The following is a 53,736-nucleotide window of genomic DNA, read 5'->3' as shown; positions in this document are numbered from 1 at the left end:
CCCAACAGTCGTCTGTGAGAGGGGCTGTCGCGTGCTGCCCTTGCCCGGGGCGGATGAGTTTCAGCGCCCCTGGGGCCACGCCCCGGAAGCCACCCGCCAGGTCAGGTACATCACGCTCACCGGCCACAGGGCAATCAGCACAGTGAGCGTGAGTGCACTGGAGGCGGGATGCCGTTCGACGTCGGCTTTCCACGCCTTCGAGCGAAGCAGCATCGCGGGAAGGTTCCTGGCCAGGCCAATGACACCACCGAGGTAGACGGCCAGAACAGCCAGCAGCAGGACAAGATCCCTGCTGAAGAGCGCCGCCCAGGCACCGTCGCTCATACGTGACCGGCTGTGCCTTGATCGTCCGCGGTCCCCACGGACTCCCGCGACGCGGGGGCGGGAACTGCGGCCCCGGCCTGCTGCTGAGGGGCCGCGGGTGTGCGGCGGCGGGTGACGTACGCGGCGATCGGCTCGGTGTAGCGGGCCGTGAGGGGGCCGATCACGACCATGATCAGGACGTATGCGGTGGCGAACGGGCCCATCGCCGGTTGGATGCCGGCGCTGACGGCGAGGCCGGCGATGACGATGGAGAATTCGCCCCGTGCCACCAGGGTGCCGCCGGCGCGCCATCGTCCCTTGATGCCGACCCCGGCCCGGTTGGCGGCCCAGTAGCCGGTCGCGATCTTGGTAAGTGCGGTGACCACTGCCAGGGCCAGGGCGGGCAGCAGAACCGGCGGGATGCTGGCCGGGTCGGTGTGCAGACCGAAGAATACGAAGAAGACCGCCGCGAACAGATCTCGTAGCGGGCTGAGCAGTGTGTGGGTGCCTTCGGCGACCTCCCCTGACAGGGCGATGCCGACGAGGAAGGCGCCAACTGCTGCGGAGACTTGGAGTTGCTGGGCGATGCCGGCGACCAGCAGTGTCAGGCCGAGGACGACGAGCAGCAGTTTCTCGGGGTCGTCGCTGGAGACGAAGCGGGAGATCACCCGGCCGTAGCGGACCGCGACGAAGAGCACGGCTCCTGCCACGGCGAGAGCGATCGCCAGCGTCACACTGCCCGCGGCGAGGCTCATTCCGGCCACCAGGGCGGTGATGATCGGCAGATAGACGGCCATCGCCAGGTCCTCGAGGACCAGGATGCTGAGGATCACAGGCGTCTCGCGGTTTCCGAGCCGGCCGAGGTCTCCGAGGACCTTGGCGATGACACCGGAGGATGAGATCCAGGTGACCCCGGCCAGGACCACGGCGGCCACCGGGCCCCAGCCAAGCAGCAGCGCCGCCGCCGCTCCTGGCAGTGCATTGAGGGTGAAGTCGACCAGTCCGGCCGGGTACTGGGTCTTGAGGTTGGAGACAAGGTCGCTGGCGGTGTACTCCAGGCCCAGCATCAGAAGCAGGAGGATGACGCCGATCTCGGCACCGATCGCGACGAACTCCTCGCTTGCTCCCAGGGGCAGCAGACCGCCTTCGCCGAAGGCGAGGCCCGCCAGCAGATACAGCGGTATCGGTGAGAAGTGGAGCCGGCCCGCGAGCCTGCCGAGCAGGCCGAGGCCAAGGATGATCGCACCGAACTCGATCAGGAAGACAGCGGAGTGCACCCGGTCACTCCCGTCCGAGTATCGCCGCGGCCGCGTCGACACCTTCGCGGGTGCCGATGACGATCAGAATGTCCCCGCCGGCGAGGCGGAAGTCTGGCGCAGGAGAGGGAATTGCCTGGGCCCGGCGCAGTACGGCGACGATCGACGCCCCGGTCTCGGTCCGCATCCGCGTCTCTCCAAGGACCCGCCCGTTCCAGTACGAGTGCCCGGACAGCTCGATCCGTTCGGCGACCAGCCCCAGATCGGTGGTGTGCAGCACGTTCGGGCTGTGGTGGGCGGGCATCAGCGCGTCGATCAGTGACGCCGTCTCCGCTCCCGTCAGATGCAGGGACTGCGCGCACGCGTCCGGGTCGTCGGCCCGGTAGACGTTGACCGTCCGTGACCCATCGCGGTGCGCGATCACCGACAGATGGCGGTGCTCACGCGTTGTGAGGTCGTATTGGACACCGATGCCGGGCAGTGGTGTCGTTCTCATCCGCGGAGTGGGCACGACCCGTCCCTCCTTCTCGTCGTACACGTTTCACGTCCCACTGGGCGGTGCAGATGGGTGCGATCACCGGCCCCAGAGCCGCCATGCTGCCATCTGGATATACGGCAGGGATATGGGTGTCACCACGGATGGACAGCACCCTCAGGCTCCGGTCAGGCTTGGACGGGGACATAGGTCCCGCCGCAGGTCACAGGGTGGATGCGGCCAGCACGATGCCAGGGCGGCGATAGTGGGAGTGAAGCCCACCGAGGAAGGCAGGACCATGTCGCTGTACTGGCGGATCCTCCTGCTCAACGCCGCCGTGCTAGTCGTCGCCGTCCTGTTGCTACTCGGTCCCGTCACGGTCTCCACGCCCGTGCTGCCGGGCGAGGCCCTGGTGCTGGGCGCCGGTCTGATTGCGATGCTGGTCGCCAACGCCGTCCTGCTGCGGATCGGGCTCGCGCCGCTGCAGCGGCTGAGCCGGGCGATGATCACCGCTGACCTCCTTCGCCCCGGCAGTCGACTCGCAGTGAGCGGACCGGGCGAGATGGCCGAACTGACCAAAACGTTCAACAAGATGCTCGACCGCCTCGAAGCCGAGCGCGCCGCCAGCAGCGCCCGGGTGCTCTCAGCACAGGAAGCCGAACGGCACCGCATCGCGCAGGAGCTCCACGACGAGATCGGGCAGACCCTTACGGCTGTCCTGCTCCAGCTGAAGCACTCCGCTGACCAGGCGCCGGCCGCCTTGCGGGACGAACTCGGCCAGGTGCAGGAAGCCACTCGCGCAAGCTTGGACGAGATCCGCCGCATCGCCCGCAGGCTTCGCCCCGGCGTTCTGGAAGAGCTTGGGCTGCACAGCGCGCTGAGGTCTTTGGCTGCCGAATTCACCACACGCGGCCTGTCCGCCCGTGCCTACATCAGTCCTGGCCTCCCGCCACAGAGCGAAGAGGCTGAACTGGTCCTGTACCGGGTGGCGCAGGAAGGGCTGACCAACGTCGCCCGCCACGCCGGCGCTCGTGCGGTGGAGGTTCACCTGAGCTGCGGGCCCGCAGGCGGTATCGGGCTGCTGATCCGTGACAACGGTCAGGGCATTGGTCAGGCTCCGGAGGGTGCTGGAATCCGCGGAATGCGTGAACGGGCCCTGCTCATCGGAGCCGAACTGACCATCCGTCCCGGGCCGTCCGGTGGCACTGATGTGCTTCTGGACGTGCCCGAGGCGAAGGGGGCCCACTCATGACCACGCCCGCGAAGACCCGCATCCTGCTCGCCGACGACCACGCACTCGTACGCCGTGGTGTCCGGCTCATCCTCGACAACGAACCCGACCTCACCGTCGTCGCCGAGGCCGACAACGGCGCCGAGGCCATCGTCCAGGCCCGCACCGAGCAGATAGACCTGGCCATTCTCGACATCGCTATGCCCCGCCAGACCGGACTGCAGGCCGCCCGCGAACTGTCCCGCCTCCAGCCGGACCTGCGGATCCTGATCCTGACGATGTACGACAACGAGCAGTATTTCTTCGAAGCTCTCAAGGTCGGGGCCAGCGGCTACGTACTGAAATCCGTTGCCGACCGCGACCTCGTCGAAGCATGCAGGGCAGCCATACGCGACGAGCCGTTCATCTACCCCGGCGCAGAAACCACCCTCATCCGCAAATACCTCGACCTGGCCCAGCAGGGCGATCCCCTCCCCGCCAGGGCTATCACCAACCGCGAGGAAGAGATCCTCAAGCTGGTTGCCGAAGGTCACACCTCGAAGGAAATCGGCGACCTCCTCGTCATCAGCACCAAGACCGTCGAACGCCACCGCGCCAACCTGCTCCAGAAGTTGGGTATGCGTGACCGCCTGGAACTCACCCGCTACGCGATCCGCTCAGGCCTGATCGAGCCGTAACCCACGCCACACACACGACCGGCACAAGGCCCCGCCGAAGCGTCCCCAACCATCACCGCCGAGAGTGCCCAGCATGCCGATCATCGCCCTGCTCTTGCTCCTGCTCCTGGTCCTGTTTCTCACCGCCTTCAGGTACACGCTCAAGGTCACCCGCATACGTGACATCCCCCCATGGCGCAGATACTTGCCCCTCGCTCTCCTCCTGATCGCGACCGCCGCGAGCCTCCAGCGCGCCGTCGACAATCCGGAAGTGGCGAACATGATCGCCTTCCCCTTGAACATCGCAGCCGTCGGCCTGTCCCTGCGCGAGATCCGCAACTACCAAGCCCGCACGACGACATCCCAACCCGCCTGATCAATAACAGACACGCGCTCCAAGGGCGCGCGGGCTCGGGGCCACGGCAGCGGGAGGCTTCTTTGTCCGAGCAGGGCAGCCAACCGGGCCAGCCTGGCGGACCCTCACCGACGCCCTCACCAACACCCGCGACGACTACCTCGCCCGCGACGAACAGCACCGCCAGGAACGCGAAGCCGCCCGCGTCATCGAGGATCTGGCGGTCCGGGACGAGTTGGAGCGCTGGCAGGAGTCGTGGGAGTGCCGGTCCTGCGGTACGGACGTCACGCCTGACACGGTGGGCGAGGACGGCTACCAGCCAGCGGAAGGCGGGCGGTGCCCGACGTGCGAGCGAGTCCACCGCGATCTCCGGGCGGAGCGAGCAGCCGCGGACGACGCTGCCCACAGCAATGGAATCAATCCTCGCCCGTCTCCGCGCCCGAAGGCCAATAGAGACTGCCCTGAGCCGAACGCCACGCCGGCACCACCGGTCACGGCCGTCCTTCACGCTTCTTGGGATCGGGCTACCGGTGCTTCGAGCGCCCCCGATTCGCGCTCTGCCCCGTCATGTCGGGTCCGCGACACGGTGGATGCAACCTGGGGCGGAATCCCTCATTCAGCCGCCATGAAGGTGGCCGATCCGGTCCCCGGTGTGAGGCGGTCAAGGCAAATGGCAACACTTCAGCCTGTGTTCGTCGACTGGACGTCCCGCAACGATGAACGGACCGAGGCGACTGGAACCCTGGGCGGTGCTTCGGTGACGCTCGCCGGGCCCCTGGGTGCCGCTTACCTGCAGGAGGACTGGACGGAATTCGGGTTGGCGTACTTCACCCCGCCGCTGCCCGCCTCGGACATGATCGAAATGGTCGGTCTCTTTGAAGGCAGTGCGCTCGAAGTCAGTTTCCGTCCACCGGTGAAGAATCCCGTCTTCCACCTGGGATCGCTCGCCTCCGAGCTGGAGTTCCTGGAGCTTCCGTCGGGTACACGCCTCGACCGGCTCAGCGGCGACGATCACTTTGAGGTCGACGGCAACAAGGTCAAGGGCCAGTTTGCGGATCCTGTCCCCAATCCCGACGGGAGCCTTGGGCCCAGTGACTCCAACGGCAGCGTTCGCCTTCGCGGGCGGGAGCCCGTCTCTTCGATCAGGTTCACCCTGAAGCCGACCTACAGCGGCGGCTCGCCCGACGGCGTACACCTCCAGATCGGCGGGACGGTAGAGCAGCCTGTGTTCGTCGACTGGACGTCCCGCAACGACGAGCGCACCACGGCCGAGGGAACCCTGGACCGCCGCACTTCGGTGACGCTCGCCGGGCCCCTGGGTGCCGCTTACCTGCAGGAGGACTGGACGGAATTCGGGTTGGCGTACTTCACCCCGCCGCTGCCCGCCTCGGACATGATCGAAATGGTCGGTCTCTTTGAAGGCAGTGCGCTCGAAGTCAGTTTCCGTCCACCGGTGAAGAATCCCGTCTTCCACCTGGGATCGCTCGCCTCCGAGCTGGAGTTCCTGGAGCTTCCGTCGGGTACGCGCGTCGAACGGCTCAGCGGCGACGATCACTTTGAGGTCGACGGCAACAAGGTCAAGGGCCAGTTTGCGGATCCTGTCCCCAATCCCGACGGGAGCCTTGGGCCCAGTGACTCCAACGGCAGCGTTCGCCTTCGCGGGCGGGAGCCCGTCTCTTCGATCAGGTTCACCCTGAAGCCGACCTACACCGCCGGCTCGCCCGACGGCGTACACCTCCAGATCGGCGGGACGCCGTTGCCGAACACATCTCCAACCGAGACGGCTACCGCCTGAGCCGATCTCGACAACGAACCGCGACAACAATGCAGGCCAGTTGAGCAGTTGTCGGCTCGCCAACGGCGTCCAGCTCGAAAAGAGTCTGGGACGCCACGGGTAGCTGCCGGACCGGGGGTGCACCTGGGGAGCCTGGGCACGACCGCGTCCTGGGCCGGCCGCCTCACGCCAACGGGTGCCCAAGCGCCCTGGAGCTGCTGGCTCCAGGGCGCACGTCGGGGTGTTATGCGAATTGGGCGTTCATGCGGTCGATGAACTCACCGAAGCTCTCCCGGAGTTCAGCCGTCGGCCCTCATCGTCATCGATCTCGCGAACCCACACACGCTCCGCCGTCACGCGCTGGCGAAACGTTGTCATGCAGGCGTCAGGCGCCATTCAGAAGCCGTTTCTGCGAAAGTAACGGGCGTCGTGGCCGATGGCGGGATCCCAGGCAGGTGATGAACGGGATCCTGCACCAAGTGAGAGGGGATCGAGGACATCAGAGGCGTGTCTTCTGGCGCCGCCTATATCCCTATTTCACTCCTTTGGTGGGGTGTTTCTCCCCTGTCTCGTTTGTCCTGCCGTCGATGATCAACCTGCGGCATCCGGCGCCAGCACGCATCACGCTGCCCTCGTGAGTCTTCGCCGCCCAGGTCAAGCGATGAGTAGGAAGGGGGACTGTATGCACCTGACTCCGCATGAGCAGGAACGTCTGCTGGTCCATGTCGCGGCGGACGTTGCCCAGCGGCGCCGTGAGCGGGGGTTGCTGCTGAACTATCCCGAGGTCATGGCGCTGTTGACGGCGCACGTGTATGAGGAGGCCCGGGACGGTGCGACGGTGGACTCGGTCATGGAGTCCGGCCGCTGTGTGCTGAAGCGCAGCGAAGTTATGGAAGGCGTCGCGGAGATGATCGCCAACGTGCAGGTCGAGGCGACGTTCCCGGACGGGACGAAGCTGGTGACCATTCACGATCCGTTCGACGAGGCGGCCGAGGACGTGGATGTCCATCCGGGCAAGCTGGAGCTTCGTCCGGACGACGAGGATTCCGCGGTGGAGTTCAACGAGGGCCAACAGCCCGTGGAACTGCTCGTGAGCAACCCGTCGGACCGCCCGATCCAGATCGGCTCGCACTATCACTTCGCCGAGGTCAACGAAGGTCTCCTCAAGGTCAACGAAGGTCTCTGCTTCGACCGGAAGGCGGCACACGGCATGCGGCTGCACATTCCGTCCGGGACCTCGGAGCGATTCGAGCCGGGTGACGAGCGCACGGTGCAGCTGGTGCCTATCGCGGGGGACCGCATCGTCAGGGGACTTCAGGCCGGGAAGAGCGAAAAGGATGTGCACCTCGATGCGCGGCGCGACTGAATATGCGAGCCCTCTGAAGCGGTCCACGTACGCCGAGCTTTACGGCCCGACAACCGGCGACCGGGTCCGGCTCGCCGACACCAACCTCGTCATCAGGATCGACGAGGACTGGAGTGGCGGGCCCGGTCGCAGCGGCGATGAGATGGTCTTCGGCGGCGGCAAGGTGATCCGCGAGTCGATGGGCCAGTCGCACGTTCCGCGCGACGATACCCGGACGCCGGTGGACACGGTGATCACTGGTGCGCTGATCCTGGACCACTGGGGCGTGGTGAAGGCCGACGTCGGTCTGCGCGACGGCCGGATCCAGGCGATCGGCAAGGCGTACAACCCGGAGACGATGTCACCAAGGCCCAACAACCACGAACGTGCATCGGACTTCGTCGTCGGGCCCGAGACGGAGGTGATCTCCGGCAACGGGCGGATCCTGACCGCGGGCGGCGTCGACACCCACGTGCACTTCTTGTGCCCCGAGCAGATTCACGAAGCACTCGCGTCGGGTGTGACCACGCTGATCGGCGGCGGCACCGGGCCCGCCGAGGGCAGTACCGCCACCACCGTGACACCCGGCAAGTGGCACATCCAGCGGATGTTCGAGGCGCTGGACTCCTGCCCGGTCAACATCGGTCTGCTCGCCAAGGGCAGCACGGTCTCGGAGAAGGCGCTGCGCGACCAGGTCGGCGCCGGCGCCCTCGGTTTCAAGATCCACGAGGACTGGGGTGCCACGCCTGCGGTGATCGACGCGGCTCTGAGGGTGTGCGACGAGACGGGCGTTCAGGTCGCCCTGCACGCCGACTCGCTGAACGAGTCCGGGTTCGTGCAGCACACCCTCGCCGCGACCAAGGACGGCAAGGGGAAGTACCGCAGCCTGCACGTCTTCCACGTCGAGGGTGCCGGCGGCGGTCACGCACCCGACATGATCAGCCTGGTGGGCGAGCCGAGTGTGCTGCCCGCGTCGACGAATCCGACTCGGCCTTTGACGGTCAACACCGTCAAGGAGCACGTCGACATGATGATCGTGTGCCACCACCTCAATCCCGAGATCGAGGCGGACATGGCGTTCGCCGATTCCCGGATCCGGCCGTCCACCATGGCTGCCGAGGACCTGCTGCACGACATGGGCGCCATCTCGATGATGTCCTCCGACGCGCAGGCTATGGGCCGCATCGGCGAGATGATCATGCGGACCTGGCAGACCGCGCACGTTATGAAGTCCCGCTACGGACACCTCAGCGAGGACACCTCCGAGGCGGACAACTTCCGGGCCCGGCGCTACATCGCCAAGTACACGATCAACCCGGCCATCACCCACGGAATCGACGACGAGGTCGGCTCCGTGGAGACGCGCAAGCTCGCGGACCTGGTGCTGTGGGAACCCAAGTTCTTCGGTGTGAAGCCGCACATGGTCATCAAGGGCGGCCAGATCGCGTACGCGCAGGTCGGTGACGCCAACGCGTCCATTCCGACGCCGCAGCCGTTCCTGCCGCGCCCGGTGTGGGGGTTCAGTGGCCAATCTCCAAAGAACAACTCCTTCAACTTCGTGCCGGAGTTGGCCGTCGAGGGCGAGCTGTCCCGGATCGGCCTGCTCAAGCCGCTGCGCGCGATCAAGTCCACGCGCCAGGTGACCAAGGCCGACATGGTGCACAACGACGGCCGGCCGGAGATCGTCATCGACCCGGACACCTTCGACGTCACCATCGGCGGCGCCACCACGTCCGACGTACGCACCACGGTGAACGGGCAACAGATCGGACGGCACTACGCCACCGAACTGCCCATGGCCCAGCGGTACTTCCTGTTCTGATCCCGCTTTCCCCGTTATCGGCTTGGCCGCTCCTTCTGGCCGGGCCGCCTGTCTCCGTGAAAGGCGGGCCACTGCCCCCATGAGCCGTGCTGCCCTGCTCGTTCTGGCCGATGGCCGCTTTCCCGCCGGCGGGCATGCCCACTCCGGCGGTGTGGAGGCCGCCATCGCCTCTCACGGCGTGTACGACACGGCAAGTCTGGAGGCGTTCTGCCGGGGGCGCCTGCATACCGCCGGGCTGACCGCGGCAGGGCTCGCCGCCGCGGCCGCCACCGGATACGACCTTCTGATGCTGGACGAAGCCGCCGACGCCCGCACGCCCGCGCCGGCGCTGCGACAGGTCGCCCGCAGGCTCGGCCGGCAGATGCTGCGGGCGGCGCGCGCCACCTGGCCCTCGCCCGACCTCGACCGGATCGCCCGCGTCCTGCCGCAAGGAGCGCACCAGCCGATCGTCCTCGGCATTGCGGCCCGCGCCGCAGGCCTGACGCCGTTCGATGCCGCGCAGTGCGCCGCCTATGAGAGCGTCAGCGGGCCGGCGACCGCAGCAGTACGACTGCTGAGCCTCGACCCGTTCGACGCGACCGCCCTCCTGGCGCGGCTCGCCGGTGAACTCGACGAGATCGCCCGAACCGCAGCCGCCGCGGCCGATCACCTCGCCACCGAAGGCGTCGGCGCGCTGCCCGCCGCGTCCTCACCGCTGCTGGACATCACCGGCGAGCAACACGCCGCCTGGAGCGTCCGCCTCTTCGCCTCCTGACCTGCCCCTGCCGACCTGGAGTCGCCGTGCACCTCGACCATCCCGCCACCATGCCCCACCGCCACACCCACAGCGCCGATGCGCTGCACCCCGACGGCAGCCGCCGCGCGCTGCGGGTCGGGCTCGGCGGGCCCGTGGGCTCGGGCAAGACCGCGACCGTCGCCGCGCTGTGCCGTGCACTGCGGAACCGGCTGTCCATCGCCGTGGTCACCAACGACATCTACACGCGCGAGGACGCCGAGTTCCTGCGCCGCGAGGCCGTGCTGCCGCCAGAACGGATCACCGCCGTGGAGACCGGCGCCTGCCCGCACACCGCGATCCGCGACGACATCTCCGCCAACCTCGAAGCGGTCGAGCAGCTGGAGCAGACACTTGGGCCGCTGGACCTGATTCTCATCGAGTCCGGAGGGGACAACCTCACCGCCACCTTCTCGCGCGGACTCGTCGACACCCAGGTGTTCGTGATCGACGTGGCCAGCGGCGACGACATCCCGCGCAAGGGCGGGCCCGGCATCACCACCGCCGACCTCCTCGTGGTCAACAAAACCGACCTCGCGCCGTATGTCGGTGCCGACCTGGACACCATGGCAGCCGACGCGAAGAAGCAGCGCGGCATTCTGCCGGTCGCCTTCACCAGCCTCGCCTCGGCCGACGGGATCCGTCCCGTCGCCGACTGGGTCACTGGGCGTCTGGCCGCGTGGCGCGCCGGGACTGCCGCGTGACTGGCACCACGCAACTACCGGCCACGACACGGGCACCAGCCGGCCACCGGCCGGGCACTGCTACGAAGGGCGAGGCGGACAACAGGCCGGCTGACCAGACGGCCTCCGCGGTTCAGGCGCACGCGCCCGGCACCCACCTCGGTGCCCAGAACCGCCCACCCGAGGACCACACCTCCGTCCCCCACCCCACCGGCGTCCGCGCCACCGCCCGTATCCGAGCCGCCCACAACGGCCGCACCACAACGCTCCCGCTCCTGCACAGCGACGGGCCCTTCCACCTGCGCCGCCTGCGAGCCCGTGACGGGCGGGCGCGGGTCAGCGTGATCGGGGCCATGAGCGCACCGCTCGGCGGGGACCGCCTCGAACTCGACATCACGGCCGAAGCGCGATCCGAGCTGGAGGTGACCACGGCCGCCGCCACCATCGCACTGCGCGGCTCGACCACCGCCCCGGCCACCTACGACGTACGGCTCACCGTCGGCGAGAACGCATCCCTGAACTGGCTGCCACAGCCGTTGATCAGCACCCGAGGCAGCACCCTTCACCAGTCCTACACCGTGGAACTCGCCTCCACCTCCCGCCTGCTGCTGCGGGAAGAACAACTACTCGGCCGCACAGCCGAGCCCCCCGGTCATCTCTCCACCCGTCTGACCGTGCGAAGCGACGGCCAACTGCTCCTCGACCAGCACACCACATACGGTGACCCGGCACCGGCCTGGGACGGCCCTGCAGTCCTGGGCGGTTACCGCGCCACCGGGCAACTCCTCGTCGTTCACCCCGAGCTAACCGCAGATCAAAAGGCATACGTCTTCGGTGACGACCCGGTGGAGGGATGCGCCGTCCTCACCTCTCTTGCCAACGGGCCGGGACTGCTCGCCACCGCCGTCGCAGCCACACCGGCTCACCTGCGCCGCCTCCTCGACACGGCTATCGCACACGCACTGATCGCGCAAGCATGAGCGGCCGACGCGATCGAGCGCCCCCGGTTCTGAGTAGCTCTTCGTTTTCACAATCAACCTGGGCTGCCTGTCTCGTCCGGAGCCACCGCATGTCCTCGACGAGGTGCATGGGGCAGACCGCCTTCGAAGAGTTCGGTCTCCCTGCCTCGGCGTGAGCACACGGAGGTTGAGGCCAACCCTCACGAGGAAGGACCCGCCGCCGGCGGGTCCTTCTGTCGCTACTCGGGCCTACGCGGCCACGTCCAGGGCAGCGTCGACCCCCGGTGGGTCAGGTGGCGTCGGCGAGGGCCTGGCGGCCCGCGGTGGTGACGCGGAAGAAGTACCCGTGCGTGCGGTGTTCACCGCTAGTTCCCGCCTTTGCGCTTCCTCTGAGTTGAAACCGTCCACGCCCATGGCCTGCGCCATTGCCGCTACCGCGGCCTGGCAAAGACGCACGTCCAACACGTGCTGACAGCCGCCGGAACCAACATCATCCGCCTCAGCGAATGCTTCTCGCGCGGCACCACACCGGCTTCTCCGCCACGACCACTCAGTCACTTCCAGCGGCTCTGTCAAAGGCTGACGGCCTAAAGATCACCAACAACATCCAGAAGCTGCGCCAGAACCGGTTGAAGTGAACGAAGCCAGCCTGTGCTCGACGTCAGTTCCCATGTCCAGTCGCCCATGGGATCGAGGTGATCACAGCATGTCCTTGGGGTCGAGCTTGCTGCCGGGCGGAATACGAGGTTTCCGTCCTCAAGGCGTATGACGAACGTGATGCCCTCGCCCTTTGGCCCGCGCCCGCCGCGGTGGACAGGCGGTGTTCCGAGGCGCTCGGCAGGTTCCCTAGTGGCTCTCAGGGGCGGTACACCTCACCGGGGTTGGCCTTGCCGGGCGCGAGCAGCTCGGGCACGGTGACGAATGTGTAGCCGCGCTTCGTCAGCTCGTCGATGATTCCGGGGACGGCGGGCACGGTTCCGTCGTAGATGTCGTGCAGCAGGATGATGCCGTCGCTCCCGGCCTGGTCGAGGATCCGCTTTCTGATGAGCTCGGAGTCGGTGGTGGAGTAATCCTTGGCGGTGGCGCTCCACAGGATCTGGGCGAGGCCGAGCTCCCGGCTGACGCTGGTGACGTCGTCGCTGGTTCGGCCCTGCGGTGGGCGCATCAGGGTGGGGCGGCTGCCGGTGATCTTGGCGATGGCTTCTTGCGTACGGGAGAGCTCGTTGCGTATTTCATCGGTGCCGAGTTCGTCGAGCCGATGGTGCGACCAGGTGTGATTGGCCACCTCATGGCCCTCGGCGGCGATACGCCGTACGACGTCGGGGTGTTTGACCACGTGGTTCTTGCCGAGCAGGAAGAAGGTCGCGTGAACCTGCTTCTCCTTCAGGGTGTCGAGCAGCTTCGGGGTGTCCTTGCCGGGCCCGGCGTCGAAGGTCAGGGCTATGCACTTGGCCTTCGCGCAGTCGGTGCCGCCTGCGGCCGACAAGGACAGGGGCTTCGCATCCGATCCGCTGTCGCGGGCGGCCGAAGGCGAGGTGGTGTCCATCGAGCAGCCGCCGAGCGTCAGCGCCAGTGCTGTGACGGCGGCTGCGACGGCGGTGACCTTGAACTTCTTCCTGTATTCGGGCATGCCGAATACCCCCCTTGATGGTCGTGAGTGGTGGTCATCGGCCTGCATACGCCGATGCATGCATGTGATGGGTGCCGGTCCTTGCGGAGCGGCGCATTACCTTCCCGATCGCTGACGGGTCGTTGGATTGGTGCCGTCGTGGAGCGTGGAGACCCTCCCGGAGGTCATCTCGGCGGACGGCCGGGTGTGTTCGAGGGGTTGGCGGTCGCGCTCCGGGAGGCCCTGGCGGACCTCCCGGTGCAGATGCCGACCTACCGGGGATCCGTCGGCGTCACTCCGTCCGCAAGCCCTCCGGCCGCATCAGCCGCAGCAGTGGCGGAAGGCTGAGCAGTGTCACCAGCAGGACGATCCCGGCTCCGACCCCGGCCATCGCGGCGACCGGCACCCAGTCGACGGTCACCCGGAGGCTCGCCATCTTTAGCAGCACCGTGCCGAGGGCCACGCCCACGGCCGACGAGAGCAGCAGTGCGAGGGCGACCGGTACCGCGGTCTGCCAGAGGACCGACATACTCAAGGTCGAGCGGCGGGTGCCGAAGGCGACGAGCGCGGACAGGAGTTTCCTGCGTTCGCGTAGCTGCTCAAGCTGGGAGACGAGCAGGCTGGCCCCGATCAGCAGCAGTACACAGGTCGCTCCGATGAACAGTCCGGTGCGGATCGACGTGAAGCGGTGGGACTGCTCGGTGGCCTGGAGCTGGAACAGGGACAGCGTCGGATCGGCCTTGCGGACTGCCGTCCGGGCCCGCTCGGCGGCCTGCGGCACGGACGGGTCCAGCTGGATGTAGATGGACGCCCACTGTCCTCGGCCGAGGCCCTTCGGCACTGCCTCCGTGGTGGCGAGGATGCCGCTGCGTTGCAGACCGTGAGGGTCACGGCGGCTCGTGGCTTCCTTCGCGGATGCCGGCAGGGTCCAAGCGACGGGTTCGAGGCCGCTGTCGTCGCCGATGTGTCCGGCGTAGATCTTCCGGCCGGGTTTCACCACCGCCGCGGTGGAGTCGTCGTTCCAGCCGCCGCGCAGCACGAACGTATCGCCGTCCTTGCAGGAGGGCAGGTACGCCACCTCGCGCAGCGCGTCGCAGCTGCCCATGGTGAGTTTGGCGGTCGTCCTCCACTCCGTCGGGGACGTGGCGAGGTGGGTCTCGCTCAGTGCGATCGCCTCGGCGACGCCCTTGGTGCCGCCGATCTCGCGGGCGATGGCGTCGGCGCGGCCGGCGGCGGCGTCGCCGGCTCCTGCGCTGGCGGAGATCGCGGCGCGCGAGGGGTCGTTGCCCGTGCTCCTGGTATACATGCCCTCGACGCCCGTGAACATCATCTGCAGCGCGATCGCGCCGGCGACCGCGACGGCGATGCCGTTGACCAGCCGTGCTGCGGCGGCGCTGCTCAGCTGGAGCCGCCGCACGGCCAGTTGCCAGGAGACCGGACCGCCGCCGAGCCGTGCCACCGCGGTCTCGACCAGCCAGGGCAGCAGCGCTGTGATCCCGACCAGCAGCATCACCACTCCGGTGCTCACCTGCCAGCGACTGAACCCCCCGTTCTCGTTGCCCATGCCGGCCATCGGGTAGAGCAGTGCGAGCCCTCCCGCAGGGAGCGTCAACCGCCACCAAACCCGTCGCCGAGACGGTTTCGCGGTACGGACCACGCCCAGTGGCTCGATCACGACACTGCGCATGGCCAGCAGCGTCACGGCGACCGCGGCGGCGGGTACGGCCAGCGCGACAAGGGCGGCGAGTGCGGGGACCGGATCGAGATCGCCGGGGAACACGCTCCTCCCGTACAGCTCGATCCCGGACGCCGACTGTCGTGCCGCGGCGAAGAACCCAGCCCCGAGGACCAGCCCGGCCAGTGCTCCGGCGAGGGCCTCGCCCGCCGCGATACGCCGGGTCATCAGGCCGTCGGCGCCCACCAGGCGCAGCGCGGCGAGGCGGCGGTCGCGGCGCTCGCCGCCGAAGCGCACCGCGGCGGCGATGAAGACGGCCACCGGCGTCAGCAGGGCGACGAAGACCAGCACGATCAGCAGGGCCAGGACGGGGTCCATCTTCGCGGTTTCGGCGGAGTCGCCGAAGCCGGTGACCATCTGTCCGCCGAGCTGTTTGAGCGTGTTGCTGCCCTCGTAGTAGGCGAGTTCATCCGGGCCGAGCAGCCCCTCGTCGCCGATGACCGCGGTGACCTTCGCATCCAGCCGCTCGCGAAGCAGCGTCCCCTCGTCCGACGTCAGCAGCTTGTCCAGGGCCGGGGAGACGGCCATCTCACCGGGGGCGGGGAACTTCTCCAGGCCGGGCGGCAGCGGCGCCTCTGAACCCTCCGGCATCAGCAGCCTGCCGTAGATGTCCTCGCCGCCGAAACGGGTGTCTGCCTCGCTCATGAGCAGCGTGTCGTGTCCCTGCCTTTCGCCCGCCGACGCCGTCTGCTCGCTGCGGGCGTCACCGCGCAGATCGCGCGCGGCGAGGGCGCTGGGGATGGCGCTGGTGACCAACAGCAGCGCCACGCCAAGCCCGACGCCGAGACTGGTGAGCAGGGTGCGGGTCCAGCCCTCACGGCCGCCGCCCACCGCGAACCTGGCGCCCATGAGCAGATCGCGCGCCCAGACGCGGGCGGTCATACGGCGCGCTCCATGTCCCGGGACCTGCCGTCGCGTACGACGATCTCGCGGTCCGAGTACGCGGCCACCCGAGCCTCGTGCGTGACGAGGACGACGGCTGCGTTCGTGGACCGGGCGGCCTCCGTGAGCAGCTCCATCACCCGCTCGCCGTTGAGGGAGTCGAGCGCGCCGGTCGGCTCGTCGGCGAACAGCACCCGCGGGCCGGTGACCAGGGAACGGGCCACGGCGACGCGCTGGCCCTGGCCGCCGGAGACCTCACCGGGGCGCTTGGCGGCGAGGTCGTCGACCTCCAGGCGCTCCATCCACTGCAGGGCGGTGCGCTCGGCCTCCTTGCGCTTGGTGCCGTTCAGCCGCAGCGGCAGCGCCACGTTCTCGACGCAGGTCAGCTCGGGCACGAGCTGACCGAACTGGAAAACGAAGCCGAACTCGCTGCGGCGCAGCGCGCTGCGCTCCGCGTCGTTCATGGCCGACAGCTCACGGCCGTCGTAGGTGAGGGTGCCCGAGTCGGGGGTGACGATCCCGGCCAGGCAGTGCAGCAGGGTCGACTTGCCGGAGCCGGAGGGGCCCATGACGGCGACGACCTCGCCGGGGTGGATGGAGAACTCGGCGCCGTCCAGCGCGTTGGTGGGCCCGTAGGCCTTGCGGAGGTTGTCCGCGACGAGCAGGGAGCCGGCGGGGGTCATGCGATCACCGCCTTCGCGAGCTGGTCGAGGCGGGCGGCGGTCAGCTCCAGCCAGCGCAGGTCGGCTTCCAGGTGGAACAGCGCATGGTCGCAGATGAGCTGGTCGGCGAGGTCGCCGCGGCGCTTGCGGTCGGTGAGGATGCGCATCAGCCGCAGATGCTCCGAACGCTGGGTGTCGAGCAGCCCGGCGGCGCTGCGGCCGGTGAGCAGCGCGAGGACGATCTTGGTGTAGAGGGTCGACTGGAGGTACGGCTCCGGCTTCTCGGGCGTGGCGAGCCACTGGGCGACATCGGTGATGCCGGCCTCGGTGATCGCGTACCGCTTGCGCTCGGGGCCGCCGCCTGCCTCTATTCCGTCGACCTCGACAAGGCCGTTCTTCAGCAGGCGGGACATTGTCGAATAGACCTGGCCGTAGTGCAGGGGCCGGTCGTGACCGAACTTCTCGTCGAAGGCGCGCTTCAGGTCGTAACCGTGGCGCGGGCCGGACTCCAGGAGCCCGAGGAGCGTGTGACCGATTGACATGACGCGAACTATACACACCACGTATACGCGATGTGTATACGCGCTATGTAGAGTTGATCTCCGGGGAGCCGTCCGTGCAGGTCAGAGTCAATTTGTCACGATTCAAAGCGGGGGCTGAGGTGCCTGCGCCAGCCCCCTGGGGATCCCCGAGCAGACCGACCCGCGCCGCGCCCACATACTCATCGACGTACCGGTACACCTGCGCTTCAACGAGGACCCGGTCGCCGACCTCATCGTGAGGAAACTCGCCTTGGAGAACGTCTCCTTCACCTGGCGCCGCGCCGGACGCGACACCCTTGTGGTCGTCAAGAAGAAGCTCTGGCCGCCCAAGGCGCTGCGCATCTCCGACCCGGGCATACGCGAAATGCTGCAGAAGATGCCGGAGTCGGCGCCGCTGATCGGCCTCGGGTCTGGCAAGAAGAAGGTCTCCGTCGACCTGGACCACGACTCCCCACACGTGCTGATCTCCGCCGGGACCGGCGGTAAGTCGATGATCCTGCGCTGTCTCACCTGCCATTCATCCACAACGGCGCGCTCGCCTGGGTCCTGGACTACAAGCGGATCTCTCATGTGTGGGCCCGCGGCGTGCCCGGCGTGACGTACTGCCGCGACATCGCCGACATCCACGAAGCACTGATCTACCTCGGCAATGACGGCCGGCGGCGCATCCGTCTTGCGGAGCAGCTGGACGACGACGTCCTCGACACCGAGCCGTGGCGGGTCGGACATCGCCCCTGCGTGCCGGGTTCCGCATAGGGCTGCCCTGGCCGAGATCGGCGACGACCGCACCCGGTTCGCCACCGCCGGGCAGGGAAGGGCTGATGCTTCGTCGAGGGGTGTGAGTTTCGTCAGCTCCAGAACTCGTCGAGCTCGGTCTGGTCTGTCCAGGTCTCCCAGCCCTCCACGATCTTTCCGTCCTGGATATGGAGGATCAGGACGTAGTTCATGTCGAGTGTCTTGCCTTCGCGCGCTGCCGTCACGTGGAGCAGAGCGACCGTGTGGTTGTCGTTCGCGAGCACGTCGTGGATCACCGGCCGGTAGGTGCCGCCGGAGCGCTCGAACTCCTGCGCGAACGATGCGAATGCGGCATCCCGGCCCACATGGTCTCCCGACTGGGGGTGGCGGCCCGGTGTGTGCCATACGACATCGGCGGAGAACACCCGTGCCAGCGCGTCCATGTCGCCTGTGGTGAAGGCCGCGTACGCGTTCGTGAACACAGCGATGTGGGGGTGCTCGGTCATGGTTCGCTCTCCTGGAACTCGGCCCCGGCGGGCCGTCCCTTTTTATCCCACCACGGCTCTGCGCTCCTCACCCGCTGTGGTGGTCCTTGTTGCTGTGCTCGTACGGCGGTGGCGAGGGCGCCCCAGCCGCGGGATCAGGGCTGAGATCCCACAACCCGCCGACCAGATCGCCAACCGCAAGCGCAAAGGCCGCCGCGGCGGCCGCCCTCCTGGCTTCGACCGCGAGGCATACAAGCAGCGCAACACCTCGAACGATGCATCAACCGCCTGAAGAACTGGCGCGGCCTGGCCACCCGCTAACTTCGAGCCGTCGACGGCGAGCACCGCCACCTCGACCAGGCCGGCCTCGGCGCAGAGGCCGAGCACCTGGCCGAAGAGGTCAGCGAGGGCCTCCTGGTGGCGGACCCGGAAGCGGGCGATCGTCGCGTGGTCGGGGCCTGGCTTGCGCAGATCGCCCTGAAGGCGACGTTCTCGCGGCAGCGGCGCTCGATCCCGCGCGAGCTTCGCTCGCCGACGCTGTAGGAGTAGCGAGCAGGGTGAGCATCGTCTTCGGCTCGTGGGCAGCCCGGCCGTGCCCGGCGGAGCGATAGGCGCCGTAGAAGGGCTAGAGGTGGAGCTGCTCGATCGCCTCGATCACGAACCAGGCGAGGTGGTCCTCGGGCAGCCAGTCGCGCAGGTCAGGGGGCTGAGGGGTGCAGCAGCGGTTGGTCTCGATCGCATGTGAGGATGTTCTGTGGCATGCCCCGATGGTCCAAAACGGCCTGGACAGCAAAGGTTTGTGCGACAGCCTCCTTGAGAATCAGGTGCCAGAGTTGTCGACGAACCCCACGATATCGAGGTATTCGATTTTGGGCGGGACGCCATAAATCCCCGTCACCTTGTCGACAAGCTCCTCCGTGAAGAAGGCGCGGCCATTTCTCCTCGTCATCCCACACGTAGAAGTTCCTTGCCTGAACGCCGTCTTCGTCGAGCATGAAGCTCTTGAAGCGAAGGCCAGCCATGCCTTCGAACGGTCCTCGGAGTTCGCCGGCAATCTTTGCGAGAGTTGCACGATCGAACTTGTCGGTCTGCGTGAAAGTCGCGAGCACGCCGATCATCGGGCCTCCTATCGATCGAGTGATGCTAGCGGCGGATCCTAGGGCCTGTTGCGAAAGTCGATCAAGGTTGTGGATGATCAATCTCCATGGGGCGCGGAGATCTAGCTCTCCTCATTACCGCCGGCCACCGGCACGACAGTCCGCAGTTCCAGCCGGTCCTGGAGGCGATACGCGTGTCTCGCACCGGTCCGGGCCGGCCGCGAACCCGACCGAACAGAGTCCGGGCCGACAAGGTTTATGGCTCCCGCGCGAACCGCTTCTACCTCCGCAGACGCGGCATCGGCTGCACCATCCCGGAGAAGATCGACCAGGTCCACAACCGTAAGAAGCGCGGCTACCGCGGCGGCCGACCGCCGAAGTTCGACAAGATCGACTATCGCGAGCGCCACGCAGTGGAGCGTGGAATCAAGCGCCTGAAGAGGCATCGAGCCGTAGCAACGCGATACGACAAGCGTTGCCGTTCGCTACGCAGCAACCGTGCTGGTCGCGGCCATCAACGAGTGGATATGACTGGCCCCGCCACGTACCCAGTCACTAGCCTCGGCTCCATGAACCAGCGGCAGCAAAAGAAGCTCTCCCGACGTCTCTTCGAAGCAATACCGGGGGGTGACGCCGCCGTCGTGAAGGCGGTACTGCGGGCTGGGGGCGACCCGGAGCGAGCCGACAGCGAGGGCACCACCCCTCTCTATTGGGCATCCGTGAACGGAGAAGCCGATATCGCCCGCCTGCTCTTGGCAGCCGGCGCCTCCCCTGACACCGAGAGCAGCGGACTCGGCGCCGAGGGCACACCGCTGTGCGCAGCCGCATGCTGGGGGCACACCGAGACAGTGCGCGAGCTATTGGCGCACGGCGCCGATCCCAACCTACGGGAAGATCACGGCACGGGCTGGGCCCCCCTGGACTGGGCAAACAACGGCCCCCATCCCGAAACTGCCGCGCTCCTCACCACAGCGGGCGCGACCACCCGCAAGGGCGGCCCTGCATAGCCGCGCCGTTCGTCATCACGAATCCCATTGGCTACCTATGGGTCTCAAAGCCACTTTCGCAACAGGCCCTAGAGGAGCCGGTGGCGGCGGTGGAGCTCCAGAGTGGTGACGACCGTCACGCCGAGGGTGATGTGCATCAGGGTCAGGGCGGCGACGGTGCCGCCATCGGCGCCGGACGACAGCGGGCCGGCGACCGACAACAGTGCCAGGCCGCCGCCCATGTACTGCGCGATCCGCAGGAAGACCAGTTTCCACAGGGACAGCAACAGGGCAGCGCCCGTCCCGACGACCAGCGGGACGACTGAGGCGCCGATGACGCCCCCGACCGCGATCGGATGCTCTGCGCCGCCGTTGACGATGATGAGCGAGGCATCGGCCAGCTTGGCGATGGCGAGGACGATCAGATTGACGACGACCGCGCAGACCGCCCCGGTGACCAGTGCCTTCCACCAGGTGAGGCCGGAGCGGTGGACCGGGGATGCGTCAGGCACAGCGGGGCCGGGGTTCTGAACGGTATTGCTCGACATGGGGCTTCTCCAATGTGTGAAGTGCTGCGCCGCCCCTAGCCGCCAGCGGTGCGTACGAGTAAGCCTCCAACCTGAACCACACTTGAGGTCAAGACCGGTCTGTGCGACATCCCGTGGTGCGACGGTGGACCTCCTCCTCCAGCCGCAGGACGCCGCGCCGTACATCGCCACCAGCTACGCCGAGGCCCAGGAGAACACCAAGGGCTTGCTGGTCGTCGTCCACCTCAAGACCGCTGTCTCCGTCCCCGTCGCCGTCGAACTCTCCCTCCTCGCCCTGGACGAGCTGCACGCCTGAGTTCCTTAACCCACTGCCCCCGCCGAGCGGTTCTTGGCGGGGGCGTCGTCCAACCGGCACGAGGACCACGAACACCAATCCGGCGAACAATCCCGGTCACAGCACTAGGAGCAACAGGGCTTACAGACCTGTGGAGGCGCTGCCCGCTCCTGCGCTGGTCTCGTGCCGTCTATTCGGCTGCGGGCTACTCAGGACGACCTAGGTACTCGCGCCCAAGCGGAGCGCGGTACCTGCTGCCTAGCATCCCGAGCATGAGTTCCGTTGAGCAGATGGCCGGATCGAGTGAACAGGTGGCGGCGCGGCAGCAGTCGCGGGGTACGACGTCGCTTGTACTGGGTGCTGTCGCCGTCGCGATGATGGTCTGCCCCTTGCTGCCCGTCCCGGTCCCGATGTGGGTCCGCCTTCTTCCCGTGTACTTCTTCGTGCCCGTGGGGATCTCTGCGGTCGTCTCAGGCACCGTCGCTCTGCGCAGGATGCGGGGCCGGGAGGGAGCCGATCGCTTCCGGGCGCGGGCGGGTGTCGCGCTCGGCACCGCGGCCGTCGTGATTCCGCTGGCCGTGATCGTCTGGGCGATCTGGGCGCTGAGCCAGGCCTACAAGTAGACGGCGATAAGCTTTGATGACCAGAGATGGGTTCTGATTACTGGGCGAAAGAGCTGAACGCCTTTTCCGAGGAAGCATCTGACGGCCCCTTGGGGTTCCCCAGGTTCGGCCTGCGCACGACCTATCCCGCTCGGGAGGTGACTGACTGGGAACAGACCCGTGATCCGCACGCCGCACCTATGCACACCCCGGCAGGCCGCCGGGCATAAGAGACGGACGCGGTTGGTCCCAGAGAGCCCGCGGCGAAGGTCAGGGTGATCGTTTCTGCGGTGAACTTCGTGACCCGGGAGGGTGAGCGCGCGCGGTCTGGGGGGTGTGGAGCGGTGCGGGGCGCGCTACCTGTATCCGTGTGATGACAACCATGACGCGTTCCGCGGCAGCCGCAGTCCTTGCTCTGGTGCCGTTGAGTCTGCCGTCGTCGGCTCAGGCCACCGGTACGGTGATGAAGCCCGGCACAGGTACGACAATCTCCACCGTGCGGGCGGTGGCCTGCCCCGATGGCTACGTCTGCATCTACCCGGACATCAACTTCGGAGGGCAGCCCTGGGTCCGTCGGGCGGCTGACGGAAGCGTGAAGGACCTGCCCTCACAGATCCGCGACGACGGCAGCTCCATCAGGAACAACTCAGGCAAGACCGCCCGCGTCTACGAGAAGCGCAATCACCACGGACGGTGGGTCTGTGTCACCCGCAGCGGCGGCTCCATCCACGACCTGCGCTCCTACAACCTCAACGACCAGACCCGCTCACTGAAGATCAACAACAACGACTGCGGCTGAACACCGGCACAGTTCCTTCCAATTGGGCTGCGGTACGGACGTCACCCCTGACACGCTGAGCGACGGCTACCAGCCAGCGGAAGGCGGGCGGCGCCCGACGTGTGAGCGAGTCCACCGCGAACTCCAGGCGGAACGAGCAGCCGCGGAGGACCCTGCCCGCAGCAACGGGATCCTCGCCCGTCTGCGCGCTCGCGCCGAAGGCCAATAGCGACGTGGGGCGCGCAACAGGCGCACTGCGATGAAACCCCGGGATCTCGGTGAGCAGCACGCGCCAATATGGTGGACCGATGGCATCGATCAAGCAGTTCCAAGTCACCTTCGACTGCGCAGAACCTGAGCGCCTCGCTCGTTTCTGGTGCGAGGTGTTGGGGTACGTCGTAGCGCCGCCACCGGAGGGGTTTGCCACTTGGGACGATTTCAAGCGCTCGCAGCCACCTGAGCAGCGGGACTCATGGTTCGCCTGCAGTGATCCCTCAGGTGTGGGCCCGCGACTGTACTTCCAGCGCGTCCCCGAAGGGAAGGCCGCCAAGAACCGGCTGCATCTTGATGTGCGGGTCGGCACCGGACTCGTGGGTAAAGAGCGCCTCGCCGCACTTGAGGCTGAATGCGCACGACTGGTCCCGCTCGGCGCGGTACACGTGCGAACGCTGTATGACGGCAATGATTCGTGCATCCCGATGCAGGACATCGAGGGCAACGAGTTCTGTATCGACTGAGAGCCGCGAACGTGTCCTCCCAGATCAACTGAGACGGCACCGGACAACTGTGCGTCCGGGACCAGATCCACTGAGATTTCCAGTGTCACGGCTTCTCAGTTCTTCTGGTCGCTGCAGGTCACAGGCGTCACCAGGGACCAGATCATCTGAGACGGGACATGACTCGCTCGCCTGGGTCTGGCCGCAGCCCGGGCGGCTGCGGCTCCAGCGCGTCGCAGAGCGGTCAGCGAGCCCAGGCGCGCAACTGGGCGGCGACCTCGCGCAGGGCGAGGGTGCCGTTTCGGAGGCCTGTAACCAGTTGGGTCATGCCCCCGGCGGGCGGTTTGACGGGCTCGCCGGACTCGCGCAGGTAGCGGATGGCAAGAGCGCTGCCGACAAGACCGTTGTAGTCGGTCAGCGGCGTCGTAGCCACGAACATCTGCAGCAAGACCGCGGCGCGGACCGGGGTTTCGAGGTAGAAGGGTTCGGCGGCGTGCAGCTCGTACGCGTGCCGGTACACGGCGGCGGCGAGGGCGCCCCAGTCGTCGATGCCGACTTCGCGCCCGGTGTTCTCCTCGAACTGCTGGAGGGATTCCTCGATCCAGCGGGCATCCACGCGGAGAATCAACGCTTGCCCGCCTCGAAGGTCTCCTCGAACTCACCGAGCAGGTCCGTCATGTCGTCGACCAGGCCGGACACGAAGGCGTCGCGCTGCGGGTCGACCTCGCTCTCGACGATGCCGGAGACGTACGCCTGGATGGTGACGCCGCGGCGCTTGGCCCGCGCGGTGAGGAGCTCGTGCGTGCGGGCCCCGACCCGGACGTTCAACTGTTTCTTCTCGTTCTCCATACCCACAGCCTAGCAATTGCTAGCACATTGGGGGAGGGGTTCGCATGCCCCTGGGTCCCCAGGACCAGGTCGATCATTTCGCGTCCTCGATGCGTTTGGCGCGGGCGCGCGCGGTCTCGGCGCCGTTTCGTGCTTCGCGGGCCTTGCGGGCGGCATCCGACAGGCCGCGCCGGGCTTGGTCCAGTGCGCTTCGTGCCTGGCGTGTTTGCTCCTGGGCGGATTTCACCTCCTCGGCGAGGGCGGCGGGCCGTGCCTCTGCCGCCTGGAGCGCCGCCACCGCCGGAACTCCAGTACGTCGTTCTCGGTCGCAAGCCGCAGATCCAGGCCCCGTGCGGTAAGGAAGTTGAGAAGACCGTGTAGGCATACGCCCGCATCGTCTTCGCATCCAGGCCTTGCTGACCGATCACCCGGAACCAGCTCGACAGCGGCTCTACCGGGCGCATCGCCTTGTCCAGAAGAATCGGCGTGCCCGCCGGAACCCGCCGCCGTTCAAGCAGCTCACCCAGGTCGTCAGGGCTAACGCCGACGATGTCCCCCACCTTCCAGACCTTCCGCCGGTCTGTGAAGAACAGCTGCACCGCGCCCCCAGAGACAAGGCACCTCGCGGGATCGAGGAACCCGCCAGCCACCCTGCCTGACCAGCACGACAGCGGCCACACTCGGCTCCCAACGTCACCCGAAGGAGAACAAACCACGGGGTCCCCGAGCTGGCCAGTCGCACAGAGCAGGGCATCCGTCGCACCAGGCCAGCGTTTCCGTCCTGGCGATCACGAGATTCTCGACCGCCCACGACTGCAACTGCCACGCAGGTCGGTTGCCTCCCAGATTGCCGGTGAACTGATCGCGGAGTAGCAACCACGCCCCGTAATCTCGATTGGATATGGGGAGCGACTGGGGGCGTGGCTGGTGGATACACAGATTGCGACAACGTTGATCGCCGCTGCCGCCGCTGTCTTGGGCGGTGCGGTGACCGGCGGACTCACATGGGTGGCGGCTAGGCGCCAGGCCGATGCCGCCTGGGCCGCCGGGCTGCGTCAAGCGGACGCCGCCTGGGCCGCGGGGAAGAGCCAGGCGGATGCTGCCTGGGCCGCCGGGCTGCGTCAGGCGGACGCTCAACTCGCTGTCACTCAGCAGACCCTCAACGAACAGGCACGCGCCGTGGAACGGGGCGTTCGCCGCACCGCCTACGTCGCCTTCCTTGGCAGGGCCGAAACCGCGCACCAGGCACGGACCGCTCACCAGAGCGCCCTCGGCAGCAGCACCGCCACAGCCCTGAGGCAGGAGTACTTGGATGCTGTGGACGCCGTCAGCGAGGCGCTGAACGTCGTCAGACTGGAGGGCCCCGACACCGTCGTCTCCGCAGCGGAGGACCTCAACGACGCGCTCGCCCAGACCGCGCCGGCACCACAGTACGCAACTGCGCGCAGCACGTTCATTACTTCAGCCCGCGCAGCCGTCACCGCCCCCTAGCGGCCGACTACGATCTCGTGATCGCAGCAGTCAGGCGGGCAGGGGTGCCGGCCACGCGGCGGCGATGGATCCGTCCGGCTCCCATCCATACCGTCGCAACTGCTCTGCATCAGGCTCTCTGCCTGCCCGTTGAAGGATGTCGGCCGCAAGATCTGTTGATCCGTATATCCCGAGTTCGGCGAGGTGCCACAGGCAGGCGAGGGCTTCGTCGCTGCGTCCGAGGCTTTCGTGCAGGTCAACGGTGAGGAAGACGGCCTCAACGTCACCGGCAGCAGTGGCGCGTTGAGACCATGTCACGGCCTCCTTAGTACGACCCGCCTCTCTCAGTGCCCGTGCGCCTTCTACGTATCCCATATATCTGTAACTGGTTTGCTGCGCGCTCCGCTCCCACCACTGCAGGGCCAGGTCCAGTTCACCAGCCGCCGCATACAAGGAGGCGACTTCCCACGGGGCCCTGTCATCTCCGCCGTCTGCGCGTTCCAGGGCCCACTCCAGGGCCTCACTTTCACGGCCGGCGTCGCACAGTCTGCGGATGGCGTAGCCCATGGCGCTGGGGTGGCCGCGCTTGACCAACTCGAAGAGCCAGGCGAGCTTTTCCTCCGTCGGAGCGCTCCACCCCCGCAGCCGCTTCCCCAGAAAGTGGACGGTGTTCAGGTACGTGTAGTGCCACTCCTCCACGTCGGCCTGGCTCGTCCCCTGGGATCGCAGGAGTTCGGTCTCCCACGGCTCGGTCGTGGGGTATCGGCCCCTCTCGACAGACCGCTGGTACCACGCGAGTGCTTCAGCCGGTTCGTTGTTCCTGGCGAGCGACCGCGCATAGCAGAAACAGACCTGGGAGTCAGGATGCTCGACCGCGGCTGCCCGGCGCCACAAAGCGAGAGCCTCGGTATGACGACCGGCCTCCTCGAACAGAGTAGCGGCGTTCGTCAGGTAATCATCGTTCTGCTTCGCGAGTTCGAGAGCCAACTCGCGCTGTCCCATTCGGACTAAAACCTGTACAGCCTGCCGGTGGCAGTAAGAAGAATCCTGCGCGGCTCTGGCCAGCCACTCAACAGCCTCGCGGTCCTTCCCTCGTTTCAGCAACAGCTCAGCCAGTCTGAGGGAATCAAAGCCGTCGGGGCCGGAGGACGCTAGGAGTGAAATCGCTTGCTCGGTGCGGCCCAATTCTACGAGCAGGTCGGCGGCTTTCTTGCGATACCACCGAGTGCTGCCCACCCGCTCCATGTACCACGCAAGTACCGCATCTGGGCCGTCTGTTTCGCGGATGTGGCCAACGACCACCCGCTCTGCTTCTGAGTCGATATCACCCTGTTCCGCTGCCCGTTGCCACCACAGCAGTGCCTTCGGGTCATCCGCAGACCCCAACCGTCGGATGAGCGACCTCAGGGTGCCCTCCTGCGAGCTCTGCTTGGGCACCTCCTCCCACCACCACGTGAGGATTTTCTCAACCTGTTCAGGTGTTTCGCAGGGCGCCGTCTTCAGTACGCGCTCCAGCGCGAAGCTATCTCCTGTCTCCGTGGTACTCCGGATCCACCAGGGGCGTGCATCTTCCGGTCTCTTGCAGTCCTCCAAGAGCCGCGCAAGCCCTTGCGCACCGCCCTTCGCCTGCGCGTAGAACTGCGCTGCGATGCGCAAGAGGCCTCGTTTTTCCGCCGACTCTCCCAGTGCGAGGTATCCGGACCCGTCGCCGTGTGTCAGCAGCGCTCGCCACAGCGCTTCAGGCACAGGTTCGTCTCTGCGCGTCGTCCTGCCGTGTTGGTCGAGATAGTCCGCAAGCCGATAGCAGGAGAGATCCCCGGAGGCAGCCTCACCGGGCGTCCGGCGGGTGCGGGGGCGCCTGCGGACGAGGGCTCCGCGCACACCGGCGACGGGAGCTGCGGCGTAGGCCATGGCCGTTTCCAGCCAGTCATCGGAAAGAGCATCCCACTCCTCATCGGTCAGGTAGCCCTCGGCACCCTCGGCGAGCAGCCCGTAGGGCAGAAAGGCACTGTGGCCCAGCCGCTGGGCATCCATCGCGGCATGCATCAGGCTCCGCGCCCCGGCGGGAGCAGATTCATAGCGGGACAGCAGAGCCGGTGCTCCCGCGAGGTATTGAATGACCTGCCCTTCGATCGCGTTTTCCACGGCCAGTGCCAGACGAGGGTCGCTCTGAGCCGCCCGGCGGGCCTCTTCCAATTCGGAGGGCCGAAGCCTGCGTGCCACCTGGACGTCGCGGCCGGCGAGGAGCGCTCGGGCCTCACTGCGTGCGTCGCCCCCCTCTCCGTCCTTCGGCGCCGCAGTGAGCTCGTGCCAGTACCCCGGCCACATCGTGGCCACGACCAGCACCGGCCCCCGCTGGGGATCGTTCAGCAACTCTCGAAGGCCAGCCGCCAGTTCCTCCCCGAGGCCGCTTGAAGGAGTCTGGAAGAAGAGCTGCGCTTCGTTGAGCCAGACCACAGTTCTCGGCCCGACAGATGTCAACCCGTTCCGCAATGCCTGCGCCCGTCCCGGCGCGACAGGCTGCCACAGCTCCCAACCAGCAGGCAGTCTGCGCACCGCTTCCCAGCACGCCCGTGTCTTGCCCGTCGATGACTCGCCCACCACGCATACAAGCCGGCTGCGTCCTGCGGCGGCTTCTGCCACCGCGGTGTCGAGAACGTCGTCGTGCACGCGGCGAACATAAGCCGGCAGGAGGGGGAGGTTCGCGTCACCGGTGAGGACCTCGACCGAGCGGTGGATCTCCAACACGAGAGGATCGCTGACGTCGCCGATCGACCATCGGGGCATGAGAGCGGACCACCTCGCAACAGATCGCATCAGACTTTGACCCTCGCCTGATTCACGTCCGCTCAGTCTTCCCACCACCACCACCTGGCATTCCGCCTGCTACTCGCCATGACGTGGGCTAGCTCCTTGTCCAGGTCGCCGCGATCGATCTCAGCGAGTTGCGCATCAGCAACGGCTGACGGGCAGTGACCGCGAACTCGGTGCCGAGCCATACCCGCAGCGGCAATCGCGGGCCGCAGGACGGGCGGGATTCCCCGTTCACCTGGACGGTCGCGATCGGCTGTGTGCATCGTTCATGCCGCTTCGGATAGGGCGAGCGAGGTTAGGCATTCCTCGGCTTCGCCACCCGCCCCATCTTCCACGTCCGCGTCCCCCCGGAGTTCCGGCTACCCGACCACAGCCATCTAGATGTGCAGCTGACGGAGGCCTATGACAGTGGGTTCTGGGCTTTCTGTCGGAGGCGTTCGTAGGGTGTCTGGCCGGTGAGTGCGCCGTGGGGGCGATGGTAGTTGTAGTAGTCCTCCCATTCCTGGAGCTTGCTGTTGAACAGGTTGACGTCGTCGATGACCTGTCCCTCCAGGAGGCGGTAGAACTCTTCGGAGTCGATGCGGTGGGACCGTTCGACCTTGCCGTTCAGCCGCGGCGTGCGGGGCTTGATGCGGACGTGGCCGATGCCCTTGTCGAGCAGGTGCCAGTGGAACGCTGAGCCGAATTCCTGACCGTTGTCGGTCTGGACCTGCTCGACGGCGAACGGCAGCTTGGCCAGCACGTGGTCGATGAACTGGATGGCGGTCTTCTGGTCGTTGCGCGGGTAGGCGCGCAGGACCCGGAGCCGGGTGCAGTCGTCGATAGCGGTGTACTGGTAGTAGCGCTTCTTGCGGCCCGTCTGGCCGAGGGGCTCGATGAACTTGACGTCGACCTGCAGCTGATGGCCGGGCCGTTGCTTCTCGTAGCGCTTCCAGCGGGTGGAGCGGCGCTTGTAGCGCTGCGAGGCCGGCAATCGGTTGAGTCCCACCTTCTTCAGGATCCGCCAGACGCCGGACGAGCTGACCTTGACGTCGTGATACCGCTCCAAGTACATCGCGATCTTGGCCGGCCCGAAGTGATACTGCTGCCGCAGCCACAGGATCTTCTCCACCACGTCTGCCTTGGTGGCATGCGGCGTGTGGTGCGGCGCGCTTGAGCGGTCCTTCAGCCCCTCAAGCCCCTCGGCCTCGTAGCGTCGCAGCCATATGTAGTAGCACTGGCGGCTGATGCCGTAGTAGCGGCAGGTGGCGGCCACACTGCCGCTCACCTCCTCGACGTGGCGCAGCACCGAGAGCCGATGCCGGGCGCGCCTTTCAAGCTCGCGTTCAGTCATGCAGGTCTCCTAGATACGAGAGACCCACCTGTCAATAACGTCCGTCAGTTTTAGATCTAGAACGCACGCTCGGGCCGGTGAGAGTCACAGTGTTCGAATTATGTTCGATATATTGCTCGTCAGACGTTCGAAGTAGCCCTACGGATGGAGGCGGGCGCCATGCCGCGACGCGCCTGCTCCGACCTATCTGCAACGGCGAGCCCGGTGTCAAAAGCTCTCTCCCCCGACGCGGTGGCGAGACAGTCTGAGACGTCTGGTGAACCCCGGAAGCGCGGGGTGAGCGTCATGACCGAACGCCACATTTTGCACATCCACTTCCATCTCACTGGCGGCACCGACCCCGAGGTCTACGGACGGCTGATTGAGCAGCTGCAGGGCATCAGCCCCCGCGCCCTCAAGCGCTTCCACCGGACGCGGCACTGCGATGTCACTGGTTACGTCCAGGAGTTTTACCTGTCTCATTCCATCCGAACAGCGCCGAACTGGTCCCTTCGGCGCTGGTAACTTCCCTCCCTCGTCTTCGCAGAGGGGCGCTCGTGCACTACTTCTTCGTCTCGCCCAGCAAGGTCCGGCAGTTCCCACCTCAGGTTCCCGGTGTGGATCTGGATCCTGCGGCTCTGGTGACGCGGCCGGGCGCGCTGCCGGATGGGACGCCGTTCTTCGTCGGGGACGACATGCGGCCGCGTGAGCCGATCACGTCGTACTTCTTCGATCTGGCCAAGTGGGTGGGCGCGGAGAGCCTGGAGGACTACGCGTACGACGTGATGGCGCTGGAGGACTTCCTCGGTACGGTCCTCGATCCGCCTGCCGATCTGCTGTCGGCGACCGAGGACGATCTGGTGGCCTATCGCCGCTACCGCACGGCGTTGCAGCCGTCGCCGGTGAGACCGGCGACGTGGCGGCGCAACCGGGTCTCGATCGACGGGTTCTACGACTGGGCGGTGGACACCGGCCTGTTGGAGGCGCGGCCCTACCGGGTGCGGTGCAACGGACGCGATGCGCTGTCCGGAGGCCCGGTACAGGATCTGGACGTGCGTCACCTGACCCACCGGCAGTGGGTTCTGCTGCACCGTGTGGGGCTGGGCGGCGATCTGCCCGATGGCAGCCCCGACCCGTCATTTCGGGGCGGGGACCGGCACGCGATGTTCTTCGCCGCCCTGGCCGTCGCCGCCCAGCTCGACCGCAACTACATCCGGCGACCTAAAGCTCTAGAAACGTGGCAGGCCGTGCCAGCGTCCCACTTCTCCGCCACCGAGTAGTACTGATCGCCCACCTACGCCGCCGGTGCGGTCTGCTTTTGATGTGGTGACAACAGGCTTGAGCCGCTGGTGTCGTCCGATGCCGAGCGTCGGATGTTGCAAGGGTGGACCAGGGCCTCGTGTCAGTAGTGCTCGACCACCGGCGCACCGCCGTACTTCGAGCCGGAAAGGCCCAGCGTCGCCGCGTACGCCCTCTTGTGGTCGCCGTTCTCGTCGTGTGCCTCGAGCGCGTCCGTCACCGCTTCCCGCAGCGCCTTGTCGTCCTTGTTCATGCCGATGCCGTAGGGCTCCTCGGTGAACGGGTTGCCGACGACCTTCAGCTTGTCCGGGCGCTGGGCGGCGTAGCCCATGAGGATGGCGTCGTCCGTGGTGACGGCGTCAATCCTCTTGTCGAGCAGTAGCTGGACGCACTCCGTGTCTTTGGTGGTCTCGACCGTCGTCGTGTTGTAGTCGGGCTTCTTGATCTCCCGGAGGGTGGTCGACCCCTTGACCGAGCAGACCTTCTTGCCCTCCAGGGAGTACGGGCCCCCGATCGTGCTGTCGTTCTTGCGGACCAGGAGGTCGGCGCCGGCCATGTAGTACGGGCCGGCGAAGCCCACCTTCTTCTTGCGTTCGTCGTTGATCGTGTACGTGCCGACGTACAGGTCGACCTCGCCGCTGGAGATGGCGGCCTCACGGTTCTTCGTGTCGACCGTCTTGAACTCGATCTTTTCGGGCGAGAACCCGAGATCGGCGGCGACCATCTTGGCGATCTCGATGTCGAAGCCGGAGCGCCTGCCGTCCTTCTCCTCGAACCCGAGGAACGGCTGGTCGCTATGGGCGCCGATGACGAGCTTACCGGCCTTCTGCGCCTTCTTCAGGGTCGGAGAGTCGATCTTGACGTTCTTGGCGACCGTGTACGTGGGCAGCCTCGAGTGGTTCCCGTTCGAGCTGCTGGTGGGCTCGTCACCGGAGGCATTGCCGGACTCTCCGCCGCAGGCGGTGGCGGTGAGGGCGACCGACAGCACAGTGATCATTACGAAGGCGGCGAACTTGGAAAGTTTCATAATAAAACGTCCTCTATTTTTCCCGACAGGTTGAGCAGCCTGCGTCCCGAGACCCAATCCCGCCCAGCAGGGCCCGCGCCGCGGTCCTGCCGATCGGTGCCTGACGGTTGGGCCTGGTCAAGCTTCTTGCCGAGCTGTATGGCCGGCAACAGCGGCCTGGCGTTCGATGCCGTTCTGTCATGGTGGTCAGTCCTCCGCCAGGAGGTCCTGGGTGACCAGCGCGAGCCTCCGGAGATGTCTGCGGGCCGGTAGGAAGTCTCCAGGCGGCCTTTCCGCCCGGAGAGCCCGCGCGCGCCCGCTCGTGCCGGAGGCTTCGGCGCCGGGCTGGTGATGGCACTGCGCCAGGACCATGGCCACCAGCTGCATGAGCGCTCTCCGAAGCCGCTCGGTCAGCTCCTCGATCTCGTATATGGCCGGAGCCCGCGTCCTGGCCGAGTACCGCTTCGAGGTGGTCGTAGAAGGAGTCCACGTCGACACCGTCCAGCCAGACGGAGATGCGGAGACCGGTCAGAACCCGCTCGACATCGTGGCGGCTCAGCTCATCCAGGCCGAGGGCCTCGCGGAACGTCTGGTACATGGGCCGGCCGACGAAGCTGTGCAGCGTTGACCCTGATCCTCGGCGTCTCCCTCATCCACGCGACCGCGCATGACCTGTCCCGGCCAACAACATGACGACCATCGCCAAGACCTTCGGCATCTCCGGGACGTTCTACAGCCACATCCCCGGCCTCCAGGAGCTTCGCCGCAGCCGCGTTCCAGGCCAATTACTGACCTCTTCGGATTGTTGTCGGTTGGCGGGTGAGGGTGAGTCCTGTGCCGGCGAGGCAGCCATCGATGAGGTCGGGGCGTTGCTGGATGTGGCGCAGGCCCCGGCGGAGGGTGCGTTCGAGGTGGTCGTCGTCGGTGAAGGCGGTGTTGGCGAGCGGGCCGCGCCGTAACAGTGACCAGATGCCCTCCACTGGATTCAAGTCCGGTGTGTAAGAGGGCAATTGGACGATGGTGAGCCAGTCGTGCCCGTCCGCATACTCGCGCATCCCGGCGGCCCGATGGGTGTTGAGATTGTCCCAGACGAGGACGATGGGGGCGCCGAGTTGGATGTGAGCGCGCACGACCAGGTCGCGGTAGTCGCTCCAGGAGAAGCTGTTGCGCCCCTTGCCCCGGTGTTTGCGGTGCTGGCGCGGCCGGTAGATCAGCCGGGAGGCCTCGCCCGGCCGGTAGCAGCATATCGCGGCGATCGACCAGCGGCGCCAGGACCGGCCGCGCACCCGCACCACGGGCGTGAGCTGGTTGATCTTTACCACGAGAGGTGGCAGGTCGAGACGAAATCTGAAACTGGATCATCGGGGATACAGATTTCACGGGCCCTCGGGTCGGGCAGCTCTCGGCCGTCCGACCCGAGGTCCGCAGTCAAATCAGGCGAGTCCGTCGCGCCATGCGATTACCTCGAGCTCGGCTCGGACAGCATCTTGCACCGCAATGACCGGTCGAGCCTGAAACTCGAAGGCGGGGAAGGTCGAGCAGAACTTGTGCACACTGAGTGGATCATCGCACTCCACCAGCATGTGTCCACCCCATTCACCCACCCGGATCACAAATGATTCGACGTTGAAGCCCTCAGGTTCCTTCCACTGGCCGAACACTTCAAGGATCCGCTTTTGGGCATTCTCATACTCTGCCGGTGAACCTTGCGCCCGCTCGAACCAGCTGATCATGTACTTCATTCTCACCCTCGTTTCCGTCGCCGGCCGTCAGGTTTCTTGGCAGGGGCCTGTAATGACGAACGGTAGCCTCGATCGTGCGCAGGTCTGCTCCGCCACGCATCGGGATATCTCCCCATTTCCGTTTCGGCGGTGGCGAGTGGCGGGTGAGCGCCTCCGCAAGAGGGGCGGCGGCGAGGCGCAGACGTGTGCCCCGCGCGAGGCATCGCCCGATCCGGTGAAAGCTCATGTCGCACCATGCGATGGTCGGATGGTTCGGGAATGCTCTATGTGGTGCCCGAGTCCTGGGACGTTCTCGGCCGGTGCTCACATCGATATCCATGTATCCTTTCCGGCCGACTGGTAGCGCCTAATACTCCAGCCGCAACACTGTTGAGTTAGCGCTTTGACCTGGCTTTCAAGCCTTGCTCCATCACCATGATTTCGACTTCGAGGGTGTAGCGCTGTGCCGTGCTGCGGTGCTGGGTTGGGTTCTTGCTGTACTTGCTGGTCGGGCTCTTGCGGGTGCGGGCCTTTACTCAATGCCGCGAAGCTTAAGTTGATCAAGGTCCTCGCTGGGGAGGGTCTGGTGCGGTGCTCGATGTCGCGTCAGCCACGAGGCTAGGGTTGCCGCATGGCTCAGGGCTCCGTGGGTTCGCGTGGGTTCGTCGCGCGGCCGGACCAGGTATCGCTGGGAGTCTTGGTCGCGGCGGTGCCGCGGTTCAAGGTGGATGAGGCTGCGGCGGTTTGCGGGGTGGCTGAGCAGCGCCGGGGCGGGAAGCTCCCTCCGCACGTGACCGCCTATCTGGTAATGGCGCTCTGCCTCTTCTCCGACGACGCGGCCGAGGAGGTCGCGCAGAAGGTCACCGGGTCGCTGTCGCAGTTCGGCGTGTGGGACGCCGCCTGGGAGCCGCCGACCTCGTCGGGGATCACCCAGGCACGCAAGCGGTTGGGTCGCGACGTGCTGCGGGAGACGTTCTACCGGGTGGCTGAACCCGTTGCCACCAGCGAGACCCGGGGCGCGTGGCTGCGCGGATGGCGGCTGATGGCCATCGACGGGTTCGATCTCGACCTGCCCGACTCGGCCGAGAACGCCGCCGAGTTCGGCTACGCCGGCAACGACCAGTCCCGCTCTGCCTTCCCCAAGGCCCGGGTGGTGGCGGTCGTCGAGTGCGGATCGCACGCCTTCATCGACGCCGAGGTCGGGCCGTGGAACCGGAGCGAGAAGACGATGGCGGCCACGCTGCTGCCCTCAATCTCAAACGACTGGCTGCTGCTGGCCGATCGTGGCTTCTATAGCTTTGCCGCGTTCAGCGTCGCCGCTCAGACCGGGGCAGCGCTGTGCTGGCGGGCACCGACGCAACTGTCTCTGCCGGTCCTGAAGGTCCTGTCCGACGGGACGTACCTGTCGGCCCTGGTCGATCCCCGCCTGCGTGGCCACAAGCGGGAGGAACTGCTGCAGCAAGCGAGGAACGGCGCGAAGCCGGACCCAGCCGCAGCCCACGTCGTGCGGGTCATCGAATACGACGTCCCCGGCCGCGACGGCGGGGAACTGGTCTGCCTGATCACCACGGTCACCGAGCCGGAGTCCGCGACCGCCGCCGAACTAGCCTCCGCCTACCACCAAAGATGGGAGGAGGAGGCCGCAAGCGCCCAGCTCAAGACAGTCCTACGCGGCCCGGGAAAGGTCCTGCGGTCCAAGAGCCCGGACCTGGTCTACCAGGAGATCTGGGCCTACCTGCTGGTCCACTACGCAATCAACACCGCCACCGGGACGGCGGCCTTTCCCCCCTGAACGCTGGGAAGCGGTCAAACCGATGTCCTCGCCATGATCGCCGCACGCCGAAACTGCAACCCCGTACGCCGCCACCGCTCCTACCCACGCGTCGTCAAACGCGCCCGCCACAACTCCTACCGGGTGAAGAGGACTTCGGACGAAGGCACCCGCCACGCCAAGCCGCCCGACCTGAAGTTCGCCTGTCTCGGGATAGCCCTGGCTGCCACGTCAAGATCAACTTAAGCTTCGTGGCATTGGGCCTTGACCCGCTGTCGGCGACGCGTCGGCAGGAGGTTGGCAGAGGTCGTCGATCCCTGCTGGCCTGCGTTTGGCCAAGCAAGACCGAACCCGCAGCCGATCCCAGCCTGTTCGGCACGGCGCGCCAAGTTCCGGCTCGAACGCACCCCAGAATCTACGAACCCGCGCGCTTCCATCTACACCGCCCTCGGCCTCCAGCGGGCGCGCGTCCGTGGCATCTCGCTGCGCCGAAGAGCTCCAGAGCGCCGAACGCGCCACCCGGCAGCTCACCTTCGACCCGGGTGACGATAGAGCCCGCCGCATCGAAGCCGCCGCCGACAAAGCCCGTGCCCGCTTCGGCGCCGGCGCCGTCATGCCCGCCGCCTTGGCAAGCCCTCCCGATGAACGCCGTGCCGCGCCCGGAAGCGGCAATCGGTCCGTACGATGAGGCAGCTCAATCGAAAATGGAGATCGAAAACGTGCGTTCTGAACGGTTTCAGCAGCTCTGCCTGGCCGCCCTCGCCAAAGGCCGGGACATCCAGGCGGTGGAGCCGTGGAGTGAAGAAGGCTCACGCCCTCGAGGCCTCGCCATCACCTTCACTTCGGGAGCGCAGCTTTGGGCCGGCATCACCGGCGTCGCCGCGCCCGGCGAGAAACTCGACCAGCCCGAGACACCGGTGACGGGAGAGCCGTCCGCCGAAGTGCAGCTGCCGGCCCTGTACGAACAGGGAATGATCACACCTGCGAGGGCCGAGCTGTACCTCGCGGCGCTCCTCGTCAACGCTGCCTCCGACGAGATCGCCCGCGCCTACGGCTACAGCGACCGTCCGACCCCGGCCATGCATCCAGGGGTCGGCGTGGAGTTCCACTCAGGCGCCCGAGCGAACCTGCCGTTCGTTCACACCGCCCGCCCCGGACAAGGACGCGGCCGCAACGCATTTCAGCTGCAGAGCGAGTTCTAGAAGCCTCTGTAAGCCCCGTCGTCTCCCCGTGTCGGCGGGCGCTTGCTCGGGTGAGCGGGGCTGGGCATGCAAACGGCCGACGCCCAATCCGCCGAGGCGGGTGGCAAGGGCGCCGGCCAACCGAAAACACACACTCCGCGGGAGAACCCGAGAGGCGTATCTCGTCATCGAGTCTAGCCGGACAAGACAGCGTTCGGTACGTGCTTCCTTGCCGTGGGTGACGTAAAGAGGGTTTGTTTTCTTGTTGGGCGTCGTGGCAGCGCCCCAGCACCGAAGACACTCTCGCAAGGAGCCCCGTATGCCCTTCTACCTCACCCGGCACGACATCGACGACCCCGCCCAGGAGCTCGAGGCCCCCGCCGTCCCGGATGCCGTGAACCGCGCGACCGCCGACCGCGCCTACCTCGCATGGCCGGCCACCGCCGCGGCCGCAGCCGCCGAACTCGAGCAGCTCGCCCAGGCCTTGACCGCCGTTGGCGCCAACGTGAGCCGCGAGGGCCAGGACGTCGTCCTGCCGGCCCTCGTCTCTGGACCGGGCGACACGGCTGGCATCCGCGTGCGCGGCCAGCCGCACGCCGGATGCCCTGTACGTCATCACCGCCGCCAAACTGGGCCCGCGCACCCACGCCGCCGGCGCCCTCGCTTACCTCCGGCCGCTGGCCGAAAGCGCCACCCGCAGCTGCCACGGATGCGGCGCCGAGCCCGGCTAGCCGGGCATGCCGAACTGCCTGCCGGACCCCTCAACCCCCTGAACCGCCCGCTCCGGGCGGGGCGCTGACACCCCCCGCACCGTGATGGAGAACGAAGAAGATGATTCGCGCCGGACGCCTCAAGTACGCTCAGACCATGGCCGACCTGGCCGCCGCGCTCGGCATGCCGCTGGGCACCTTCCGCAACAAGAAGCCGCACACCCAGGAGGGGCACCCCGCTCCGATCAGCTCCCCTGACTCCCGGGCGTTGCTGTGGGACAGAGAGCAGACCGCCGCCTTCTACGCCGGCAAGCCCGTCCCCGCGCTGCCGGATGTCGACGATGACGAGGACCTGCTGGACCGTCACGAGGCCGCGGCCGTACTGGGCGTGGCGCCAAGCAGCTGGAACAAGTACAAGAGCGACCCGAAGCTGGCCGAGCACGTCGTCCTGGTCCCGGCCGGCGAGGGCGGAACGGAGCACTGGCCGCGCAGTGTCGTCCGCGCGTTCAAGGCTTCCCGCCCCGGCCGCGGCGCCGGCGGCGGCCGGCGTGAGGGCAGCGGTGACATGATCCCGCGCGACGAGATCCTGCCGCGGATCGCCGAACTGCTCGACGACGACCCGGCCATCACGCTGGCCACCGTCGCCGACACTCTGGGCATCGCCAAGTTCCCCACCGCCCAGGCCGGCCTCGCGCAGGTGCGCGGCCGACGTATCGCCGACCTCCTCGAGGCCCAGCCGCACCTCACCCCGCAGCAGGCCGCCGAGCAGCTCGGATACCCCACCATCACCCGGCGCGGCGCCGTGGCGATCGCCGAGGCCGAGCTGCGCGCCCGCCAGGCGCTCCCGTACCTGCAGCGGGTGGCCGACGCACTGACCCAGGCCGGCGTCGCCGAGCCGGTCCAGGTCGAGGTCCGCCAACTCGCCGGTGACCACCTGGCGGCCGCCGTCCCGCTCGCCGCCGGCCAGAGCGCGCCGGCGCTGGTGTGGGACGAGCGGTACGGATGGCGCACCGCGAACAGCCGGCGCCACCCGATCGGCAAGGACACCGGAACCGCGCCGGAAGGCGAGGGCATCCGCTACCTCGGCCACAGCCTCACGCCGGAGCCGGCCGAACTGCTCGAGGCGCTCGCCGACGGCCGTAAGGGCTCCAAGCGCCCGAAGGTATGAGTCAACTGGGCGCTTCCGCGATTCAGCTGGCCTGCAGGCAGCTGGCGGCACGAGCTCGAGGGGCGAGGGTGTCGGTCGGGAAGCGGCGCCGGGCGGCACTGTGGCAGCTCGGGCGGCACATACGCAGCTCGCCGCTGACCCGTTGTCAGTGGTGGTTCCTATCGTGGTGGTCGTAGAGAGATCACAACACAGCACCACGGGGGATCCATGTCCGCGACCTGCGTCGTCGTGCCTGCGCACGCACTCCCTGCGTCCATCACGCACCAGGCGACCCGCCGTCGCCTCACCGGGCCCGGACTGCCCGCGGAGCACGGGCTGATCCGGTTCGGGCCGCTTGCCGAGTCCCGGGTGGTGTCCGTCCCGGATCTGCTCGCCGAGGGGGCGGACCCGGGCAAGCTCGATCCGTACATCGCTGACCTGCTGCTGATCGGACACCTTCGCTGCGAGGAGTACGACGCTCAGGAGGTCGTCCTCGACGGGGCCACGGGCCGGGTCTTCAGCATGTACCTCTTCGAGGACTCGCCCGGCCTGATCGACGTGATCCCTCTCGCCCCCTCCCTCGACGCCCTGGCGCGGTTCCTCGCACACGTGGACGACTTCCGGTTGATGCGGGGCAGGTTCGCCGCGCTGGCGGGGCGGACCGGCACCGACGTGGTGGCCGCGGCATCGGCCCTGCTGATGTCGGTCTTCACCCACGAGGACTGGGGCCACGACGGCTCGGGCAGTGCGGGCACACCATCCGCATGGGAGCATCCCCTCCCTGCGTTCTGGCGGATCGCCGCCTTCATCCGGCCGCTGGCTCTGGTCGCCGGACCCGGCCACGGCCTTCGACTGGACCTGCCGACGGGATTGTTGGACGAGGAGTTCGGCCCGGACCAGATGGTGCGCATCGAACCGTCAGCGCTGCCTGCGGCCCTGGTCCACGAGCCGACTCGACGGTTCCTCACGGAGGTCGGGCTCCCGAAGGTGGAGCTCATGTTCGGCCTGTGGCGCGATGAATCCCTGCTCCGGACACTTGCGGAGCTCGCGACCCCCACGGACGAAGACTCCTGCCGGATGCCGGCCGACGCGGACAACCTGGTCGGCCTGGGCAGCCTGATCCATGACTTCGAGGTCGTGATCGACGGCCGCACAGGGCTCCTCTCGTACCACCTCTACGGTGACGACACGACGACTCCGGTCAACGCCGACATATCCACGCTGGCGTTCACGATGTGGATGTACAGCCGGGAGCAACGGCTCGACGAGGAGCACGACTTCACTCAGGATTTCTACCACCAGCTCGCCGACACCATGGCCGAGGTCCTCTCGTCGGTGGACCCGGTCGCCTGCCTCCCCTCGGCTGGCGAGGACGACTACCGTTACTGGCCGGAGGTGTTCCACGACGAGGCGGGAGGCGTGCTCTGAGCCCTCGGCGCGCCTCCCGGCCGGTGCTGCGAATCTTGCGGACGTCTTCTACCGGGCTCCCAGCCGTACGTGGACGTCGTACGGGCACGTACGGCCCGCGACCCCCGCCCGGCCGTCCTGCTCTACGTCGGAGACTTCGACTGTTCCGGCGCCCCGCTCGAGGACCTCAACAACGACCACACCGCCCTCCCACCCCTCCCTGACGACGAGGACGGCTCGGCCGGTGCGAGCCTTCGCCGGCCCACTTGTCCGCCGACCACCCTCGTCCCGCCTCCTCACGCACCCACCTCTGCCGCGGCCGACCTGGTACCGAGGGAGCCGCTATCCGCCCCAGCCCGCCCGCCTCAGGTGTCACCGTCGGCACACGCAACAGCGGACCCGGAAGTGGTGTCTGCTCCGCGCATGCCCGAACGGCTGCTGGACTGGCGATCCTCCGCACACTGGTCCTTCGAGCCTCAGCCCTGCAGGCACTGCGGCAGGCCGACGAACCTCCTCGACGACCAGGGCGACCCCTTCCACAAGGTCTGCGCTGAAGCGATCTGCGGGCAATGAACCCACCGAGTCTGCCCTTTAGAGTGGAGGCGTTCGGTTCGTTCACCGGCGAGATGAAGGAGCCCGCTGCCTCGCTCCCCGCCTCCTTGCCCCGCCCCCGAGCTCTAGGCGTGCTCGACGGTCTTGAGGAAGGACGTTGCGTCCCGTTGCAACTCGCCCGGCAGGTCGGTCAGTCGGGACAGGACTGTCGCGAGCTCGCGGGCGAGGTGGGGGAAGGTCGACCAGGAGTCGGGGTCCCTGGTCGTCACTGCGGACAGCAGGTCGCCTTCGTAGAAATTGCCTTCCGCCATCGGGTTGTCGAGCAGTACCTCAACGGCGAGCGGTAGGAGGAACGGCAGCCCCACGTTCTGCACGATCAGTGTCCGCAGGTCCTCGATGGTCAGCGTGCCGATCGGCTTGCGGCGCAGAGCGTGCACCCTCTCCACGAGACAGGTGGTGGGGCCTGGGGCCGGCCAGCGGGAGTCCTCGAGGTCCTCGAGCGTGCGGTCGTGGTGCAGGAGTCGGTTCACCCGGGCGATTGTGGCACCGCCACGATCACGCACGGCAGCGCCGACGTTGTCCGGGGCAGCATCCTCTCCCTCAACCCGGCCTTTCTGCTCGACGCCCTCGGCACGTTTACCGGCGACACCATCACCTTGCATATCCGCGGGATGAAGGAGGGACAGGCCGCCAAGCCCGTGTTGCTCACGGAGGGGGCCGACATGGCCGGCGACGGCTACCGGCGTCTGCTGATCCCGTACGGCTGTCCAGCAGTCCCCAGCGGGGGCATGCCCGCCCCAACTGCCGGTTTTGACCGAAGCGCGGTTCGATCGCTCGTGTCGCCGGGTGGCAGCGGCTGTGGTGGGGCGGAGACTGGGGGATATGGAGCCGTATGACGACCGGGCTGTGTTGGAGCTGCCGGGCGGCCGGAGTGTGCTGGTCTGGGTAGAGGTTGAGCCTGAGGCATCCCCACCGGGGTGGTCGGGCGAACTTCGGGTGCTGGGTGAGGGTGGCGAGCCTGTGCCTGTGGGGCCGGCTGTGCTCGTGCTGGGTGAGGACAACTCGCGCTGGCCGTGCGTGGTGGTGCGCGCGTACTCCACTCATGGTCTGGAGACGCGGCACGCTGCCGAGGTGAAGGGCCCCACGTAGACGTTCTGCGCCGGCCTGTACCGGCCCGCGGTCCCGTCCCTGCGGCCCGGAACGCTGAGCCGTTGTGCGTTGTGCTCTTGTCGTCGGCGGCACGACCGCTGGCCGGGCCTCGTGCATCCCGTTTGGTGGGGTGGGCGCCTGCCGTGTCGGTGCCGTGGGGTGCGGGTGTAGGCGGTCCGGGTGCGCTCGCTTTGGTTCCTCGCTCCGCGCTGCCCCCCGTTACCGCCTTCGGTAACTCTCGCACTGAGTTTGCGCAGGGGGTTCGACCGGGGCTTGCTCCACGGGACAATGGGCGGACCGGCCACAGCGAGATCCGCCCAGGGGCGCCGGGACGCGCACTGAAGTCGGCGCCGGAGACACTGGGGGACGCACCATGGCAGGACGGGCACGCAACGCGGCAGGGACGAGGAGCTTCAGCGACCTCTTCCATGAACCGGGTGAAACCGTGAGGTGGATGATCGGCCGTCCGTCGAGGGGACCCGACGATGATCTGGACGACCTTCGGCTGGGGCGGCCGCTTCTCGTCAGCGCCCTGTCCCGCCGAGATCGTCGCATCATGCGGTTCCAGGCGGGTTGCCTGATCCTGCAGTTGGACGCCCCTCGCCCCATCATCTGGCGTCGCTATCGGGTCCTTAACGGCTACGGCTCCGGCGTGCCCTTGGATCCGCCGTTCGAGGTAGAGGAAGCGGGCAGGGACGCCTGGCCCGGCACTTTCAACCCCGGGGACCCTCGCTTCTGCATGATCGTCGTTTACGCGGCCGGCCGGCGCTGGGACCTCGCCGTGCCGAAAGTCGATCTCCAACTCGTGCGCGCAGCACTCGCTGCGGCGAATCGGCCCGACATCCCGCCCGAGTAGGTTCCGTATCGCCGTAGGGCGCAACCGCGTCAAGCGGGGAGGGCGTGGCAGCGCACCCTGACGTGCCGTGCGGGCTCCCGGCGGCCGTTGTCGGTGTGCGTCCGCACCTCGTGTTGGCCCGGCCGGTCGGCTGTCTGTTCCGGCTCGGGGAGGGCGGACTCGCTTTCTTCCATCACGTTCAGCAGGTCGTTCGGCAGGTCGATGTCGCTCTTGTCGAGCTCGTCGATGAGCAGCACCGGGGCGGCTTGGCGGGCAGCCGCGCGGTGCCGGTCGCTGCGGGCCGGGTTGTCGTGGAGCAGGGCGACTGTGGGGGATGCGTGCGTTACTGACTTCTCCGGTGGGTTGTCGGGCGGGTGGTCAGGTCGGCAGGGACTGAGTCTGGTGCCCCGTGCATCCGTTGATGAGGTCGGGGTGCTGCTGGATTCTGCGCAGACCATGTCGGATTGCCTGCTCCAGCTGGTCACGGTCCCTGAAGAGCCGTTGGCGGTGCAGTTGCGCCGCAGCAGTGACCAGATGCCTTCGACGGGATTGAGCTGAGGAGCGTAACTGGGGAGTTGGATGACGGTAGGCCAGTCGTGATCGGCGGCGTACTGCCGCATTCCGGCAGATATATGGACGTTCCGCCTTTCTGATCTGAGGTTGGTGGGCGGTTTCGTTCGTTCGAGGGTCAGGAGGAGACGAAGACGAGCGCGTACGAAGGAGGGTGGCTGGCACCAGAACCGGTTCGCTGACCGTCATACCGACGGCAGCCGGATCTATCGAGTCCTTCGGGTGATCCAGGGGCGTCAGAATGGTGCGATGGACCATCACTTCGTTGGCATCCCAGAGTTGACCGGCGTTCCCCGTGTTGCAGTCGTCATCGACGTCATGCGCGCCTTCACCGTGGCTGCCTGGGCCTTCTCTCGTGGAGTCGAGAGGATCGTCCTGGCCTCAACGGAGAGTGAGGCACTTGCCTTGAAGGAGAGCCGCTCGGGTTGGCTGGCTTTGAAGGACGGAGCCCCAGCAGCGGGCTTCGACGCGGTGAACTCACCTGGCTTGCTCAGGTCATGCGATTTCGCTGGTCGCACGCTGGTGCAGAAGACGACGGCAGGAACCGTGGGGGCGCTGGCCGTCGCGAACGCGCCGCTGGTCTTGTGCGCGAGCTTCGTGGTGGCCGGCCCGACCGCGCGGTTCCTCCAGACCAAGGATTCCGGTCCCGTGACGTTCGTTGTCACCGGCGAGGGAGGCCAGGCCGACGAGGACCTGGCCTGCGCTGAATACATTGGTCAATGTATGGCCGGAGGCGATGTCGAGGCGGCCCCGTATCTCCACCGCGCGAGGACTTCTCGTGCCGCGGCAGACCTCGCCGGTGGGCTGCGGAGCGGATACCACCCACACGATGTCGATCTCTGCTTGGAAATCGACAGGTTCTCCTTTGCGATGATGGCTCGCCAGGAAGACTCTCTAACGGTGCTCCGTCCCGTTGCGGTGCCTGACATCCCGTCCAGTATCCACTGACCTCCTGGAACCGCCATGTTCGTTTCGTCGTTCATCGCCGGTCGCCCGTCCGCGAATCCCTTCCGGGCGTCAGCTCGTCGAGGGTGCCGGCGAACAGTCGGGGCAGCCAGTCGGCGAGGGCGGCGGGCGCGGCCGCGGGGTGGACCGGCAGCGGTGTGGCGGTGGTCAGCAGGGGATCCCCGTTCGCGTCCAGCGGCGTGCAGCCCCAGCCACGTCGGCTGTCCCTCGTGCCCCAGAACACCACGAGGCCGTGCCTCCATGGTCCGTGCTCCAGGGCCGGGTCGCCTTCCGTCCAGTACAGGGCGGTGCCGCCGGATTCGTCCCACCGCTCGCTCGGCGGGATGCCGGCGCCGGCGAGCGCCTCGGCTACCGCCGTGCAGTACCGGCGCCGCTCGGCGTACGCCTCGAAGTCGTACTCCCCTCGCCGGTGCCGTCGGCGGTCATCAGCCCGCCTCGGCGGCGGCGTGGATCCGCGCGATCTCGGCGTGGTGCGCGGCTTCGGCGACGGCGTCCACGTGGTTCACACGGTTCCAGCATTTGGTGTCGTAGCCGTCGCGGTAGTCCCACCAGCTCGCGGTGCTCCGCAGCCGGTTCCACTCGCGCAAGATGGTCAGCCGCTGCTCATGGCTGCGCTCGTTCTCCTTGAGGAGCGCGAGCAGGATCCCGGCCGAGTCGCAGACCAGAATCTCGAGGGAGCGCAGCGCGCAGAAGGTGTCCCCGGTCTCGCCGACCGCGTCCTGGACCGGCCGGAGCCGGGCGTAAATGAATGCTTCCAGCGCGAGGACGTCGTCGCGGGTGATGTCGTCTGCGTAGCGCACGGCGCGCTCCGGCTCGGCGCTCATCGAGCAGGCTCCCCCTCGGTGTCGCGTCTCATTGAGTCTGCTCCGGCGCTAGGCCCCTGACCAGGTCGGAGCAGTTTCGTTGAGACTGGCGGGACCGGGCGTGAGTCATCCGATCTGCTTCATCCCGCAGCTTTACTCGCCGCGTCTCACTGAATCTGCTCCATGCAGGCCCTCGGGGAGTATCCGAACGGAAATTAGCCCACACGGCTGAACTGCGCGAACACCCGGCGCGCGGCTGAGGCTTGGATCATCGGCCCTTACTGGTGGGCTCGCGTATTCAACTGTCGCCAGTTCTCGGTTTCGTCTTGAGTGTTGGTGACGGTGTGTGGTCGTCATCGGCGGTTACTGGGTGCGGCCCTCGTCGCCGTGAGCGGTGTTGCTTAGGATCATGGGCACGGCATCGCGTGTCGGTCACCGGCTGGGTGAGGCATGGAGGTGCCCGTGAGATTGCCTTGCGGAGGCATTCCACACATGTCAGTCGAGTTGAATCACACCATCATCCATGCCCGGGACAACCGGGAGTCGGCCGAGTTCCTGGCACACATCCTGGGGCTTGAGGTCGGGACCGAGTCGGGTCCGTTCATTCCAGTGGCCACCAGCAACGGGGTCACCTTGGACTTTGCCGCCATCCCGGCGGAGTCGATCGTCATGCAGCACTACGCGTTCATCGTCTCCGACGAGGAGTTCGACGCGGCTTTCGCGCCTATCCAGCAGGCCGGGATCACGTACTACGCCGACCCGCATCTGAAGCAGCCGGGAGAGATCAACCACCACTACGGTGGGCGCGGACTGTACTTCATGGATCCGGCCGGGCACGGCATGGAGATCATCACGCGGCCCTATGACAGCCACGAGCAGACGCCGACAACCTCGTGAGGCAGTGGTAGGCCGGGGAGTGCTCTGGCCTACCACTTCGTGGCGAAGTTCAACTGCCGTGAGTTTCCTGCGGATTCCAGCCTGCTGGCGACCGTAGGCGGTCTCCAGCGGCGTATCAGCTCCACTTTCAGCCGGTCTCGTTGAGCAGGCGGGTGGTGGTCTTTTTGTGTCAGCCGAGGGAGTCCGCGACAGACAGGAGCGGGCATCTCAAGGAGTTGTTGCCGGATGGCGGCGCCGCGGGCGGCAGCCACTGGGACACCGATCTCGTTGAGGAGTGCGGACGGGTGGTCGGCGCGCAAAAGGTGTTCGGCGGCGATCCCAGCGTGGTGAACCGCGAAGTCGTATGACTCGGGCGCCTCCGCGAACGCCGTGAGTGCCCCAGTCATCCACTTCCGCGACCTCAAGGCCTACCTCGCAGGCCTCCACCCGGCGCTGATAGTCGAGGCCCGGGACTTCGATTCGCTACGAGGTCTTGTGGCTTCGTCCATCCCAAGGGACAGCTCTTCTCGACGAGTTTCGGGTTCTGGCACAACACCTCGGGGCGTGGTCGCGGAGTGTCACTGAAGCAGGATCATTTTGCGGAGGAGTTCGAATCCGGCGCGTCCGTAGAGCTGTCTTTTGATCTTCTTGATGCGGTTCACGGCGCCTTCTGTGCCACCGGAACTCCAGTGCAGAGTGAGGCCGGCGGTCACGGCGTCGAGGTCTCGGAGCAGGTGGAGTGCGAAGCCGGTGAGGCCGGGCAGTTGGCTGGTATCGACGGCGTCGATCCAGGCAGCGAGCGTGGCGCCGAGGCGGCCAGTGAGTATCTCGCCGAAGTCGCGGACGTGTCCGGCGGCCGCGTCCAGTTCGGGGCAGCGGGCCAGGACGTCCTTCAGGCCGGCGCGGTCCTCCTCGGTCCTGGCCGTGGGGTGACGGGTGAGCCAGCCGGTCACCTGCCGCACCGTCGGTGGCCGGGGCGGCGCGCCGGACGGAGCCACGCGGAGGGTGGCGATGTGGGCGCGGACCATGGCGTGGGTGACGGGAGCGTGCTCGGCAACGAGTTCGCCGTGCAGTCGCGTGACGCTGGTGCATCCCGCGGCGAATCGTCGCTCCAGGTAGGGCTTATAGGGGTCCAGCCTGCTGGGCCGGGGACGGTTCTCCCGGAGGGGGTCCTGCCAGGCGGCCGCATGTGCGTATCGCCGGTGTTCAGGCCCCAGCCCAGGTGCCGGGCGATTGCCCGGCGTGAGTGGCGCTGGGCGAGCAGTTCGTGGACCAGGGCGTGCGCGGCCTTCTTACGCTCGGCGCGCCGGCCGACGGGATCTGAGCCGTCCTGCGGCAGGTCGGGCTCCCCGCACAATTCGCGCGAGGGCTCCCATCAAGGGTCGCCCAGGGGATCGGACCGCGCGCTGGCCGAGACCTCGTCGGACCAGTCCTCGCCGCTGCTCGGCGTGGTGGAGAACTCCGTCCGTGGGGTGCTCGCCGACCCCCAGATGCGGGATCTGATGTCGGAACTCGGCGACCGGACCACGCTGTACTACTCCAATGTGGTCCGCACTCTGGAGGAGATCCAGAAGCACTACGACCGCACAGGTGCCGGCCAGCCGCTGACCATGAAGTCACAGGACGGCGTCACGGCAGTCGCCCAACATGCCGGCTACCGGGTCGAGGGCGACGCCCACATGATCCTCAGCTCCGGCAATCCGGAGACGATGGAGCGTAACCTGAAGACCTACGACACCGACCCGGCGTACATGGACTATCCGCCCGCGAACTTGACCGAGGCGATCTCCAACTGGTCCTCGTACCACGAGGTGTGCCGGAGGAACGACGCGACGCCCCTGCCGGACGGTGTGCAGGCCAAGCTTCTGCCGCTCTTCAAGAACGCGGAGGCCCAGCGCGGTCAGGCTGCGGCGTTCGCGGCGCAGAACGCCAGCGGGAAGGTGGACCGGGAGTCCGTGAACTCGTGGCTCATCAAGGAACACGGGTTCACCCGTGAGGAGCTTGAGGGAGTCACCGTCCCGGACCGGGTGGGTCTGCTGCCCGAATACCAGAACTTGAAGCTCGCCGATGTGCTCGCAGGACACCTCGGCTCCCAGAACTGCAACCACAAGTGGGCGAACGAACTCGCCTACCCCCTGCTGCATGACGTCGACACGTGGAAGGCCGTCGCACCGGGGCTGACCAACATCGCGAAGGACGTGGACACTCTGCGGACGCCATCGCCACTGTCGATGGCCGATGCGGCATCCCTGGGCAGCGGGAACACGTCTCCCGCGCGTCGCGCGTCGAACGGGAGCCCCGGCGGCACCGCTCTCCCTCCGGCCCAGCCCGCCCACACGCCCTCGCCCGGCCCCTGCCGCTGAGACCGGCATCCCGGCTCCGGGTACGGCTCAGCCCGCGTACGGATCCATCCCCGGCGCCTCCTTGGCACGGTGCGCGCCGGCCTTGCAGCCCGCGAAGGGGCCCGAGGGGACCCGCAGCGAGGCCACGACGTGGGTGAGGTGGTCGCGGTGCCACGTCGAGGGCCGCTCGCTCCGGACTCGGGGCCGAAGGAGCTCGCCCAGCACCTTCGTGTCGACTGGCGGATCTCCGGCCAGGTTGAACGCCCCGTGCACGTCTCGCAGCAGCACCTCCGCGGAGCAGGCCTGGCGCAGCCGGGGGAACAGGTTCGCTTCTTCGTCGGCGCCCAAAGGGCAGCAGACGCCCAAGCACCGATGATCTTGAGGCGTGTGGGCATGGAAACCATCCGTGGCGGTTCCTCCGGCGATACCAACGCCAACCGGAACGCCGTTGGGGAGCTGACGGCACCACCGGATCGGCACGCCTTGGAGAAGGTCTGCGAAGTTGCGTCGGGTGCGTCCGAGCATGCGCTGAAGTACGCCCGTATGTGGGTCAGGCAGTGGCGGGGTGAAGGTGGACAGGGAGCGTCCGGTGGCCGTTGCTGATGAGAGAGGCGACGGGTTCGAGCTCTGTTGCTGGGACCGCCAGTTGAGCCTTGGGGAACCGATCGAAGAACGCCTGGAGGACGGCTGCGATTTCGAGGCGGGCTAGGGGCGCGCCGAGACAGAAGTGGACGCCATGGCCGAAGGCAAGGTGGTCTTTGGTGACCCGGGTGACGTTGAAGGCGTCGGCGTCCGGACCGTGCCAGTTGGGGTGACGGTTTGCTGCGGCGTACGAGGCGAGGATCGCATCGCCCTTCGCGATGATCTGCCCGTCCGGCAGGGGGATGTCGGCGAGGGCGTAGCGCAGGGGCAAGTGTTTGACGGCCGGCTCGTGGCGCAGTGTCTCCTCGACAACCGCGTTCCAGTCGGCCCGGCCCGAGCGGACGTGGTCCAGCTGCTCGGGGTCGGTGAGCAGCGCGGTTATGGCCTGGTCGATGACGTTGACGGTGGTCTCGTACCCGGCACTGATCATCAGCAGGAGCGTGTCGCGCAGTTCGTGCTCGCGCAGTGCCGACCCGTCGCCGTCAGCGTCACGGGCCGCGATGAGCACGGAGGTCATGTCGTCGCCGGGCTCGGCCCGTTTTCTGGCGATGAGGTCGTCCAGGATGCCGTAGAGACGTTCGGTGTTGGCGGCGGACTGCTCGGAGGTGAGTGTGGTGTCGAAAACTCCGTCGACCACCGTGCGGAAGCCCTCCCGCTTGCGGTCGGGCAGGCCCATGAGGTGGCTGATGACGGCGAGGGGGAGCGGAGCGGCGAGACGCTCACGCAGGTCAGCGGGCTTGCCGGGCGGTGTGGCCTCCAAGTCGTCGAGAAGGCGGGCGACGACGTCGTCGATGGTCGTCTTCAGCGCGGCTATGCGGCGGGCGCTCATCGCTGGGGCAACCAACCGGCGCAGCCTGCGGTGATCGCTGCCGTAGGCGGTGAACATGTTGTTCACGGCGACCCAAAGCGCCAGTGGCCAGCGCTGTATGACCGTGTCGAACGCCGGCCAGTGCCGACGGCCGTCCTTCGACACCTCCGAGCTGGTCAGCAGCTCTTTGAGCAGGGTGGGGGCTGTGACGGACCACGCCTGGACGCCGAGTATGTCGACACGGGCCGCAGCGCCCTGGGCGCGTAGCAGCTGGTGTTCGGTGTGCCGGTCGGCTCCTGTTGGGTCAAGGATGATCGGGATGGATTGCTGGGCCACGGCGGAACCTCTTCGGGAGCGAGAGAGCGGGAAGGCGGCGGGTAAGCGGGCGGTAGGGCTACCAGGGCACGGTGGAACGCGCCCCGGCGCCGGGTCAAGGCTGCCTGGCAGGCCACAAGGTCTTGGCACGTTCAACTGGGCGGACTGCACGCCTGCCTGGGCGCGGCAAGTCGTCGTGTACATGGGCCACTCGGGCCGGAGATCATGGTTTATGCAAGGGCCTGTTCGGCGCCCACGCACTGGCCAGGGGCGTAAGCGCGCTGCGGCAGGTGCGAGAAGGGGCTGCAACGGTCTCGCAGGCGGATGTCGCTTGGGTGGCCCGAACTGATGCGTCCGGCAGAGGGAACGCGGCGCGCCGGAGCCGGACACGGCATAGGCGAGGGTTTCCGAACGAAAGGCGTAATGCCGGTGGTCGTGGATTGCTCGCCAGTTGAGCTGGTCGAGTGAGCGAGCGGGATAGTTCACGCCACACCGAGCTGGCGGATGCAACATTACGTGCCGAGTGCGCCGCACGACCCTACGGTCGGAGGGAAGCTGCCCGCCGCCGGCAGTTTGGCGAATGGAGGAAGCCGGATGCGTATTCAAAGACCTGCGCGGAGCAGTTCTCGCACGCGAAGCCTGGTCAGCGCTGCCGTCTTGGCCCAGGCAGTGCTCATTCTTGTCATTCCCCGGGCTCATGGCCTCACCCACGGTGTTCTGCGTGTCGACTGGGATGCCATCGCCCAGTGTGAGTCCAGCGGCAACTGGCATGCCAACACCGGCAACGGGCACTACGGGGGCTTGCAGTTCACTCAGTCAAGTTGGGTGGCCGCCGGAGGCCGGAAGTACGCGCCTCGAGCAGACCTGGCTACGAAAGCCGAGCAGATCGCAACCGCCGAGAGGCTTGCGCGGCTGCAGGGCATGGATGCCTGGGCCTGCGCTTGAACCACGACTACAAGGGCCGGGGGTAACGAGTCATCATCCGGGCGGCACCGCAGCGCACGGCTACGTCGCTTCATTCGCCGACTGGGCGTGCCGTCCGAAGGCGGCCCGGCCCTGGCGGACAGCGGCGGGGAGGTTTTGGCGGCTGCGCTGGCCCACGTGCACCGCGAGTACGGGTCTTTGTGCAGCCCATGCGCCCTGGGCAGTGACTCGTATCTGGCACCTGTCCCGCTCCCGCGCCGCGTGCAACCGGGGCTCGTGGTCGCGCCCCCGGGGGCGACGGATCAGGAGCGGTGCGGGCGCCCGGTGCGCAGCATGTGCAAGACGGCTTGCTCTGTGGGCCCGTGGGTGGCGGGGAGCCCGCTGTCTCGTCTCCCAGGCGGGGGGCGACACTGCGATGCGATGGTGACCCCCGCCTCGTACAGCTGGATCACCCCCGGGTTGATGTACGAGGCGCGGCAGACGGCGGGGGCATTGCCGAGAGAGCCGGATCCTTCCTTGGCCGCCCGGGAGATGGCGCGTCGGCGGGCAGTTTCGCTATGCGCGACGCCTTGCGATACGGGCAGGGCGACGGCGGCTATGACCGACCTGAGGCAGGGCGGCTCGCCGGAGTCCAAGCCCGTGGGCGCACCCGCCACCGCCACGGGCGTCGAGGGCTGAATCTCCGTGAGTCCGGCTGGACGGCGGCGGTCATCGTGGGGCGAGTGGCTCGAGACGTCCCTGTTCGGAGTCGTCCCGCCTGGGCTGACTCCGTGGTGCTGGAGCATTTCGCCCGTTGCCGAAGGTGAAGACGGCCGGTCAACGGGCAATTTCCTAGCATCCTGGCCTTGCCGTTTGCCTCCGTGTCGGTGGATTGCGGTTCACCGTTGGAACATGCCGACGATCGTGCCGCTGGCCAGCTGGCCCTCATCCACCGCACGGTGTACGTCATCGGCGGTCGCGTTGTCGGGCAGTGTCACCGGCTCGGGCAGGGCGTACAGGCGGAAGAAGTACCGGTGTGCATCGTCACCGGCGGGCGGGTGAGGACCGCCCCAGCCTGCCTCCCCGTAGCCGTTTTTCCGCGCCGAGCCGCCGGGGGGCGTCTGCCCGGTGTCGACTCCGCCCGCGGCCGGGTCGATTCTTGTAACCAGCCAGTGCACAAAGGTGCCCGAGGGCGCGTCAGGGTCCTCGCACAGCAGGACGAGCTCGGCGGTGCCGTCCGGCACGCGGGACCAGGTCAATGGCGGCGAGATGTTCTCATCATCTTTCGCGTAGCGTCGCGGGATCATCGCGTGATCGTTGAACGCGGCACTTTTGAGTTCGATTCCAGCCATACAAGCGCTGTGCCCGAGGCGGCGGAGAGTATGAGTGTGACTGAAACAAGTGCACTCGTCCGGGTTGCTGAAAGGCATGCGGCCAAAGGCGAGAGAGCGGGAGGCACACGCACAGTCGCCGCCGGATGCGCAAGGCTGGCGTGGCGCTGAGGATCGCGGCCAAACCGATGACGCTGTTGCGGGAAGCAAGCCGCCGACGGCTACTGGCCTAATTAGGCAGGTCTACCGCAGATAGGACGCACCCGGCACAGGAGCGGATGGGTACGCGCGTATGCCGGTGGTTGATCGGCTCCTCGGGCGATCGACAGGAGCCCAGTGACCCACGGTTGCCAGGTTCGTCATGCCAGCTCTTCGCTTCCTACCCTGCACGGTTCCGGGGGCGGGGGCGTGAGCACAGCGATAACTGAACAGACCAGGTCCCAGTCGGTTTGGGGGACTGACCCGTCTGGTTCGCAGGCGCCATCGGCCGCAGGCCCCGGGCCTTTGCCTGCTGAGGTTGCCGACACGGCGACGGCCCCACCGTCCAGTGACATGTGTGTGCGCACATTTCCCCCTCACTCAAGGGCGCCACTGCCGTCCAGGCGGACGTGCCAACCGGGCGGCAGTACCAGTTGGGGCACGTCCTGCCATGCGCTCGGGCGGGGGCCGTCACACTCCCCGTCCGAGCGCCTTCAATTCCGGGCGCTCGTGACGATCACCTGACGGCCCCGCGACCGACCACCTGGCTGTGGGCCAGGCCCGGAGGCAACAGCTCACTCCGCGGCCATCGTCCAGCGGTCAGACGGGTGCAGCCGGGACTGGTGGGCCCTGTTCCTGATGCGGTGCGGGAAGACCGCTTGGTACGGATGGGCAGCCAGGAGAAGATGGCCCGCCTTTACCCGCGCTGCTTCCACGCTGCCCTACCGGTTTGCGCTGGCGGCCGTGCCGCTCGACGGCGCGCGCCGCTGCTGGGGAGCCTTGCTGATGGTGCGGCCCGCCAGACACCCTCCTGCCCTGACTCGCGGCGAGCGCAGCCACATCACCTCCAGCGCGCGGCGCATCGCCCACGCCCTGGACGAAGCCGCGCGTCCGATGGCCGTCCGCGCTGAGCCACGCATGGTGACCGCGCACCGCCCCAGGACGCACCCAGCCCAGTTCGCGCTACCCGGCCGACCTGCTGCAGCGGCTGTCCGTCGGCGCCCTCGGCCTAGACCTGGAGGGCCGGATCACCTTCTGCAACACCGCGGCCGCCCAGCTGCTCGGCGCACGGCCGACGCCAGGTGCTGGACAGCGGCATTCCCGCCTTTTTGCCACCCCTGAGGAAATGGCCCCGCGCCCATCCGCTGGCGCCTGCACTCAGCGGCAAACAGGCATGGGACTTCTTGCCGCTGACCCTCACAGGGCGGAGCTTCGGCTGCTGCGTCATCTCGTACGACAGCCCCACACCCTCACCGCCGACGAACGCGGCGTTGCGGCCGCTTCAGGCTCACTGCGGAGGCAGCTCAGGTGTGGGCGGGGCGGAGAGGTGTCATGGCCCATCGGATCGCTCTGGTCAGCACGTGTCCGGCTGGTCGTACGCAGGTTTCTTCGACGCCTGCGAGGCGGGGCAGTCCGAGTGGCTTGCGGGCCCAAAACGGGAGCGTGGATACCGCGTTCGCGGCGAGGACGGCGTATGGGGCTCGGGCGATCCATGGCA

Annotated in this window: 64 protein-coding genes and 5 pseudogenes (2 of these 69 running past the window's edge); 40 read left to right on the top strand and 29 right to left on the bottom strand. The window is 67.4% G+C overall.

Annotation, left to right across the window (positions count from 1 at the left end; genetic code table 11):
* Window positions 1–18 carry the final stretch of a potassium/proton antiporter gene (locus OG741_RS01335; protein WP_405594221.1) on the top strand. 1,503 nt of this gene lie to the left of the window's left edge, so the window shows 18 of its 1,521 coding nt (coding positions 1,504–1,521); its start codon lies beyond the left edge, outside the window; the stop codon is at window positions 16–18.
* A 42-nt stretch (window positions 19–60) separates the two neighbouring features.
* Here OG741_RS01335 and OG741_RS01330 read toward each other — a convergent pair whose 3' ends face one another.
* The 3 genes from OG741_RS01330 to OG741_RS01320 are packed head-to-tail and all read right to left on the bottom strand — an operon-like array spanning window position 61 to window position 2,055.
* Complete coding sequence (locus tag OG741_RS01330) at window positions 61–324, bottom strand: hypothetical protein (RefSeq protein WP_405594219.1); 264 nt, start codon at window positions 322–324, stop codon at window positions 61–63.
* Window positions 321–1,580 (bottom strand): cation:proton antiporter, encoded by a 1,260-nt coding sequence (locus tag OG741_RS01325; RefSeq protein ID WP_405594217.1) that lies wholly within the window; start codon window positions 1,578–1,580, stop codon window positions 321–323. The genes OG741_RS01330 and OG741_RS01325 overlap by 4 nt, the downstream gene beginning before the upstream one ends.
* Window positions 1,581–1,584: 4 nt before the next feature.
* Window positions 1,585–2,055 carry a cation:proton antiporter regulatory subunit gene (locus OG741_RS01320; protein ID WP_405594215.1) on the bottom strand — a complete coding sequence of 157 codons (471 nt, stop codon included), beginning with the start codon at window positions 2,053–2,055 and terminating at the stop codon, window positions 1,585–1,587.
* A gap of 277 nt (window positions 2,056–2,332) precedes the next feature.
* On the opposite strand from OG741_RS01320, the gene OG741_RS01315 reads away from it, so the two are divergent.
* From OG741_RS01315 to OG741_RS01270, 10 genes and pseudogenes are all read left to right on the top strand, one after another.
* On the top strand, window positions 2,333–3,286 hold the full coding sequence (locus OG741_RS01315; protein ID WP_405605335.1) for a sensor histidine kinase: 954 nt from the start codon (window positions 2,333–2,335) through the stop codon (window positions 3,284–3,286).
* Window positions 3,283–3,942 carry a response regulator gene (locus tag OG741_RS01310; protein ID WP_405594213.1) on the top strand — a complete coding sequence of 220 codons (660 nt, stop codon included), beginning with the start codon at window positions 3,283–3,285 and terminating at the stop codon, window positions 3,940–3,942. Before OG741_RS01315 ends, OG741_RS01310 begins: the two co-directional genes overlap by 4 nt.
* Before the next feature lie 73 nt (window positions 3,943–4,015).
* Window positions 4,016–4,297, top strand: a complete 282-nt coding sequence (locus tag OG741_RS01305) for a hypothetical protein (protein WP_405594211.1) — start codon at window positions 4,016–4,018, stop codon at window positions 4,295–4,297.
* Between the two features lie 667 nt (window positions 4,298–4,964).
* Entirely contained in the window at window positions 4,965–6,071 is a 1,107-nt protein-coding gene (locus OG741_RS01300; protein WP_405594209.1) for a hypothetical protein, read from the top strand.
* Between the two features lie 613 nt (window positions 6,072–6,684).
* Window positions 6,685–7,416 carry an urease subunit gamma gene (locus OG741_RS01295; RefSeq protein WP_405594207.1) on the top strand — a complete coding sequence of 244 codons (732 nt, stop codon included), beginning with the start codon at window positions 6,685–6,687 and terminating at the stop codon, window positions 7,414–7,416.
* Window positions 7,400–9,217, top strand: coding sequence for an urease subunit alpha (locus OG741_RS01290; RefSeq protein WP_405594205.1), 1,818 nt, complete (start codon window positions 7,400–7,402; stop codon window positions 9,215–9,217). Before OG741_RS01295 ends, OG741_RS01290 begins: the two co-directional genes overlap by 17 nt.
* A 79-nt stretch (window positions 9,218–9,296) precedes the next feature.
* Window positions 9,297–9,971: an urease accessory protein UreF gene (locus OG741_RS01285; RefSeq protein WP_405594203.1), complete on the top strand. Its 675-nt coding sequence runs from the start codon at window positions 9,297–9,299 to the stop codon at window positions 9,969–9,971.
* A 26-nt stretch (window positions 9,972–9,997) separates the two neighbouring features.
* A complete protein-coding gene (gene ureG / locus OG741_RS01280) occupies window positions 9,998–10,693 on the top strand; it encodes an urease accessory protein UreG (protein ID WP_405594200.1) in 696 nt (231 codons plus the stop codon).
* On the top strand, window positions 10,690–11,652 hold the full coding sequence (locus OG741_RS01275) for an urease accessory protein UreD (RefSeq protein WP_405594198.1): 963 nt from the start codon (window positions 10,690–10,692) through the stop codon (window positions 11,650–11,652). The genes ureG and OG741_RS01275 overlap by 4 nt, the downstream gene beginning before the upstream one ends.
* A gap of 393 nt (window positions 11,653–12,045) precedes the next feature.
* Window positions 12,046–12,222, top strand: a pseudogene (locus OG741_RS01270) (transposase); the annotation flags it as partial.
* A gap of 265 nt (window positions 12,223–12,487) precedes the next feature.
* Here OG741_RS01270 and OG741_RS01265 read toward each other — a convergent pair.
* The 4 genes from OG741_RS01265 to OG741_RS01250 all read right to left on the bottom strand — a co-directional run bounded on the left by OG741_RS01265 (window position 12,488) and on the right by OG741_RS01250 (window position 17,061).
* Window positions 12,488–13,261, bottom strand: a complete 774-nt coding sequence (locus tag OG741_RS01265) for a polysaccharide deacetylase family protein (protein ID WP_405594196.1) — start codon at window positions 13,259–13,261, stop codon at window positions 12,488–12,490.
* Between the two features lie 271 nt (window positions 13,262–13,532).
* The gene (locus tag OG741_RS01260; RefSeq protein ID WP_405594194.1) at window positions 13,533–15,857 is read right to left on the bottom strand and encodes an ABC transporter permease; all 2,325 of its coding nucleotides are present in this window, start codon (window positions 15,855–15,857) and stop codon (window positions 13,533–13,535) included.
* Window positions 15,854–16,540 carry an ABC transporter ATP-binding protein gene (locus OG741_RS01255; protein ID WP_405594192.1) on the bottom strand — a complete coding sequence of 229 codons (687 nt, stop codon included), beginning with the start codon at window positions 16,538–16,540 and terminating at the stop codon, window positions 15,854–15,856. The genes OG741_RS01260 and OG741_RS01255 overlap by 4 nt, the downstream gene beginning before the upstream one ends.
* A complete protein-coding gene (locus tag OG741_RS01250) occupies window positions 16,537–17,061 on the bottom strand; it encodes a PadR family transcriptional regulator (RefSeq protein WP_405594190.1) in 525 nt (174 codons plus the stop codon). The genes OG741_RS01255 and OG741_RS01250 overlap by 4 nt, the downstream gene beginning before the upstream one ends.
* A 250-nt stretch (window positions 17,062–17,311) precedes the next feature.
* Here OG741_RS01250 and OG741_RS01245 point away from each other — a divergent pair, with 250 nt between their 5' ends.
* Window positions 17,312–17,659, top strand: a complete 348-nt coding sequence (locus tag OG741_RS01245; protein ID WP_405594188.1) for a hypothetical protein — start codon at window positions 17,312–17,314, stop codon at window positions 17,657–17,659.
* A complete protein-coding gene (locus OG741_RS01240; protein WP_405594186.1) occupies window positions 17,656–17,817 on the top strand; it encodes a hypothetical protein in 162 nt (53 codons plus the stop codon). Before OG741_RS01245 ends, OG741_RS01240 begins: the two co-directional genes overlap by 4 nt.
* Before the next feature lie 92 nt (window positions 17,818–17,909).
* On the opposite strand, the gene OG741_RS01235 is transcribed toward OG741_RS01240, so the two are convergent.
* On the bottom strand, window positions 17,910–18,302 hold the full coding sequence (locus OG741_RS01235; protein WP_405594184.1) for a nuclear transport factor 2 family protein: 393 nt from the start codon (window positions 18,300–18,302) through the stop codon (window positions 17,910–17,912).
* 127 nt (window positions 18,303–18,429) lie between these two features.
* On the opposite strand from OG741_RS01235, the pseudogene OG741_RS01230 reads away from it, so the two are divergent.
* Window positions 18,430–18,599 (top strand): annotated as a pseudogene (locus tag OG741_RS01230) (IS5/IS1182 family transposase); the annotation flags it as partial.
* Window positions 18,600–18,979: 380 nt separating this feature from the next.
* Here OG741_RS01230 and OG741_RS01225 read toward each other — a convergent pair.
* Window positions 18,980–19,399, bottom strand: a complete 420-nt coding sequence (locus tag OG741_RS01225; protein ID WP_405594182.1) for a hypothetical protein — start codon at window positions 19,397–19,399, stop codon at window positions 18,980–18,982.
* A 101-nt stretch (window positions 19,400–19,500) separates the two neighbouring features.
* Between OG741_RS01225 and OG741_RS01220 the strand changes: the two are divergent.
* Window positions 19,501–19,851: pseudogene (locus OG741_RS01220) on the top strand (transposase); the annotation flags it as partial.
* Window positions 19,852–19,947: 96 nt separating this feature from the next.
* Window positions 19,948–20,385, top strand: a complete 438-nt coding sequence (locus OG741_RS01215; RefSeq protein ID WP_405605333.1) for an ankyrin repeat domain-containing protein — start codon at window positions 19,948–19,950, stop codon at window positions 20,383–20,385.
* 68 nt (window positions 20,386–20,453) lie between these two features.
* Here the strand turns inward: OG741_RS01215 and OG741_RS01210 are convergent, their stop codons facing one another.
* Window positions 20,454–20,912, bottom strand: a complete 459-nt coding sequence (locus OG741_RS01210) for a DUF6069 family protein (protein ID WP_405594180.1) — start codon at window positions 20,910–20,912, stop codon at window positions 20,454–20,456.
* Between the two features lie 124 nt (window positions 20,913–21,036).
* Here OG741_RS01210 and OG741_RS01205 point away from each other — a divergent pair, with 124 nt between their 5' ends.
* From OG741_RS01205 to OG741_RS01190, 4 genes are all read left to right on the top strand, one after another.
* Window positions 21,037–21,207, top strand: coding sequence for a hypothetical protein (locus OG741_RS01205; RefSeq protein ID WP_405594178.1), 171 nt, complete (start codon window positions 21,037–21,039; stop codon window positions 21,205–21,207).
* A gap of 251 nt (window positions 21,208–21,458) precedes the next feature.
* The gene (locus OG741_RS01200; RefSeq protein WP_405594176.1) at window positions 21,459–21,809 is read left to right on the top strand and encodes a hypothetical protein; all 351 of its coding nucleotides are present in this window, start codon (window positions 21,459–21,461) and stop codon (window positions 21,807–21,809) included.
* Between the two features lie 361 nt (window positions 21,810–22,170).
* Entirely contained in the window at window positions 22,171–22,587 is a 417-nt protein-coding gene (locus OG741_RS01195) for a peptidase inhibitor family I36 protein (RefSeq protein ID WP_405594174.1), read from the top strand.
* A gap of 287 nt (window positions 22,588–22,874) precedes the next feature.
* A complete protein-coding gene (locus OG741_RS01190; protein ID WP_405594172.1) occupies window positions 22,875–23,303 on the top strand; it encodes a VOC family protein in 429 nt (142 codons plus the stop codon).
* Window positions 23,304–23,526: 223 nt separating this feature from the next.
* Here the strand turns inward: OG741_RS01190 and OG741_RS01185 are convergent, their stop codons facing one another.
* The 3 genes from OG741_RS01185 to OG741_RS01175 all read right to left on the bottom strand — a co-directional run bounded on the left by OG741_RS01185 (window position 23,527) and on the right by OG741_RS01175 (window position 24,408).
* Entirely contained in the window at window positions 23,527–23,910 is a 384-nt protein-coding gene (locus OG741_RS01185) for a hypothetical protein (RefSeq protein WP_405594170.1), read from the bottom strand.
* Window positions 23,907–24,131, bottom strand: a complete 225-nt coding sequence (locus OG741_RS01180; protein WP_405594168.1) for a hypothetical protein — start codon at window positions 24,129–24,131, stop codon at window positions 23,907–23,909. Before OG741_RS01180 ends, OG741_RS01185 begins: the two co-directional genes overlap by 4 nt.
* 73 nt (window positions 24,132–24,204) lie before the next feature.
* A complete protein-coding gene (locus OG741_RS01175; RefSeq protein WP_405594166.1) occupies window positions 24,205–24,408 on the bottom strand; it encodes a hypothetical protein in 204 nt (67 codons plus the stop codon).
* Between the two features lie 629 nt (window positions 24,409–25,037).
* Here OG741_RS01175 and OG741_RS01170 point away from each other — a divergent pair.
* Window positions 25,038–25,601, top strand: a complete 564-nt coding sequence (locus OG741_RS01170) for a hypothetical protein (protein ID WP_405594164.1) — start codon at window positions 25,038–25,040, stop codon at window positions 25,599–25,601.
* Between the two features lie 30 nt (window positions 25,602–25,631).
* Here OG741_RS01170 and OG741_RS01165 read toward each other — a convergent pair whose 3' ends face one another.
* The gene (locus tag OG741_RS01165; RefSeq protein WP_405594162.1) at window positions 25,632–28,367 is read right to left on the bottom strand and encodes a tetratricopeptide repeat protein; all 2,736 of its coding nucleotides are present in this window, start codon (window positions 28,365–28,367) and stop codon (window positions 25,632–25,634) included.
* 427 nt (window positions 28,368–28,794) lie between these two features.
* Window positions 28,795–29,727, bottom strand: coding sequence for an IS481 family transposase (locus tag OG741_RS01160; protein WP_405594160.1), 933 nt, complete (start codon window positions 29,725–29,727; stop codon window positions 28,795–28,797).
* Window positions 29,728–30,012: 285 nt separating this feature from the next.
* Here OG741_RS01160 and OG741_RS01155 point away from each other — a divergent pair, with 285 nt between their 5' ends.
* Window positions 30,013–30,231, top strand: coding sequence for a hypothetical protein (locus OG741_RS01155; RefSeq protein ID WP_405594158.1), 219 nt, complete (start codon window positions 30,013–30,015; stop codon window positions 30,229–30,231).
* Between the two features lie 32 nt (window positions 30,232–30,263).
* Complete coding sequence (locus OG741_RS01150) at window positions 30,264–30,986, top strand: hypothetical protein (RefSeq protein WP_405594156.1); 723 nt, start codon at window positions 30,264–30,266, stop codon at window positions 30,984–30,986.
* Between the two features lie 122 nt (window positions 30,987–31,108).
* Here the strand turns inward: OG741_RS01150 and OG741_RS01145 are convergent, their stop codons facing one another.
* Window positions 31,109–32,032, bottom strand: coding sequence for a glutamate ABC transporter substrate-binding protein (locus tag OG741_RS01145; RefSeq protein WP_405594154.1), 924 nt, complete (start codon window positions 32,030–32,032; stop codon window positions 31,109–31,111).
* Window positions 32,033–32,218: 186 nt separating this feature from the next.
* Window positions 32,219–32,398 (bottom strand): DUF6415 family natural product biosynthesis protein, encoded by a 180-nt coding sequence (locus OG741_RS01140; RefSeq protein ID WP_405594152.1) that lies wholly within the window; start codon window positions 32,396–32,398, stop codon window positions 32,219–32,221.
* Here OG741_RS01140 and OG741_RS01135 point away from each other — a divergent pair.
* Entirely contained in the window at window positions 32,397–32,639 is a 243-nt protein-coding gene (locus OG741_RS01135) for a hypothetical protein (protein ID WP_405594150.1), read from the top strand. The genes OG741_RS01140 and OG741_RS01135 overlap by 2 nt on opposite strands.
* 157 nt (window positions 32,640–32,796) lie before the next feature.
* Here OG741_RS01135 and OG741_RS01130 read toward each other — a convergent pair whose 3' ends face one another.
* Together OG741_RS01130 and OG741_RS01125 are read right to left on the bottom strand one after the other, a co-directional pair.
* A complete protein-coding gene (locus OG741_RS01130) occupies window positions 32,797–33,333 on the bottom strand; it encodes a transposase (protein ID WP_405594148.1) in 537 nt (178 codons plus the stop codon).
* 111 nt (window positions 33,334–33,444) lie between these two features.
* Window positions 33,445–33,744, bottom strand: coding sequence for a DUF3303 domain-containing protein (locus tag OG741_RS01125; protein WP_217621945.1), 300 nt, complete (start codon window positions 33,742–33,744; stop codon window positions 33,445–33,447).
* A 619-nt stretch (window positions 33,745–34,363) separates the two neighbouring features.
* Here OG741_RS01125 and OG741_RS01120 point away from each other — a divergent pair.
* The 7 genes and pseudogenes from OG741_RS01120 to OG741_RS01090 all read left to right on the top strand — a co-directional run bounded on the left by OG741_RS01120 (window position 34,364) and on the right by OG741_RS01090 (window position 39,969).
* A complete protein-coding gene (locus tag OG741_RS01120; protein WP_405594146.1) occupies window positions 34,364–35,524 on the top strand; it encodes an IS4 family transposase in 1,161 nt (386 codons plus the stop codon).
* A gap of 33 nt (window positions 35,525–35,557) precedes the next feature.
* Complete coding sequence (locus OG741_RS01115) at window positions 35,558–35,749, top strand: hypothetical protein (protein WP_405594144.1); 192 nt, start codon at window positions 35,558–35,560, stop codon at window positions 35,747–35,749.
* A gap of 198 nt (window positions 35,750–35,947) precedes the next feature.
* Window positions 35,948–36,191 (top strand): annotated as a pseudogene (locus OG741_RS01110) (hypothetical protein); the annotation flags it as partial.
* Window positions 36,145–36,705, top strand: a complete 561-nt coding sequence (locus OG741_RS01105; RefSeq protein ID WP_405594142.1) for a hypothetical protein — start codon at window positions 36,145–36,147, stop codon at window positions 36,703–36,705. The pseudogene OG741_RS01110 and the gene OG741_RS01105, both read left to right, overlap by 47 nt.
* Before the next feature lie 298 nt (window positions 36,706–37,003).
* Window positions 37,004–37,483, top strand: coding sequence for a hypothetical protein (locus OG741_RS01100; protein ID WP_405594139.1), 480 nt, complete (start codon window positions 37,004–37,006; stop codon window positions 37,481–37,483).
* A gap of 68 nt (window positions 37,484–37,551) precedes the next feature.
* Entirely contained in the window at window positions 37,552–38,562 is a 1,011-nt protein-coding gene (locus OG741_RS01095) for a DUF6292 family protein (RefSeq protein ID WP_405594137.1), read from the top strand.
* A gap of 207 nt (window positions 38,563–38,769) precedes the next feature.
* Window positions 38,770–39,969, top strand: coding sequence for an SUKH-4 family immunity protein (locus OG741_RS01090; protein WP_405594134.1), 1,200 nt, complete (start codon window positions 38,770–38,772; stop codon window positions 39,967–39,969).
* Window positions 39,970–40,017: 48 nt separating this feature from the next.
* On the opposite strand, the gene OG741_RS01085 is transcribed toward OG741_RS01090, so the two are convergent.
* Window positions 40,018–40,149 (bottom strand): hypothetical protein, encoded by a 132-nt coding sequence (locus tag OG741_RS01085; RefSeq protein WP_405594132.1) that lies wholly within the window; start codon window positions 40,147–40,149, stop codon window positions 40,018–40,020.
* A 222-nt stretch (window positions 40,150–40,371) separates the two neighbouring features.
* On the opposite strand from OG741_RS01085, the gene OG741_RS01080 reads away from it, so the two are divergent.
* The gene (locus OG741_RS01080) at window positions 40,372–40,521 is read left to right on the top strand and encodes a hypothetical protein (protein ID WP_405594130.1); all 150 of its coding nucleotides are present in this window, start codon (window positions 40,372–40,374) and stop codon (window positions 40,519–40,521) included.
* Window positions 40,522–40,625: 104 nt separating this feature from the next.
* Here OG741_RS01080 and OG741_RS01075 read toward each other — a convergent pair whose 3' ends face one another.
* The gene (locus tag OG741_RS01075; RefSeq protein ID WP_405594128.1) at window positions 40,626–41,030 is read right to left on the bottom strand and encodes a contact-dependent growth inhibition system immunity protein; all 405 of its coding nucleotides are present in this window, start codon (window positions 41,028–41,030) and stop codon (window positions 40,626–40,628) included.
* Between OG741_RS01075 and OG741_RS01070 the strand changes: the two genes are divergently transcribed.
* Both OG741_RS01070 and OG741_RS01065 read left to right on the top strand, forming a co-directional pair.
* Window positions 41,010–41,396, top strand: a complete 387-nt coding sequence (locus OG741_RS01070) for a hypothetical protein (protein WP_405594126.1) — start codon at window positions 41,010–41,012, stop codon at window positions 41,394–41,396. The genes OG741_RS01075 and OG741_RS01070 overlap by 21 nt on opposite strands.
* Before the next feature lie 707 nt (window positions 41,397–42,103).
* Window positions 42,104–42,505 (top strand): hypothetical protein, encoded by a 402-nt coding sequence (locus tag OG741_RS01065; protein ID WP_405594124.1) that lies wholly within the window; start codon window positions 42,104–42,106, stop codon window positions 42,503–42,505.
* Window positions 42,506–42,534: 29 nt separating this feature from the next.
* Here the strand turns inward: OG741_RS01065 and OG741_RS01060 are convergent, their stop codons facing one another.
* Window positions 42,535–43,104 carry a hypothetical protein gene (locus OG741_RS01060; protein ID WP_405594122.1) on the bottom strand — a complete coding sequence of 190 codons (570 nt, stop codon included), beginning with the start codon at window positions 43,102–43,104 and terminating at the stop codon, window positions 42,535–42,537.
* A 199-nt stretch (window positions 43,105–43,303) separates the two neighbouring features.
* On the opposite strand from OG741_RS01060, the gene OG741_RS01055 reads away from it, so the two are divergent.
* Window positions 43,304–44,002 (top strand): 2-phosphosulfolactate phosphatase, encoded by a 699-nt coding sequence (locus OG741_RS01055; protein ID WP_405594120.1) that lies wholly within the window; start codon window positions 43,304–43,306, stop codon window positions 44,000–44,002.
* 31 nt (window positions 44,003–44,033) lie between these two features.
* Here the strand turns inward: OG741_RS01055 and OG741_RS01050 are convergent, their stop codons facing one another.
* Both OG741_RS01050 and OG741_RS01045 read right to left on the bottom strand, forming a co-directional pair.
* Window positions 44,034–44,246, bottom strand: coding sequence for a hypothetical protein (locus tag OG741_RS01050; RefSeq protein ID WP_405594117.1), 213 nt, complete (start codon window positions 44,244–44,246; stop codon window positions 44,034–44,036).
* Between the two features lie 199 nt (window positions 44,247–44,445).
* Window positions 44,446–44,844, bottom strand: a complete 399-nt coding sequence (locus OG741_RS01045; RefSeq protein ID WP_405594115.1) for a hypothetical protein — start codon at window positions 44,842–44,844, stop codon at window positions 44,446–44,448.
* A gap of 471 nt (window positions 44,845–45,315) precedes the next feature.
* On the opposite strand from OG741_RS01045, the gene OG741_RS01040 reads away from it, so the two are divergent.
* Together OG741_RS01040 and OG741_RS01035 are read left to right on the top strand one after the other, a co-directional pair.
* Window positions 45,316–45,720 carry a VOC family protein gene (locus OG741_RS01040; RefSeq protein ID WP_405594113.1) on the top strand — a complete coding sequence of 135 codons (405 nt, stop codon included), beginning with the start codon at window positions 45,316–45,318 and terminating at the stop codon, window positions 45,718–45,720.
* A gap of 152 nt (window positions 45,721–45,872) precedes the next feature.
* Entirely contained in the window at window positions 45,873–46,067 is a 195-nt protein-coding gene (locus OG741_RS01035) for a hypothetical protein (protein ID WP_405594111.1), read from the top strand.
* A gap of 210 nt (window positions 46,068–46,277) precedes the next feature.
* Here OG741_RS01035 and OG741_RS01030 read toward each other — a convergent pair whose 3' ends face one another.
* Window positions 46,278–46,652, bottom strand: coding sequence for a transposase (locus OG741_RS01030; RefSeq protein WP_405594109.1), 375 nt, complete (start codon window positions 46,650–46,652; stop codon window positions 46,278–46,280).
* A 495-nt stretch (window positions 46,653–47,147) separates the two neighbouring features.
* On the opposite strand from OG741_RS01030, the gene OG741_RS01025 reads away from it, so the two are divergent.
* Window positions 47,148–48,062, top strand: coding sequence for a hypothetical protein (locus OG741_RS01025; protein ID WP_405594107.1), 915 nt, complete (start codon window positions 47,148–47,150; stop codon window positions 48,060–48,062).
* 27 nt (window positions 48,063–48,089) lie between these two features.
* On the opposite strand, the gene OG741_RS01020 is transcribed toward OG741_RS01025, so the two are convergent.
* Together OG741_RS01020 and OG741_RS01015 are read right to left on the bottom strand one after the other, a co-directional pair.
* The gene (locus OG741_RS01020; protein ID WP_405594105.1) at window positions 48,090–48,407 is read right to left on the bottom strand and encodes a DUF4913 domain-containing protein; all 318 of its coding nucleotides are present in this window, start codon (window positions 48,405–48,407) and stop codon (window positions 48,090–48,092) included.
* A 184-nt stretch (window positions 48,408–48,591) separates the two neighbouring features.
* Window positions 48,592–49,827 (bottom strand): cytochrome P450, encoded by a 1,236-nt coding sequence (locus OG741_RS01015; protein ID WP_405594103.1) that lies wholly within the window; start codon window positions 49,825–49,827, stop codon window positions 48,592–48,594.
* A 573-nt stretch (window positions 49,828–50,400) separates the two neighbouring features.
* Here OG741_RS01015 and OG741_RS01010 point away from each other — a divergent pair.
* A complete protein-coding gene (locus OG741_RS01010; RefSeq protein ID WP_405594101.1) occupies window positions 50,401–50,751 on the top strand; it encodes a transglycosylase family protein in 351 nt (116 codons plus the stop codon).
* Between the two features lie 857 nt (window positions 50,752–51,608).
* On the opposite strand, the gene OG741_RS01005 is transcribed toward OG741_RS01010, so the two are convergent.
* Complete coding sequence (locus OG741_RS01005) at window positions 51,609–52,061, bottom strand: YbhB/YbcL family Raf kinase inhibitor-like protein (RefSeq protein ID WP_405594099.1); 453 nt, start codon at window positions 52,059–52,061, stop codon at window positions 51,609–51,611.
* 1,153 nt (window positions 52,062–53,214) lie between these two features.
* On the opposite strand from OG741_RS01005, the pseudogene OG741_RS01000 reads away from it, so the two are divergent.
* Window positions 53,215–53,298, top strand: a pseudogene (locus OG741_RS01000) (hypothetical protein); the annotation flags it as partial.
* A gap of 244 nt (window positions 53,299–53,542) precedes the next feature.
* Here the strand turns inward: OG741_RS01000 and OG741_RS00995 are convergent.
* On the bottom strand, window positions 53,543–53,736 hold the 3' portion of the coding sequence (locus tag OG741_RS00995; RefSeq protein ID WP_405594097.1) for an oxygenase MpaB family protein. 682 nt of this gene lie beyond the right edge of the window; 194 of the gene's 876 nt are visible here — the last part of the coding sequence; its start codon lies beyond the right edge, outside the window — the gene reads right to left on this strand; it ends in the stop codon at window positions 53,543–53,545.

This window comes from Streptomyces sp. NBC_01410 (assembly GCF_045040195.1).
Classification (GTDB): domain Bacteria; phylum Actinomycetota; class Actinomycetes; order Streptomycetales; family Streptomycetaceae; genus Streptomyces.
Note: the sequence above shows the minus strand (reverse complement) of the source record. Positions and strands in the feature narration are given on the sequence as shown.

Coding starts and splice junctions, on each gene's coding strand:
- OG741_RS01330 (WP_405594219.1), bottom strand. CDS start 324: ATGAGCGACGGTGCCTGGGCGGCGCTCTTCAGCAGGGATCTTGTCCTG.
- OG741_RS01320 (WP_405594215.1), bottom strand. CDS start 2,055: ATGAGAACGACACCACTGCCCGGCATCGGTGTCCAATACGACCTCACA.
- OG741_RS01315 (WP_405605335.1), top strand. CDS start 2,333: ATGTCGCTGTACTGGCGGATCCTCCTGCTCAACGCCGCCGTGCTAGTC.
- OG741_RS01310 (WP_405594213.1), top strand. CDS start 3,283: ATGACCACGCCCGCGAAGACCCGCATCCTGCTCGCCGACGACCACGCA.
- OG741_RS01305 (WP_405594211.1), top strand. CDS start 4,016: ATGCCGATCATCGCCCTGCTCTTGCTCCTGCTCCTGGTCCTGTTTCTC.
- OG741_RS01290 (WP_405594205.1), top strand. CDS start 7,400: ATGCGCGGCGCGACTGAATATGCGAGCCCTCTGAAGCGGTCCACGTAC.
- OG741_RS01285 (WP_405594203.1), top strand. CDS start 9,297: ATGAGCCGTGCTGCCCTGCTCGTTCTGGCCGATGGCCGCTTTCCCGCC.
- OG741_RS01265 (WP_405594196.1), bottom strand. CDS start 13,261: ATGCCCGAATACAGGAAGAAGTTCAAGGTCACCGCCGTCGCAGCCGCC.
- OG741_RS01260 (WP_405594194.1), bottom strand. CDS start 15,857: ATGACCGCCCGCGTCTGGGCGCGCGATCTGCTCATGGGCGCCAGGTTC.
- OG741_RS01255 (WP_405594192.1), bottom strand. CDS start 16,540: ATGACCCCCGCCGGCTCCCTGCTCGTCGCGGACAACCTCCGCAAGGCC.
- OG741_RS01250 (WP_405594190.1), bottom strand. CDS start 17,061: ATGTCAATCGGTCACACGCTCCTCGGGCTCCTGGAGTCCGGCCCGCGC.
- OG741_RS01235 (WP_405594184.1), bottom strand. CDS start 18,302: ATGACCGAGCACCCCCACATCGCTGTGTTCACGAACGCGTACGCGGCC.
- OG741_RS01225 (WP_405594182.1), bottom strand. CDS start 19,399: ATGATCGGCGTGCTCGCGACTTTCACGCAGACCGACAAGTTCGATCGT.
- OG741_RS01215 (WP_405605333.1), top strand. CDS start 19,948: ATGAACCAGCGGCAGCAAAAGAAGCTCTCCCGACGTCTCTTCGAAGCA.
- OG741_RS01210 (WP_405594180.1), bottom strand. CDS start 20,912: ATGTCGAGCAATACCGTTCAGAACCCCGGCCCCGCTGTGCCTGACGCA.
- OG741_RS01200 (WP_405594176.1), top strand. CDS start 21,459: ATGAGTTCCGTTGAGCAGATGGCCGGATCGAGTGAACAGGTGGCGGCG.
- OG741_RS01195 (WP_405594174.1), top strand. CDS start 22,171: ATGACGCGTTCCGCGGCAGCCGCAGTCCTTGCTCTGGTGCCGTTGAGT.
- OG741_RS01190 (WP_405594172.1), top strand. CDS start 22,875: ATGGCATCGATCAAGCAGTTCCAAGTCACCTTCGACTGCGCAGAACCT.
- OG741_RS01180 (WP_405594168.1), bottom strand. CDS start 24,131: ATGGAGAACGAGAAGAAACAGTTGAACGTCCGGGTCGGGGCCCGCACG.
- OG741_RS01165 (WP_405594162.1), bottom strand. CDS start 28,367: ATGCCCCGATGGTCGATCGGCGACGTCAGCGATCCTCTCGTGTTGGAG.
- OG741_RS01160 (WP_405594160.1), bottom strand. CDS start 29,727: ATGACTGAACGCGAGCTTGAAAGGCGCGCCCGGCATCGGCTCTCGGTG.
- OG741_RS01155 (WP_405594158.1), top strand. CDS start 30,013: ATGACCGAACGCCACATTTTGCACATCCACTTCCATCTCACTGGCGGC.
- OG741_RS01145 (WP_405594154.1), bottom strand. CDS start 32,032: ATGAAACTTTCCAAGTTCGCCGCCTTCGTAATGATCACTGTGCTGTCG.
- OG741_RS01135 (WP_405594150.1), top strand. CDS start 32,397: ATGAGCGCTCTCCGAAGCCGCTCGGTCAGCTCCTCGATCTCGTATATG.
- OG741_RS01140 (WP_405594152.1), bottom strand. CDS start 32,398: ATGCAGCTGGTGGCCATGGTCCTGGCGCAGTGCCATCACCAGCCCGGC.
- OG741_RS01125 (WP_217621945.1), bottom strand. CDS start 33,744: ATGATCAGCTGGTTCGAGCGGGCGCAAGGTTCACCGGCAGAGTATGAG.
- OG741_RS01120 (WP_405594146.1), top strand. CDS start 34,364: ATGGCTCAGGGCTCCGTGGGTTCGCGTGGGTTCGTCGCGCGGCCGGAC.
- OG741_RS01115 (WP_405594144.1), top strand. CDS start 35,558: ATGATCGCCGCACGCCGAAACTGCAACCCCGTACGCCGCCACCGCTCC.
- OG741_RS01105 (WP_405594142.1), top strand. CDS start 36,145: ATGAACGCCGTGCCGCGCCCGGAAGCGGCAATCGGTCCGTACGATGAG.
- OG741_RS01100 (WP_405594139.1), top strand. CDS start 37,004: ATGCCCTTCTACCTCACCCGGCACGACATCGACGACCCCGCCCAGGAG.
- OG741_RS01095 (WP_405594137.1), top strand. CDS start 37,552: ATGGCCGACCTGGCCGCCGCGCTCGGCATGCCGCTGGGCACCTTCCGC.
- OG741_RS01090 (WP_405594134.1), top strand. CDS start 38,770: ATGTCCGCGACCTGCGTCGTCGTGCCTGCGCACGCACTCCCTGCGTCC.
- OG741_RS01080 (WP_405594130.1), top strand. CDS start 40,372: ATGCCCGAACGGCTGCTGGACTGGCGATCCTCCGCACACTGGTCCTTC.
- OG741_RS01065 (WP_405594124.1), top strand. CDS start 42,104: ATGATCGGCCGTCCGTCGAGGGGACCCGACGATGATCTGGACGACCTT.
- OG741_RS01060 (WP_405594122.1), bottom strand. CDS start 43,104: ATGCGGCAGTACGCCGCCGATCACGACTGGCCTACCGTCATCCAACTC.
- OG741_RS01055 (WP_405594120.1), top strand. CDS start 43,304: ATGGACCATCACTTCGTTGGCATCCCAGAGTTGACCGGCGTTCCCCGT.
- OG741_RS01045 (WP_405594115.1), bottom strand. CDS start 44,844: ATGAGCGCCGAGCCGGAGCGCGCCGTGCGCTACGCAGACGACATCACC.
- OG741_RS01040 (WP_405594113.1), top strand. CDS start 45,316: ATGTCAGTCGAGTTGAATCACACCATCATCCATGCCCGGGACAACCGG.
- OG741_RS01010 (WP_405594101.1), top strand. CDS start 50,401: ATGCGTATTCAAAGACCTGCGCGGAGCAGTTCTCGCACGCGAAGCCTG.
- OG741_RS01005 (WP_405594099.1), bottom strand. CDS start 52,061: ATGGCTGGAATCGAACTCAAAAGTGCCGCGTTCAACGATCACGCGATG.